Origin of the sequence: Lysinibacillus sp. RC79 (genome assembly GCF_041262405.1) — a bacterium.
Lineage (GTDB): Bacteria > Bacillota > Bacilli > Bacillales_A > Planococcaceae > Lysinibacillus.
In genome coordinates, this window is record NZ_JBGCCD010000028.1 from 1 (window position 1) to 57,671 (window position 57,671).

Sequence of the window (57,671 nt, forward strand, 5' to 3'; positions counted from 1 at the left end):
CACGGACACCCTTGCACTTGGCTAGTGGTTCGCATATCCCAACGTCCACAGTGAACTTTCATCACCTAGTTGACGGACATGCCCGGCACACCTAATAATCAGTGGGGATAAAGAAAATCCCCACTGATTAAAGTTTCACTTTATATCTACCACTACATTTTTAAGGTATTCATCAAGATTCCCTTTATCTACAGTTTGCATAATAGTTGATCGTTCTTCCCTGTTCTCTAAAGATTTAATGATTAAATTCCCAACGTTTGGATAGTAATGCAACCAATCAAAAAAGTTGTTTTCATTTGTCGTTACTTCATTCACACCATGGAAGCTATAAACGGTTCCAAACACATCTACCATATCGTTCATCCATCTACTATAAGCCTCGTAACGATTATCGTTATGCAAAATTGTTTGAAGCCGTTTTGCAGGCATTAACTCTGTAAAGACTACTAGTTCTGAATTTGGGAATGCATCTTTTATAGCTTGAAGCCTTTTTCGATAGTCAGTATCGTACATAAAAGGCTTGGCTGTCTCTGCTTTAAAGTTATTCTTAAATTTTTGCCATTCCTGCTCAATATCATCATTTGGGTACGTCGTTTGTGCAATATTATTACGCGTGTAACTACGAGCACCGTCGTAATGATTTGCTTTTGAAATATCATAATTAAAAAGAGCATAATGCATCGTGCTTGCCGAAAATAAGGACTTTATTGCATAAAACGGTGCCTCCGACGTCTCAAAATATGTTTGTGGAGGATTCAATGTACTGGGTTTGCCAGCATTCGCTGAATCAAAATATAACTCAATAAAAATTCTCTTAAACGGCTTACCATTTTTCTTTTCAGCATATTGCATGTAAGGCAAATATTCTTTTATATGCAGCCCGCTTAATGAATAGTTATAAACATTTTCTTTTTTAAAGGCCCTCTCATCAAGATACGTAATCCTGCTCGTTCCTATTAACAAACTATCATAGTTAAAATCATGGCTATTCATATAATTTGTTTTTAATTGTCTTTCATCAAAGCCAAGCTGATAGTCGTTTAAGTCATTCGCATGTGTGTAATTCCAAAGAGGGTCAATATAATAATTGAAACCCATAATTCCGAAAACAGGTAATCCTATTACTATGAAAGATGTGGCAAACAATTTTACTAACCATTTTTTTGGATCCATGTTAATTCACACCTTTATTTAGAAATTAAAATATAAGAATATACTATTTTTTTGCATATAGTAAATCGATACTAGCACTAGTGCAATCATAAATTGCGTATAAATGATTGCTCCCCAATTAAATTTCATCTTATCCATTAATTGAATAGAATTTAAGGCCGTAAAGGCAATAACAAGTGTGATTAACAGTCCTACAACAATCACTATTGGATCACTTAATGTTAGTCCCAAAATATTAAATGCCTCCGCTTGCGCAAAATTAGTAAGCGGCTCCGTAAAGAAATTATTTATAGATGTCATGTTTGGCGTAAACATTTTGGCTATAATAGTATTCGCTTGCTCAAGACTTGTTGCACGGAAATATATCCAAGCGATATTAACAAATTGGAATGTAATAAACCACGAAAGTATATACGGAAGCTTAATACCTGTTTTACTAAAAAGTCTCACAACAACAGACGCAAAGCCATGTAGAAGTCCCCACAAAATGAAATTCCACCCAGCTCCATGCCAAAATCCACTGATGAAGAAAATAATTAATATATTTAAATAGGTTCTAAAAGCCCCTTTACGACTACCACCTAGCGGAAAATAAACATATGTAGTTAAAAATCTGTTCAACGTCATATGCCATTTTTTCCAAAACTCCTGAATATTACGTGCTTTATAAGGAGAGTAGAAATTTACTGGCAGTTTAATATTAAATAATAATGCCAAACCGATCGCCATATCAGAATATCCACTAAAATCATAATAAAGTTGCACTGTATATGATAATGAGGCAATCCAAGCTTCTATAAAACTTAAGTTACTATAATTAGCAAAGCCTTCATTCGCCCATATGCCAACCGTATCAGCAATAACAATCTTCTTGACTAAACCAATTGCAAAAATAAATAAGCCTCGTGCAACATTTTCATGAATAATTTTACGATTTCCCTTAGTATCATACTGGGGAAGCATTTCATCATGCTGAACAATTGGTCCTGCAATTAACTGCGGGAAAAACAAAATGAACAGCGCATAATGACTAAATTTATAATGAGCTGTTCCATCACGATAACTATCAACAATAAAAGCAATCTGTTGGAATGTAATAAAACTAAGTCCTAATGGTAGCAATAAGTGCAACAGTGCATAATTTGTATCAAATAAACTATTTATATTGTCAATAAAGAAACCTGTATATTTATAGTAACAAAGAATTAAAATATTGAAGATTACGCCAATAATCATATAAGTTTTTCTCGACCGACTATTGGTATTACTAATCAACCGACTTAAAGCAAAGTTCACAACTATTGAGATCGTGATGATTGTTAAATAAGTTAACTTAAAATAGCCATAAAAAAACAAAGAGCTCAGTACCAACCAATAAATCGCATATTGCTGGTTCCTGAAACGATTTAATAAAAAATAGATAATAAATGTTATTGGTAAAAATAGAAAAATAAATTCAAAGGAATTAAAAAGCATTGCACCACTCCCCTAATAGCCATTCCTTTATATTCAATACAAAATAATAGACTCCTCACCACAACTTGAGGTTGATTCCGTTCCGACCGGGCGTGACAGATGAGCCGCTTCGTTTGACGCTGATCAAAAGGAGTCGCCCAGCCTCTACCCCCATCAACCAAAAACTTGGCATACGTTTAACAACTGTTGGTGAAGAGCCTATCATATTTAATATTTTAGTATTATATTTACATCAATTTCAAATTAGCCATATAACACTTTAACATTGGCACACTAGTAAAATCTAAATGAAATAAATACCATCATTAAGTTCAGTATGTATGTAAAGAGACCAAATATAACATTATAATAAAAAGTAAATCTAAAACAAATAACAATATCAAAACAAGGTAAAGAAAGACAAAAATCCATATAATAATACCTCATTTTAACAAATATTTAAAGGAAATCCCTATTTATTGTCGAAAAATGAAAGGTGGTTTTAGTAGTGAGAAGTCCAGAATCAAGTCCACCCATCAATAGAATTAAAAGCAAAAAACAAAGTAGATAAAACTAGTAAAAATCCTATTATTTTTTTCAAAGAATCACCTCATTATTTGTAGATATTATCCTACAACAATACCGTTTTCGAGCTACAGACACTAAAATAAAAGCAACCTCTGTATAGCGTGTTGATCACTATACAGAGGTTGTTCATTTTATATTTTAATTAAAATCTTCCCTTGATGCCGGCGACTTTCCATCAAATCATGCGCTTTCTGCATGTCTTCTAAGGCAAAGATCTTAGCAATTGGTACTTGGAAGCTTTCATCCTTCAATATTGCAAACATCTCCTGTGCAATTTGTTGTAGCATTTCAGGCTTGGAAGCTCGAGTCGTTCCTAGGCTAAAGCCTTTCACATTGCGGCAGCTACTATGTAAATCAGATGTTTTTATATTTCCGGCTTTGCCACCGCTATTCCCAAATTGCACCAACGTACCATACGGAGCTAAACAGTTAAAGCTCTCTTCCGTAATATTTCCTGCAATGGAGTCAAAAATAATGTTAACACCATGACCATCCGTATATTCATTGACTTGCGCACTAAAATTTTCGTATGTCAGTACATGATGTGCACCTAGTTCAAGGGCAATTGTCGCTTTCTTCATATCACCAACCGTGCCAATAATCTTCTTGGCACCTAGCTTTTTCACCATTTGAATAAGCATTGTCCCTGCACCACCAGATGCAGCATGAATTAATACGCTATCATTTTTACTAATTGGCGCAATTTGATGTGTCAAAAGATAGGATAAAAACAAAACCGTTGGCACCGCGGCTGCCTTTTCCAAAGAGACATCACTCGGAATTTTAAAGACGAGCTGCTCTTTCGCCACCACATATTCTGCATAGGCTCCATTTTTAGGGAATGCAAGAACGACATCTCCAGCTTTAAAAGCACTACTTTCATCAAAAACCTCTTCAACTACACCAGCTACATCTAAACCGAGTATCATTGGGAAATTTGCTTTTGCTTTATTTCCTGTTCTGTTTTTAATATCAGCAAAATTCACACTCGTATACGCGGTACGTATTAATATTTCCCCTGCTGAAATAGTGGGCTTTGGACATTCCACGTACTTTAAAACATCAGAACTACCAAACTCATTAATGATCACAGCCTTCATAAATTTCTCCCTCCTTGTTATAGTAAGATTATAAAATAGAACAATTTTCACAAAAAGAGACAAAAGGAGATATCGAATGTCCACCTTTCTATCAAAAAATAAAACACTATTTTATTTACTTTCACTCTATTGCCAACAGAAAGAAAACATTTTTCATCATCAACAATTAGCTAATATATTAAAAATAAGTCCTAAACAATTGAATCGTTATCTTAAATTATTTCATCAACACAATTGGCTAAATTATAAAGCTGGGAATGGACGTGGTCACTTATCCAAAATTCAATGGCATGGAGATATTGAACAAATTATTGTAGGTAAGCTTTCATCCCATCTCTCCACAATGACTATGATGGATTGGGAAGAATTATTTGCATTTCCTAATTTAACGGACTCTTTAGCAATGAACTTTAAGCATCTATATCAACAAAATATAAAAAACAATATCCTATATAATGAGCGTTTGATTGTGCCAATCTACCATCCTATTTATACTTTACAACCTAGTCAAGTAAACGATGTTTATAGTGCTGCACTTCTATCCAATTTAACCAATCGTTTAGTTGAAGCGGATACTAATGGGGATATTATCCCTTCTCTTGCTCACCATTGGAAAGTTAATGACGTAACATTGCGTCTTTATTTACGAAAAAATGTTGCATTTCACAATGGCGATTTACTAACAGCACATGATGTAGCTTGGTGTTTGCGCCAATTACTACATCTTCCTTTATGGCAGCCTATTCTAGAAATTATCATTGTTGATATGTGGACAATTGATTTTATTTTTTCGGAGTCTTGCTCCTACGCACTACACTTACTAACAGATATACAAGCAAGTATCTATAAAGTTGTGGATAATGTCGTTTTCGGAACAGGCTCATTTGCCATATCTAAACATACACCCCAGCAAATTGTCTTAGAAGCAAATGACAATTATTTTGGCATGCGAGCATTATTGCCTACGGTAGAATTAAACATACTTCCCAAAACATCTAATTCGTTTTATCAAACTAATTTCTCAAATGACATTACTCATAAAAAAATTAATATTCAAAACGGGGTTTGTGCAATCATTTTAAATAAAAATGAGAAAGCTTGTTCAACTAAAGCACAAAGGCAACATATTAAAAACATCATACATAAACATTTATATAAACCCATTGAAAAAGATTCTTCATTACAAAATCATTTAAGTAGTTTTGGTAATACAATCTCACCACTATGTAAAAAAGAGGTTTTTAATTGGTGTGCCTAAAGGGAAAATCAATCTAAGCCAATACTTAATTTCATCTTTAACGAAATATGGTTATCATCTTCAAATAGAAGCATTAACACTTTCACAATATATTAATGATAGTCTTCAACCTCTTACATATGATGCATTTGTTTATACGAACGTCACAACTGTAAATACCGCTTTTCAAAAATTACATACCGTGTTCAGCCCAGTTTCTCCAATTTATAAAGTGTGCAAAGAAGATGAATATTTTATAAATATCTTTGAAAAATTTAAATTAGCCACGGTGGCGGAATGGCCGTTACTTTTCGATTCTATAAACAACTATTTAATTGAAGAAGCAATTTTGATACCATTATTTACACATCTCGATGATATACCGTTTGCCCACGATATTTTAGAATTGGACTTCAACCACTTGGGGCACATCGATCTTTCAACAATCTGGTATGACAAGGAGGAATTATGATGAAAATCAAACCGAGAAAAGAACAATACAACGATGTTACATACAATTTCTTTGATATAGAAAGTGATAAGGTGTGCTTCATGTTCTCTGGCACAGGCTATACGTATGAAAAACCACTTCTTTATTATTCCACTGAGCTGATGCTAGAGCTTGGCTATGATGTAGTACAAGTATGCTATGCATTTAATTCGCAGCCATTTGAACAGGAGCCAGAAGCAATTTCAGCAATGGTTTATAATGCAGCAAATCCTATTGTGAAATATATTTTAAGCACAAAATCTTACACAGAAGCTGTTTACATAGGAAAATCACTCGGAACATTGCCTATCACAGATTTTTATATGCAGCAGGCTTCATCTGTTCCTTCTCGTTTTGTGCTTTTAACACCCCTGCTGTCACTTGATCATGTTATGAAAAATTTGCTTGGTAAGCAGGCATTTCTAGCAATCGGTACAGCTGACCCTCACTACTCTAAAGAAAGTTTAGAACAACTTTCTTCACATGAACTTGCTATTGTAGAAAATGCTGACCATTCTCTTGAAATAGCAAATCGTACAGTTGAGTCGGTGAATCTTTGTCAGTCATTATTAACGAAGCTTAAAGCTTATCTTCAATAAAAATATCGGAACGTTTTCAGGATTTATCGGTATAATTTCTGAATTTATCGGAACAATTTCATAGTTTATCGGAATGTCCCTGTAATTTATCGCAATGTTTTTAAAATTTGATACTTTACCAAAATTACAAACATATGCTACACTATCAAAAATACATTGAAGAGAAGAGTAAATAAGGCTGTTCTTCCCAGAGAGCTCGGGTTGCTGAAAACGAGTAAGAACGAATTATTGAAACAAACCTCGGAGTAGCGCATTGGATTTCTGTTTGAATGATGGTGCGACGGGAACTCCCGTTACAGAGAAACAGTATAAGCATAAGTATTTATGCCGTACTGAAAAGGCTATTATGGTGACATAATAGCGAACTAGGGTGGCACCACGTGAGTATAAATTCCACAATCTCGTCCCTAAGACAAATCGTCTTGGGGGTGGGATTTTTTGTTTTAGTTACTTGTCATAACTACAAGGAGGAATTTATATGAGCATGATTAAATTATTAGAAGCGTGGCGTTATCCGGCTATATTATTGTTTAGTATTGGTGTTTCCAGCGTTGGAAGCTGGATATATTTTATAGCTTTAAATCTTATTGTCTTCAACCTTACAGGGTCAGCTATAGCTGTGTCCGGTTTGTATATCGTTAGAGCGTCATCTACACTTTTTGCTAATTTTTGGTCAGGTAGTTTGATAGATCGTTTAAATAAAAAATATCTCATGATTGTTCTCAATCTTTTTGAATCTTTACTAATTGTCATACTACCTTTCTTCTCTACGTTGACTTGGATATATTTCATGGTTTTTGTGATCACAATGGCTAGTTCTATGTATCATCCAACTTCCATGACTTACATTACGAAATTAATACCAATTGAACAAAGAAAACGTTTTAACGCTCTTCGTAGCTTACTTGATTCTGGCGCATTCATAACCGGTCCAGCCATTGCAGGACTGCTGTTTACGATTGGAACGCCTACTATGGCAATTTACTTGAATGCCATTGCTTTATTTTTATCAGCCTGTATTACATTAGGTATGCCTAATGTTGAAGCCAATCAACAGCTGACTAGTAAAGCAGATGAGAAAATTTCCTACAAGGTATTATTCAATGATTGGAAGCTTGTTATAAAATTTAGCCTTAAAAATCCTTATATTATGATAATCTATTTTTTATTTAGTGCGATGCTTGTCATGATGACAGCAACTGATTCTTTAGAGGTTGCCTTCGCTACTCAAGTACTTTCATTATCCGAAGGTGAATACGGTGTGTTAGTGAGCATAGCAGGTGCTGGTGTATTAGTTGGTTCTTTAATGAATACAGCAATCGTTGGAAAAATACCAACTGCTTGGCTTATAGGTTTGGGATCACTAATAACAGCTTTAGGCTATTTAATTTCTACATCCTCTTATACATTTCTTATAGCTTCTTTAGGATTTTTTATTATATCCTTTGCAACAGCCTTTGCCAATACGGGCTTCTATACTTTTTATCAAAACAATATTCCTGTCGACAGCATGGGGAGAATAGGAAGTATTTACGGCTTTGTAGAAGCCTTGTTCATTATTATCATAACTGCCATCTTTGGCGTTGTAGCCGAAATTATATCTATTCGATATGTTGTTGTATCTGCGGCCATCATCATGTTTGTAGTAGCAACTATACTGCTAATTTTTAATGTTCAACCTTCAAAGGCCAGATTTTATTCAAATATTTCTAAGCTTTAGAGACTAGAGAATAAAGTGCGAAAAAAATCCTTCTTCGCCGTGAATTTGAAACGTGAATCATCACACTTAAAATAGTAAAGGAAAATAAAAAAGACAACTTCTTGTTTGTATGCGCAAGAGGTTGTCTTTTTCGAAGTTTAAACCGTATGTTTTAGCGTCCGTCTACCATTAGGAAGTAGTTGGAAAGCATTTTACTTTATCTACTGCTTCCAATAATTTTTGTGTTACAACTTCCGATTCATCTATATGATCTGTTAGTACTTTATTTGTCTCGTCAAATAAAATCGTTGTAGTATTAAATTTATTCATAACATCTTCATTGGAAATTTTTTGACTTTTGATATAATCAAGCAGTTCATTCACCTCACCTTGAACATTTGTAATCATTAGCAATAATGCATTTATTTGTTCAGAGGTTTCGGTACTCTTTTTTATGCCTTCTGTAACTAACTGCATATTGTTCTTATTATCTTCATAGGCTTCTGAAATTTGCTCTTCTATTTTTTTCGTAAGGTTGGTTATATCCTCTGTGCTAGTTTTTGTATTTTCTGCTAGTTTTCTTACTTCCTCGGCAACAACCGAAAATCCTTTTCCATGCTCGCCCGCTCTAGCTGCTTCTATTGACGCATTTAACGCAAGTAAATTGGTTTGATTGGAGATATCACTAATCACTTTTACAATTTCTGTAATTTGTTTAGAGCGATCACTTAATTGGTTCATGCTCGATGAAGTTTTTTGGGATTGCTCACCTAGAGAATCGATTAAATACTCCACTTCTTGAACAGCTTGTTTACTTTCAATTGAAAGTGTCACCATCTCATCTGATGAAGTAATTAGAGAATTACCTTTTTCGAGTGCATTTTCGGATATAGCGTTAGAGTGAATTGTGCTATCTTCTACTTTATTAAATTCATCTAGAATTTTGGTAACCATTTTCCCTAAAACTATATGTTGATTATTGACTATATCATGTTGTTCAATAGTCGAAATAAGTTCTTTATGTAAGTCATTTAAAAATATTTGGAATTCATGATCCTTTTTATCAAGCTTTGCATTAAGCTCATCTATTTTTATCTTAAATTGCTCTATATCCTCTTTTTTTGATTGAAACATTGTTAGCATAACTTATCACCTCTAGATAAATTTTCTTATATAACATGTATTAATTTTACTTGTTTTATAACGATTAATAAAGCAAATAACAAATTTATCCGGTTTTATTTCACGAGAAATAGCTACTTTCTTCCCAATTCAACAGAAATTTTTCAAATATAAAACCACTCTCACAGCTGACATTATGTCCATTGCAAGAGTGGTTTAATTAGGAAAATATAAATTAATACGCTAAGCCGAATAGCGCTTTAATGTGTGTAAGATAGCGAATGTTAGACGCTTCTTTCATAAGTGTTGCAGGAAGACCTTTAAGTTCTGTGTTGCTAGCACCGATAGTCGCAACAGCGTCTTTACGGCCTAAGCTTGCAAGTGTACCAGAGTTAATTGCTGAGAATGATTTCATCTCTTGGTTTTTGTATTGTGCGAATAAGTTGTAACCAGCGCACTCACCCATTTGCCATGCAACTTGAGCAGTTGGTGCGTATAGCGGACGTCCGCCATCAGCTGGTAATGCAACAGATGCGTCACCAATTACGAATACATCGTTGTGAGATGTAGATTGTAAGAACTCGTTAATCGTTGCTTTACCGCGGTCAGCAGCAAGGCCAGACTCACCTACGATTGGAAGTGGAGCTACCCCACCTGTCCAAATAAGTGTATTGGCAACGATTGGTTCGCGATCTTTAAGAGCGATAACATTACCATCAACACCTGTTACAGGAGTACCAGTAATGAATTCAACTCCACGTTTTGTTAAGCTTTCAGTAGCACGTTGGATAAGTACATCTGGAAGTACTGGTAAGATTTTTGGACCAGCTTCAACAAGTTTGATTTTAAGATCAGCAAAGTTAACACCGTGTTTTGCTGCGATTTTCGGGAAGTTGTCCACGATTTCACCAACAAGCTCTACACCTGTTAAACCGCCACCACCGATAACGATTGTTGCATCTGCTTCGTCTTTTGTTTGTGCATATGCTTTAATACGGTCTTCGATGTGTTTGTTAATTTTGTTTGCTTCGTTTACTGATTTAAGTACCATAGAGTTTTCTTCTAATCCAGGGATACCGAAGAATCCAGTTTGGCTACCTAAAGATACTACTAAAGTATCGTAATTTAAAGTATAACCAGTATCTAGGTCAACCTTTTTACTGTCTACATCGAATTTTGTAACTTTAGCGATTTGTAAATCGATATCTAAACCTTTAAAGATTTTTTTAAGTGGTAAAGCAACAGCACCTTCAGCAATAGTACCACCAGCTAAACGGTGAAGTTCAGTGATGATTTGGTGTGTTGGGAATTGGTTTACTACAGTAATTTTAGCTTCATCAGCTGATAGATACTTACGTGCTGTTAATGCAGTTAGAACGCCAGCGTAACCAGCACCTAAGATGACGATTTCTTTTGACATGATTAATTAATCCTCCGTCCTTACGAATTGAATGTATCTCGAGTCGAGTCTTATTTAGCTTTACGTTCAGCGCTTACTTGTAAGAAAGCATTAACAAAACGGAAAACACCTTGAACTTGTGGGTCCTTTAACATTTTCATAAGACCAAATAAACCAATTACTTCTTGGCTTTCAGAAGCACGGTCTTTCGCTTCAATTGCAGTAGCTGCAAGGTTTTTAGCTGATCCTACTACTGGGCCAGCCATTTCTGTTACCGCACCAACAGTATCATTTTTTAGCACTTCGTCAGTTGCAACAGCTTGAGCAAACTCATAAGATTTTGTTAATAGCGTCATCATCTCAGTTAACTTTGGTAATTGTTCAACTAAAGTTGTAAGTGATTCCTGAACCTCAGGCTTTAATAATTGATCTAGCACATCCAATTGTTCTTGACTTACAGTTAATTGTTCAGACTGTGTTTGGTTATTCGTTTCTGACATTTTGAACTCTCCTTTGCCATCACTATTACTATTTTAATTTTATTACTTCCATGTAAAAAAGACCATTAAGGCACTTCTTAACAGTCGTTACAGCGCGTATATCTTACAAATCACCAGTCTCAAGAGCTGGATAGCAATTCGTATAATTTGTTATTACAATGTTAACTTTATTTTGCAAAAAGTGCATCATAATTCCATCCTTATCTTGTCTTGGTGACGTTACAACCTTCATTATAAGGTTGTTTGTACATTATTTCAATGAGCTAAATCACAATTTCGACAATCTTTTCAAAATTCATTGATTTTATCAACTATATATCGTAGTTAAGTTTACTTTTTGTCCCTACTGTTAAAAAATACAATATTTTTGATCCCGAATTATTAAAACATCACTTTAATATATTTGATTTTCAATAGTATTTGGTTTATTTAAACTTTCCCTAAATCGTTCGTGTAATACATCTTATATATAATGAAAGAAATCATTTTTCAACAGATTTCCAGAAAAAGTCTATAATTTCTTTCGCAGCCATAGCTTCTGATTGAAATAACCTTTTCCCTTCTCCATCTTTAAAATAACCTACTGACATTAATGCCATAAACGCATGTGCAAAGAAGGTAGCATTTCCCTTCCGAATTGTGCCTTGCTCCATCTCTCGCTGCATCGCCTGCTCTATCGTTTCATACATATTATTTTCTGCTGCCTGCACTTCTTTTAATTGAGATTTCGATAAATTAATTGTCGCCTCTCTCATAAAATTTTTCATATCAATATCTACAGTGGCTGATAAATGAATTTCAACAAGCTGCTCCAACTGTTTTTTAAATGATATTGGCTGCTCTAAAATCTGCAAAATGGACAGTCTGATTCGATCCATCATTGCCAGCAACGCTGATGTATATAAACCCCCTTTAGTCGGGTAATAGTAATAGATAGTCGCCTTTGTAACATTACAAGCTTTTGCTACATCATCCATCGAAATATTTTTATAGCCTTCTTTTATAAAAAGCTTTGTTGCCGTTTCAAGGACAATATCTTTTCTCGGCTTCGCATTTTCATCATTCCGAGGTCTCCCGAGAACACGCGGTGACTGCTTCAACAAGTTCACCCCCTTATAAAGGATTCTTTTTAGACATAGTATAGCATATAAATTTTTCGCAATTGATTAATTAACCTTCCAGTATATATAATTAAAATTACTTATATGAAACGGAGGTCTTTAAATGAAAAAACATCCACTTGAGCAATGGGGCTCAATGGTAGCAAGTAAAAAAGGGCGCTTATTAGCCCTTATCTTTTGGATTTTACTTGTTGTTGTACTGTCATTTGCCTGGCCACAGATTAATAGTATTAAGAGTGAATCTGGTAAAAATTTACCCGAAAGTGAAATGTCTCAGCAGGCCGCGACTATTATTGCAGAACAATTTCCGAATGATGCAGGTACACCATTATTACTCGTCTGGCATCGGGATAGCGGGCTAACTACTGATGATTTCGTTGCTATCCAAAAGGTTTACGGAGAGCTTAAAGCTAAACCTTTAGCAAATCAAACTGTTCTTCCACCATATGATAAAATGCCTCCTCAAGCCTTTTTAGCCTCTGCATCTGATAATGGCACAACAATTGTAACTCCTGTTTTCTTTGAAAAAGGCGTTGCTACTGATGCGTTGCGGGAAAGTTTAAAGGCATTAACAAAAACAATGGATAAGTATAGTATCCAACTAGATCAAGACTTAGCTAGTGACAATCTTCATGTGCGTTATTCTGGACCAGTTGGTATCGCTACGGATGCTGCCAGTTTATTCTCTCAAGCTGATGTTAAATTATTAATTGCGACAGTGCTTCTTGTTTTAGTATTACTAATTATTATTTATCGTTCACCATTATTAGCTATTATTCCATTAGTCGTTGTTGTTCTTGCCTATGTCGTTATAAGTCCAACGCTCGGTTTCTTCGCTGATCATGGATGGATTGATAAGGACTCACAGGCTGTCTCTATTATGACCGTATTACTCTTTGGCGCAGGTACAGACTATTGTTTATTTTTAATATCTAAGTACCGAGAGATATTATTTACAATTGAGGATAAAACTACTGCCATGAAGCTTGCTATAAAGGAGTCTGGCGGTGCGATTATGATGAGTGCCTTAACGGTTGTTATCGGTTTAGCTACTCTTAGCCTTGCCCATTATGGTGCGTTCCAACGCTTTGCTATTCCGTTTAGCTTTGGTGTACTTGTGATGGGAGTTGCAGCGCTCGTTGTACTTCCAGCAATCCTTGTTATAATAGGTCGCGTTGCCTTTTTCCCATTCATACCTCGAACTGAGGATATGGCTCATAAAAAGGGGAAAAAGCAGTACAAACCAACACATAAAATAAGCCATATAATCGGGCGCTTCGTAACGCATAAACCATGGATTGTCATTGTTGTCACTTTACTGTTACTTGGTGGATTAGCAGCATTCGTACCACGTATTCAGTATACTTTTGATTTATTATCGTCATTCCCTGAGAATATGCCATCGCGCGAAGGCTTTACTTTAATAGAAGAAAATTTTTCACCTGGAGAACTAGCTCCAGTACAGCTCGTCATTGATACAGAGGGTATAGATATTCACTTGCAGCAGCAATTAGCTAAAATTTCTTATATTGATAGTGTTGCAGATGTCCAAATTGGAGAGAAAAATAATGCTATCCAATTGTACGAGCTTTCTTTAAATACAAATCCTTATGCTAAGGAATCGTTAACCAATATTCCAGAGCTTAAAGCGGAGGTTATAAAAATGCTTGAGGCTGAAGGGATAAAGGATGCAGATAAACATATTTGGATTGGCGGCGAAACGGCCAGTCAATATGATACACAGCAGTTAACTGTACGCGATGAAACTGTTATTATGCCAACAATGATTGCTTTAATTGCTTTGTTATTATTTATTTATCTACGCTCAATAACAGCAACTGTTTATTTATTAGCAACAGTTATTATTTCTTATTTCGGAGCACTTGGTGCAGGATGGCTAATTTTACACCATGTAATGGGAGCAGAAGCCATTTCAGGAGCGATTCCACTCTATGCTTTTGTATTTTTAGTGGCACTCGGAGAAGATTATAATATCTTTATGATTTCAGAAATTTGGAAGAAACGTAGAACAGTAGATCATTTAACAGCTGTTGAGGAAGGTGTCGTACGAACAGGAAGTGTTATTACATCTGCTGGTCTAATTTTAGCTGGAACATTTGCTGTCCTTGCTACATTACCTATTCAAGTACTTGTTCAGTTCGGTGTCGTTACGGCAATTGGCGTGCTGCTTGATACGTTCATTGTACGTCCATTGCTCGTACCTGCCATTACTACTGTTCTCTGTAGATATGCGTTTTGGCCAGGAGCATTATTTAAAAAGGATGCATAAAAATTACTGCACGGACATTAGCGCAATTAGTTTGGATGATATTAAAATTCATCCACCCTTTCGCTTTTGCTAATGTCCGTGCTGTTTTGAAGTGTCCATTCAACGAATATTGCTATCATTTTCCGAAAAATATATACTTATTACAAAATTGCATGATTTGTTGTGTGTTTCTATTCCGACTATTAACAAAAGGGATGTGGCATTCATGAACTATCAAAAATTGCAACAGCGATTTCCATTACTAAGACCTTTTTCAGGTAATAAGATAGAATGTTATCTATTTAATTTTGACAATCAACTTTTTGAAATTCCAAAACATACAATTACACAAGGTGAGCTAGAGCTATTGCGTATTTTTTCAGGGCCAATCGCGCTTCCGGATTACTACGATACGGCATGGTTTGATTACTTAACAGATAAAACAAATGAAAGTCCAACTGTAATCCATGAACATCGCATTCTGTTTCTTCATTTCGATAAAGTATTTACTAGACCTAATTTACTTCGAACGGCCTTTGAAGCATTACTAGGAAAAGACTTTATACTCATATCATTAATTCCTCAATTGTTCGCCATTATTGAATGCATCGAAAACGATGAATTACTTAATTTTTCTCATTACATTGATCTTTTACGCGAAGATTTAGAAGCCAACTTTAAAATTTTTGTCTCTGATGTACTACCAGATATTGCAATAACAAAAAAGAGATTTAACTGGCTAGTCGACATCCAACAATCACTTTGGTCTTATACACCTAAGCATGTTCTTACACAACAAGAGCTATTTGTACCGTACTTATCACAGCGACTCAGTATACAAGAGAAAGATATTTTTATTACCTCTATTTTAAAAGATGCAACCTCACAGCCAGAGTTAGTACAAACAATAAAACAATTAATTGAATACGAGGGTAATATCACACTTGCTGCTAAGAAAATGTTTATGCACCGTAACACACTACAAAATCGACTAGACAAATTTCAGCAACTTACCCGAAAAGATATACGGCAATTTGAGGATAGGCTTGAAGTCTTTCTTGCTATCACCTTTTTAGAGTCGTTATAAGTCACACTGCACAATTTATAACTTAAATATTGTGCAGCGTTTATCTATTCCTTTTTCCTACTATTCTTTACAATGAATGTATCACTTACAAAGGGGCGTAGTGTATGGCTGAATTACGTTTAGAGCATATTTATAAAATTTACGATAAAAATGTACAGGCTGTGACTGATTTTAATTTGCATATCCACGATAAGGAGTTTATCGTTTTTGTAGGTCCATCTGGCTGTGGGAAAACAACGACATTGCGTATGATTGCAGGCTTAGAGGATATTTCAAAGGGTGAATTTTATATCGACGATGTACGAATGAATGATGTGGAGTCAAAGGATCGTAGCATCGCTATGGTATTCCAGAGTTACGCACTATATCCTCATATGTCCGTCTATGATAATATGGCATTCAGCTTAAAACTTCGTAAGGTTGATAAAAAGGAAATTGATCTAAGAGTGAGAGAAGCCGCAAAAATATTAGGCTTAGAGGATTACTTAAAAAGGAAGCCAAAAGCGTTATCAGGTGGGCAACGTCAGCGAGTAGCTCTCGGTCGAGCTATAGTGCGTGATGCCAAAGTTTTTTTAATGGATGAACCACTCTCTAATTTAGATGCCAAGTTACGTGTACAAATGCGTGCTGAAATTCAGAAGCTACACCAACGTATTCAAACGACGACTATTTACGTTACACATGACCAAACTGAAGCAATGACTATGGCTACTCGCCTCGTTGTGATGAAGGATGGTCTTATTCAACAAATTGGCGCTCCAAAGGAAGTATATGATAAGCCGCAAAATATGTTTGTAGCTGACTTTATCGGCTCCCCTTCCATGAATCTTTTTCAAGGACATTTAACAGAAACAACTGTAATTTTAGGTGAGCATAGCTTTCCGATTCCACCAAAATATTTAACAACGTTGAAGGAAAAAAATTGTTTAGGCAAAGATATTGTACTTGGGATTCGCCCTGAAGATTTGCAAATGACAGCGGCCGATTCTCCTTATGTATTCAACGCAACAATTGACGTTGCTGAACTGCTCGGTGCAGAAACTTTCCTTTATTCCTCATTAGCAAATCAAACATTCATCGCACGGGTTAATGCTGATACTAATTTACATCCAGCTGACGTCGTGACACTAGTGATGAAAGAAGAAAAGATACATTTCTTCGATCCACATACAGAAGAACGTATATAAAGTTGCTGTAGTTCAGTGGCTAAAAAATAACTCAAGCGATGCCATGACCCGTGATATCGCCTGAGTTATTCCGCTACTTTGAAGGACCTTTTTTCACTATTTCTTTCTTCTATTGACCTTCTTATGTAGCCCTTGAATTGCTGTACGTGTTGCATCTAGATAATCAATTGTTTGCTCATAGTCGCTTGTTGCTACACACATAAATAGAATATCAACCACATGAAGTTGTGCAAGACGCGAAGAAGTTGCTCCGCTTCTAGATGTTGCTTCTACATTTGGTGACGTGTATAAACAAATATCTGCCAAGCTTGATACGAGTGAACTACCATAGCGTGTTAAACTTATTGTCGTTGCAGGCGTGTCACGAGCAATTTCAAGAATTTTAGCCACTTCATGCGTTTCACCAGAAAATGAAATACCGACTACCACATCCCCCTCTTCAGCATTGACAACCGCTGTTGCCCCTAAATGTAAATCCATGAACGCCTTACTATTCTTATTTATTCGCAAAAACTTCTGATCTGCATCCATTGCTGCTATACCAGATGCACCGACGCCAAAAAAGAAAATTCTTTTGGCCTTTGATAAGGCTGACACAGCTCGTTTCAGCTCTACTGCATCAATTAAATCTGCAGTTTGTCTTAAGATTTGACTACTTTGCATCGTCACCTTTTCTACAATAGATCGTAACGGTTCATTCGGTTCAATATCACGATCATCTGTTTTTTCTCGTTGCAAATCGCCAGCTATTCGTAACTTTAGCTCCTGGACACCACTAACATTTAAAGATTTACATAAACGAATAACGGCCGCACTACTTGTATGACTCGCCTCTCCCAATTCAACAGCTGTCATTTTAATTGCCTTTGATGGATGTTCTAAAATATAGGTGGCCACCTTCTTTTCAGATGGCGGTAGCTTCTCTTGCATTTCTGCAAGCATAATCAATCCTGCATTTATCTTCTCCATTTCAATCAACTCCGCGCTTTATTTTATATGTATAGAAGCGATAATGAAAAAGTGAATGGAATTATTTCCACCCACCCCTTTAGCTAATCCTTCTTCAACGTTACTGCCGTGCGCACATGACCCTCTGATTGGGTAAGTAATGTTTGCGCATTATCTAAAGTCGTATTAGTGAGCAACATGACAATAGCAAGCTTCACTTGATAATTGGTCTGTTCTAATATGTTTTCTGCCTGTTCATAGGATACATTTGTTGCCTCACAGACTATCTTTTTAGCACGTTCACGTAATTTATAATTACTTGCATGGACATCTACCATGAGATTTTTATAGACCTTCCCAAGCTTTATCATTGTTGTTGTCGTTATCATATTCAATATTTGTTTATGAGCAGTCGCAGCTTTCAATCTTGTAGAACCCGTTAAGATTTCTGGCCCAGTAATCACTTCTATGGCAATATCTGCATGAGCACTAATGATGGATTGTGGATTACTAGCTAAACTTATTGTTTGTGCACCTATTTGTTGCGCATATAGTAACGCACCCTTTACAAATGGCGTTCTACCACTTGCTGCAATGCCTATGACAACGTCCGCTGCACTTAGCTTCTGATTCTCTAGCGCAACTTTTCCCAAAGTAAGATCGTCCTCAGCACCTTCTATGGCGACCATTACTGCGTCTGAGCCACCTGCCAATATAGCTTGCACGAGCTTTGGTGATGTACTGAACGTTGGAGGACATTCCACTGCGTCTAATAAACCTATACGTCCACTTGTCCCAGCGCCTACATAAAATAATCTCCCACCATTCTTCAGCGCATGAATGACGACCTCAATTGCTTGTTCAATTTCAGGCAATACCTTTGCAATAGCAAGCGGTATTTTTACATCATCCTCATTCATTAGCTGCACAATTTCAGCAATTGACATTAAATCTAAATTCGCTGATTGTGGATGGTAGCCTTCTGTTGTAAGTTTTGTCATTCGCTCCATCGAAGTCTAATCCCTCCTACTACATCTTATTTTTGCTCATCCAAGATTCTTTTACGATTTGCTGCAATGACTCCGTGATGTGAACTCCCTCACTGATAAGCCCTTTTATAAATGCCCCAATAACAGGTGGTACTTCGGGTTGAATAAGTCGATTATCAATTGTCGCTTGCTGTAATTTTCTTTGAAAACAATTAGCAAAATAGCTACTTTCAAATAAACCACCACAAGTGACGATCGGAAAGCTTTTGACTTGCGGCTCTTTTTGAAACATGGTTAACAATAATTGAGCTAAGTAGGTAGTGGCACGTTCTATAATATCCTTCGCTGTTTCATGACCCTGTTCAGCTAGTTGTAATACAGTCTGCACAATAGACGCAATTAACGCGCGGGCTTGTGCATGCTCATAGATTACCGTAATCATTTCGGTCGGATCTTTTAGCCCCAGTTTCTTTAAGATTGCCTCAGTAAGCGCATCACCATCTCGGCCAAATGCATCATAATGCTGTGCAATGGCACGTAATGCCTCTTGCCCTATATAGTAGCCACTACCTTCATCCCCAAATAAATAACCCCATCCACCTACTCGGCTAACATGATTATTTTTTTGAACACAATAGACGATAGAACCGGTTCCAGCAATAATGACAAGCCCTTCATGTGCAAATGTACCACTTGTAAGTGCAGCTACCGCATCGTTTGTAACATGTACCTTGCAGGATTCAGATGAAAAAAACAAGTCCATCCAATGATGCCAGCGTACAAAATCTACCTGACGATCCCCTCCTGCCATACATAAAAAAATAGTCGAAACTTCTTTCCTCGTTATCCCTACTTTTTGTAGTAACTCCGTTAGTAGTTTCATGATTTGCTGTTGTACTTCTGTTGGCGGAGTTGACTTTATATTTGCTCCCGCTCCCTCAACAACCGCAAGCACTTCCCCACATTTTGTCCCTATAACGGCACGGGTTTTCGTCCCACCACCATCTACACCAATAATATATTGTTTATTTAATGGCACCAGCCGTCAGCCCTTCCATGAATTGCTTAGATGCAATAAAGAATAAAAGTATCATCGGCAATGAGGCAAGTGTTAAACCTGCGAAAAGCGAACCCCAGTCTGCCGAATGTTCCCCAAAAAGTGACATCATCCCAACTGGAATTGTGCGCTTCATTTTATCTGTAATGAAAATAAGCGGGAAGAAAAAATCATTCCAAGCAGCAATAAAGTTAATGATGATTACTGTTCCCAATGCCGGCCTCATTAACGGTAACACGACATGCCAAAGAACCCTTAAATTTCCGGCCCCATCAATACGAGCGGCTTCCTCTAGCTCATATGGCATCGTTTTAAAGAAGCCTGTTAATATTAGCATCGTCAGCGGAATGCCTGTCGCTGTATTCATCAAAATTAAAGACCACAATGAATTAATAAGCCCTAAATCACGCATTAAAATAAAAAGAGGTACAATCCCAAGTTTAATGGGAATCATCATCCCTAATAGGAAAATAAAAAATAGCGCTTGATTCCACGAGAATTTAAAACGTGCAATATAAAATGAAGCTAATGAACAAACAACAACAATTAGGACAACAGATGCAATACTCACGAAGACACTGTTCATGAAATAGGTTGTAAACGGAATTTTAGACAATAACGTACGGTAAGTATCTAAGCTAAAGCTGGTCGGTAAGCCCAATGGATTTTTGTAAATCTCCAAACTCGTCTTAAATGACGATAAAATCATTAATAAAATTGGATATAAACTGATTGTCGCCACCGCAAATACAACAATATAATAAAACGGCCTTGCCCAAATTGTGCCTTGCTTCATATACTCACCTCTTTACATTTGTACATCTCTTTTACTCGTAAAGCGTAAAAATACTGTTGTGCAAATTAATATAAAGAAGAATAAAACCGTTGCTAACGCTGACCCTAAACCAATAGCTGTCGCTCCAGAAGCTGTTGAGCTACCAAATGCTAAGCGATAGAAGAACACAGCTAATGTGTCTGTTGAATAATAAGGCTCTCCCATTGAGCCCTGCATTGCATAAACAAGTTCGAAGGCTTCAAATGATTGAATAAATGTTAAGACACCCATGATCATAATCGAAGGAATCATTAATGGCAGGTAGATTGTACGTAATAATGTAAAGCCCTTTGCACCGTCTAACTTCGCTGCTTCGATTAGTTCACTCGGTATCCCTTGAAAGCCAGCTAAGAAAATCAAGACGCCAAAGCCAAGACCAAACCAACAATTTACTAAAATAATAGAGATTAAAGCTGTATGGGGATCACCTAACCATGCCTTTTGTAAGCTTTCCAAACCTATTTTCCCTAATATTACATTTAAAGTACCGATGTTCGGATTCAAAATCAGTTTCCATAAAAACCCTACAACAATTACTGATAATAATCGTGGTAAGAAGAAGGCTGCTTTAAAAAATTCTGCCCCTCTAATTTTTTGATAAATAATAAACGCTAAGAAGAAGGCTAATCCATTCATTACAACCATTTGTAAAATAAAATACAGTACATTATGTTTGAAGGCATTCCAAAACATTGACCCATATGGTTCCGTCGTAAACAATGTCACGAAATTTTGAAATCCAATAAAATTGCCTCTCGTCAGCCCTTTCCAGTCAAAAAAACTATAAGATAATGCCGCTAAGATCGGATACAGGACAAACATTCCGTAAATAATCAGTGCAGGGATTGGAAAAAGATGAATAGTCCACTTTGCCCAAGTTTTTTTCTTTTTAGTTGGTGAAGCTGTAGTTATTTTCATTATTGGACAGCCCCTTTAGAGGTATTTAGACAGTAAGACCCCAACTCCTTCCTCCGAAGCGTTAGTGGGGTCATGATTTCAATACATTGTCATTGTCTAATTAACTTCCCTACTTGTCTGAAGATGTAAATTAAGCACTTCTTCAAGGAAACCCAAAATTATTTTTGAAATGGTTTAAACCATGATTTAGCGTTTTCTTGTACTTTTGCTGCTACCTCTTTCGGTGTTACTTGACCTAAATACATACCTTGTAACTCACTTTCAAGCAAGCTCTTTGTTGTCGGATCTCCACCTGTAAAATTCGTAACCCACATATATGGTGTTGCTTCATTTTCTGTGGATTTGCTAATGTCATTTAACAAAGCATTGTCAGAGGTAATGCCAGGAATTGCACTGATCATTGAAAATTCCTTTACAAATAACTCCCCAAATTCCTTAGTTGTTAAAAACTCTAAAAATGTTTTAGCAGCATCCTTATGTTTTGAATTTGCGTTGATTGCAAATGAACCGTCCACCCAAGTCGTTACTGTTTTATTCCCAGTCTTTGATGGTATTGGGAAGTAACCTAAATCTAAATCTGGATTCATTTCTAGCACTACTGGAATTTCCCAGCTCCCTAGTGGGAACATAGCCGCATCACCTAGCGCGAATAATGTGCGAATATCATCCATCCCTAAGCCTTCTGAATTCGCCGGGAAGTATTTCTTCAAGTCATTCATCACTTTTATAGACTCTATAAATGCAGGATCTGTGAAATCTTTTTCTCCTGCAAGCACTGCTTGATAGTAATCATTCCCTCCATAAATAGCAGGACCTACAATACCATGCAGCAATGATAATAACCAACTTTCTTTAGTTCCCATTGCAATTGGCGTAATTCCTTTTTCTAGCAATTTATCATTTAATGCTATGAATTCATCCCAAGTAGTAGGTACTTCTAAGTTATTATCTTTAAATATCTTTTTATTGTAGAAGAATTGAGTTGAGCTCAAGTTAATAGGTACACCATACTGATTACCTTCTTCATCGCGTGAAGCTTTTAATGCTTCCTCAGGGTATACACTCAAACCATTTAAGCCATTAATTTTTTCTACATAACCAGCCTCAGCAAGTTTTAATCCTGCAGCATATGGACGTAAATGGAAGATATCTGGACCTTCGCCAGCTTGTAACGCTGTGTTTAACACAGTGTTATACTCTGTATTTTTAGTTGGGTTAAATGATATGTGTATTTCGGGATGTTTTTCATTAAATAAAGCGATGACTTTTTCATATTTCGCGACGTCTTCTGTCCGCCAACTACCTATAGTTAGCGAAACCTCTTCCGCTTTTCCTTCATCATTTTTATCAGGTGTTGACGAGCTTGTAGATTTCTTATCTGAACTACAGCCTACTAGTGCTACAACGAGTAATAAAAGCAACAGGAACAACCATTTATTCATTTGTTTCATAACCACACATCCACCCTTCATGTAATTAGATTTTCATAAATCATCGTATGAAGCTTTTCTCTAATTTCCCTTATGCGCGTATTTCTCCCATAATGAACTGCGTTTGTAAGTAAAATAACAAACGCCTTTTTAATAGGGTCCATCCAAATACTAGTGCCCGTAAATCCTGTATGGCCAAAAGAGCCCTTCGTCCACCCCCTACCGAAACAAAATAATGAATGATCTCCATTCCAAACTTCAAAGCCGAGTCCCCTGTTTCCGATTGTCTTCGTGTATGCCAGCTCCATCCACTCAAATGGTATGGTAGATTGCTGCGTTATGCCCAACCAACATTTCGCATATTTCGCTAAATCATCTGCGCATGAAAATAACCCTGCACTACCTGACACCCCTTCTAACAGCAGTGCTTTCTCATCGTGCACAATTCCCTGCACAAATTTACCCGATACCATCTCTGTAGCTGCTGCTTGCCCCCTTTTCTGCTCAGGTAGCCGAAAACTTGTATGATGCATACCCCACGGCTTGAAAATCTCTTGCTCTACAAAACTTTGAAAAGACTGGCCCGCAACATTTTCGATAATCTTCCCTAATAAAATCATACCTAAATCACTGTATATTACTTGCTCATTCGGCTGCCCAATGACATTACACGCTAAAACTTCCTGCATAATATCACGCTGATGATGTCTCCTAACAGACGGCTCTAAGTCTGCTGGTAGTCCGGAGCTATGTTGTAATAAATGTTGTATTGTAATGTGCGGGAATCTAAAATCTGGTAAATGTTTTTGTACTGAATCCATCAAGTTTAACTTGTCTCTACTAATCAACAATAGAATAGCCGGTAATGTCGCTACGACTTTTGTTAATGATGCCAAATCAAACAAAGTACTTTTTGAAATAATGTGCTTACTCCAATCCTCAGCTGTATATGCTCCGTAGCTTTTTGACAATAAACATCTATGCTGCTGTTGGACAACAAGCACTGCACCTGGAATTTCCTTATCCCTCACTAAGCGATTCATATATGCATCTACCAAATAAACACCTCACAATAAAATAACGAAATATTCTGTAATTTTATGATATGAAATAAAATGATATAAAACAACAATTAATTTTAAAATTTTTTTTCATTTTTTAGTGTATTACTATGTAAAGCATCAAAAAAACTCCCCTTCGATAAACAGAGTCATCCGTCTACCTATAGGGGAGCATATTAGTTCATTATTATTTAGTTGGTTTTTTTAAATCCATAGAAGCCGCTGCGCTTTCAATTTTAACGCGTTTTAAGAAGAACGCTAGCACAAGTGCAATAACTGTAATACATGCTGCTATGAAGAATGAGTGTGTAATACCATCTAATAAAGCATTTTGCATAATGTGATCCTGCATTTGCTGCATTTGCTCTGGCGTCGGAGCAACACCTGAATTCGCTGCATTCACTTTTGCTTCTGCAATTAATTCTTCGGCTTTTGCTTTTGTACGGTTATTCATGAACGTTACCATCACGGCACTACCAATTGCCCCCGCCACTTGCTGTACAGTATTATTAATAGCTGTACCATGTGGGTTCATCGTTTGTGGTAATTGGTTTAAACCGTTTGTCATAATCGGCATCATAACCATTGACAAACCAAACATACGAATTGTGTACAAGGACACAATAAATATATAGCTTGAATCTATTTCTAACTTTGTTAAACCGAATGACGCAATTGTTGTAATCGTTAAACCGATAATCGCTAGTATACGCGGTCCAAATTTATCAAAAAGCTTCCCAGTAATCGGCGACATAATCCCCATTACAACTGCTCCAGGGAGCATCATTAAGCCCGCTTTAAATGGATCAATTCCACGAATCGATTGTACATAAGCAGGAGTTAAAATCATCCCAGAGAACATAGCCATTGACACGATAACCGAGATAGCTGACCCTAACGCAAACATTGGGTATTTATAAATACGTAATTCTAGTAAAGGCTGATCCATACGTAGTTGTTTAAATATGAAGATGATTAAAGCAAGAAGACCAGCTGAAATTGTGCCATATACCCAAGGACTTGACCAGCCCTTATCCCCTGCAGTACTGAAACCATATAGAATACCACCGAATGCAACTGTTGATAATAGTACTGAAAGGAAATCTAAATGAACTTTACGTGTCTCCATCACGTTTTCTAATTTCCAAATACCAAACAATAAACTAATTACAGCAAACGGAATAATCATTTGGAATAGCATACGCCAATCATGATGCTCAACAATATATCCTGATAATGTTGGACCGATCGCTGGCGCTGTAATCATGACTAAACCAAAGATCCCCATTGCCGCCCCACGTTTTTCTTTTGGGAAGCTAATTAACATTACATTCATTAAAAGTGGTGACATACTTGAAGCACCCGCTGCTTGCACCATACGACCTGCCAGTAACATACCGAAGTTAGGTGCAAAGCCAGCCATAATTGTACCGATTGTAAAGACTGACATCGCTGCAATAAATAAATGTCTATTTTTAAAGCGTGTTACGAAGAATGCTGAAGCAGGTACTAAAATACCACTTACAAGCATATAACCTGTTGCTAACCATTGTACCTTTGAATACGTTATACCAAAATCTTTCATGATTGTTGGTAATGCAACATTTAACAATGTGTTATTTAGAAAAGCAACAAAAGCACCCACAAATAAAATACCAATCATACCATAGGGAGGCTTTTGCAATGTTTGCCCACTATTCATTTATATCCCTCAGTTCTTTCTTGTTTTTTTCGATAAAACCTATTTTATACTCGCAGTCTACTTTTTTCAACAATTAAGATTATAAATTTTAAAAACATTGATATATAGGCGTTTTCGATATAGAATAAGAGTATAATAATTTAAAAAAGGTGAGGTTATGAACAAAAGAAAAAGACAAATTATTACTGCTGCTCGTGCCCTATTTATTGAAAAGGGATTCGTGGATACATCGATTAACGACATCATTAGTGAAGCCAAAATCTCAAAGGGCACATTTTATAATCATTTATCTTCTAAAAATGAATGTTTAATCGCCATATTAGATGAAGGACGCGAGGAGGCAAGTAATCGCCGACACGAGCTTCTTTTCGGCAAAGATCCTACTGATTTAGAAGTATTAACACAGCAAGTTGCAGTACTCATGTATGTCAATCGAGAACATAATTTAATTCAAATTTTTGAATCGGTTTTCCATTCTCGTGATAATGAACTGAAAAAAATTATTTTAAACTATCATTTACAAGAACTGGAGTGGCTTGCTAACCGACTTGTACAAGTCTTTGGAGAAGAAATTAGCCCAATTAGCTATGAATGTGCTGTGCAGACACTTGGTATGATTAACCTCACATTGCGTGCAGTATTAATTGCTGACTATAAATATATAAATCGCGAAGCCATTGTACGTGTAGCATTACGCAATATTAGCGTAATTATACCCGTTATGCTTGAATCAAAAGAGATCCTCATTAGTACGGAAATGATCAACACGATACAAAACGTCGTGAACTATAGACCAGTTAATAAGGAAATAGTCATCGAGCAATTAACAGGCTTTAAAAAAGGATTATCTAAGAATGAAACAGTGGAAGGGTTAGAGTACGTAGAATTCTTATTAGAGGAACTGCAGCGTGAGAAACCAAAACTCTTTATCATTGAATCACTTCTTACGCCTTTCCGTAAAGCATTCGTTGGGACCGAACACGCAGAAGAGGCACGTGACATCGCTAATAGCTTATGGCGCTATGTAAAAATTGAACGACCATCAGAGCGCTGCATCAAGTAAAATTAACCACATAAACAAAAGGAGCTATATAGAAAGTCAAACACTCACGACTTTCCATATAGCCCCTTTTTTAGGCTTCTATCCTATTAATTTTTTGGGATCAGCGTCCACATTATGGTGATAAAGCCTATTACTTAATTTGACGATCTTTCGGCCCTATCCAAAAGCCAATCACAATGCTAATAGCTACTACAAGAAAAGGTGCATACAAAATAATAAATTGATTCATTATAGTTCCCCCTATGCATGATGATCATGTTTACCGCAAGCATAATCACGATCAAACACAAACCATTTCATTACCAAATATAGTGAAGGTATGAGTAGAACTAATCCTCCAACAAACGCTATCACTAATGCAATCGCCATTGTTTCATTTGTAAAGCTATCATAGACCGACAAATACGGATACAGTAAATACGGATAATGTGAAATACCATAGCCGAAAAATGCAAATCCAAACTGGGCAACCATTAAAAAGACAGCTATGCCATAGTTTTTCTTTTTAAATAAAAGAATTAATGTTATAAAAAATAGCACACCCGAAATGGCGAATAGCCACCACAGATTTAACATATTTTCATAATGCTCAGGCACATGTCCCTTTAACTCCACCATAATCCCTATTACACTTATTACGAGCGGCAAAGACCAACCGAGCGCATACTTTCTCATTAAATTAGAAGCATGTTCATCTCGCGCTCTTTTTCCATACCATGTTAAGAAAACAGCCGAAATATACAAAACTGCCACTATACTTAATAGCACAATAGACCAAGTTAACGGATTTGTAAAAAGTTTAGCAATTTGTAACTGTGGTTCTTTATTGACAATTTTTACGAATCCCCCCTCAGATATCGTTAACACAATAGAAAGGGATGCAGGTATAAATAAACCAGTAATTCCGTACATCATTGTATAACCAATATGTCCACCTTTTTCACTGTAGGATTCAAATGCATAATAACTCCCTCTAATTGCAATTAATATTAATGAGATACTGACTGGCACTAGCAAAATTGTGCCGTAATAATAAGCTGTTTGAGGAAAGAAACCTACCATTCCAACAAAGAAAAATACAAGGAAGACATTTGTAATTTCCCACACCGGAGATAAATAGCGCTTAATAACATTGGCTAGTATACGGTCTTTACCAATCAAGACACTATAAGCATTAAAGAAGCCCGCTCCAAAGTCTATGGACGCAACAATGACATAGCCGAATAGAAATAACCATAGTACTGAAATTCCTAATATCTCTAAGCTCATTGCCCTGCACATCCTTCCACTTGTTTATGTTCTTCAATTTCACGTTCAATCGGATTGTTACGGAACATACGAATAAGTACGATGATACTTCCTATCCCTAATACAATGTACAGCCCTGCAAATAGTATTAGCATAGTATCGACTTGGCCACTTGTTGTGGCTCCTTCTGCTGTTTTCATATAACCACGAAGTATCCAAGGCTGACGCCCTACTTCCGCAAACCACCAACCTGCCTCAACGGCAATAAGCGATAGTGGACCACCTGCCACTACTATTCTCTTAAAGCTTTTCGAAGAAATAAACTTCCATCCTCGCCACTTACCTAGCACATAAACAACTGCAACGACAATTAATAAAGTTCCGATAACTACCATGATGTCAAATAAATAATGGATATAAAGTGGCGGCTGTTCATCCTTAGGAAATTGATCTAAACCTTTTACTTCTGCAAAAGGATTATTATGCGCCAATACGCTTAATGCGTACGGTACTTTAATGGCATATTTTACTTCTTCTCCATCTAGTACACCGAATAGCACAAGCGAAGCATCCTCTTTTGTTTCAAAATGCCATTCAGCAGCAGCTAATTTTTCAGGTTGATATTCAGCTAAATACTTTCCAGAAAAGTCACCTACGATAAGTGCTGCTAGTGAAAACACTAATCCAAGTTTCAATAATAGATGTAACGCTTTTTTATGATACACATGCTTCGATCCTCGCAGCATACGGTAAGCTGCAATAGAAGCTAATAAAAATGCTGCCGTCATATAAGATGTCACTAATACATGCGCTACCTTCGTTGGCATTGCAGGATTTAACATGGCCAATACAGGCTGAATATTCACAAGCTCCCCATCTACAAGATCAAAGCCCTGTGGTGCATTCATAAATGCATTCACAATTGTAATAAAAACGGCCGACATAGAAGCACCAATAGCTACTGGAACCAATAATAATAGATGTCGCTTTGGATTTTTGAAGCGATCCCATGTATATAAATAAAGCCCTAAGAAAATTGCTTCAACAAAGAACGCAAATGTTTCCATAAACAATGGTAATGCTATAACCTGGCCAGCCAATTCCATAAAATTCGGCCATAGTAGTGATAGCTGCAATCCAATAGCAGTACCAGTCACAACACCAATTGCTACAGTAATCACAAACCCTCTTGCCCATCTTCTTGCGAGTAGTAAATAATGTTCGTCATTATTTTTTAATCCAACCCATTGAGCAATCATTATCATTAAAGGTATGCCAACGCCAATTGTTGCGTAAACAATATGGAATGACAATGTTAACTCTGTTAAGGCCCGACTCCACATTACAGCTGAATCATTCATTTAATTTCATCTCCTAGGTACCAAAAATTCTTCCAATTAATGAAAGAAACATTATCCCAGCTACTAAAAAACTTATCATTATTAGCTTTTTCTCATGTGATTTATAGGCAACCACTTTTTGTTTTTTTATCATAATAGATCAACCCAAATTTTAATCGCTGTCGCTAAAATGAGTACGGCTAAAATACTTTGCAAAATTTTTGTATTCATTTTTTTACCTACTTTTGCGCCAAGAGGAGCCGCCAGTAAACTTGCCACTATCATGATACCTGCGGAATAGTACTCGACTTGTCCTGTCATTAACTTACCAATTGTTCCACCAATCGATGAGATAAACGTAATAGCTAAGCTAGTGGCAATCGTCATGCGCGTTGGAATACTGAGTACTACAAGCATTATCGGAACAAGCAAGAAACCACCTGCAGCACCAACAATCCCTGAACCAATCCCAACAATAAATGCTAAAATTGCGGCTAACGGCTTGTTGAAGGTTACTTTATCCAATGGCTTATCATCAATTTGTTTCTTAGGAATAAACATCATCACAGCTGCAATCAAGGCTAATATACCGTATACGACATTCACACCGTTTTCAGATAAAAACTGTGATCCGTAGCTCCCAACAAAGCTACCGGCTAAAATTGCTCCTCCCATATAAATAATGAGGGGCTTGTTAAGGTAACCACCTTTTCGATATGCCCAAACGCCTGCAATCGACGCAAAAAACACTTGTACTGCACTGATGCCTGAAACTTCATGTGCTGAAAATGCTGCTAAACCAAAAAGTGGCGGTATATATAGTAGCATTGGGTATTTAATGATTGAACCGCCGATGCCCAACATACCGGACACAAATGAGCCAACGAATCCAATCAGGAAAATCACAATTATAAATGTAATATCCATCGTTCTTGCATCTCCTTTTATTCATGTGCTTTCAGTATAGTCCCGCTACTATTTCAGAAATATAGGGGTTTTCCACTATTAGCTTTACTCACTGTGACAATATTGCAAATTATTTTGAATAGAAATAAAAAAAGACCACTCATCGTTAGAGTGATCTCAGCTTGTCGACAAAAGAATAAATATAAATTAATGTGTATCAATAAACACAGGTTGATTTTCACTCCGAGTTGGCGCTTTCCGTGAAAAATCAACAGTTCCTCACCATCAGTATGAGTTGAAAAGCTGAACCAAATTAGTATTATAGCTATGATTAACATACTAAAATGATCCCCCTGGAAAGCGCCCAGCCGGAACGTAAATCAACCTCTCGTTTTGCCGAAAAGTCATATATTTTAATTTACAGATAGCACCAGCTTCTTACAGCAACGAGTTGTTACATATAGTTATTTGCAAGTCCATACTGAATAAGCTCAGCTTTATTACTTAAATCGAGCTTTTGCATAATATTTGATTTATGATTCTCAACCGTTTTACTACTGATATATAGCTGCTCAGCAATTTGGACGTTCGTATAGCCTAGAACTGTTAACCTCATTATTTCCTGCTCACGCACAGTTAAAATGCATTTATCTTCCTGCCCTTTATGTGCAAACAATTTATTCATCTGTTCCTTCGGAATACCCACGTTATAATATATGCGACCACTATAAACAGCATGGATAGCCTCATAGAGCACTCCACCTTGACTATTTTTCAAAATATAACCATGCGCTTCAACAGCAATTGCTTTTTGAATATAAGCAACTTCATTGTGCATTGTTAACATAATAATTTTCACGTTAGACATTTGTTTAAGAATTTCTTGAGTAGCCGTAAACCCATCCAGCCCATTCGGAATAGATACATCCATCAAAATGACATCGGGGTCCAATGATATTGCTTGAGTTATTGCCTCTGCTCCATCGCCTGCTTCACCTACAACCTCTACATCTTTATAATTTTCCAATAAAAGAACAATTCCTTTACGAATTAACACATGATCATCTACTACTAAAACACGAATCATCTATAATCATCCTTCCAATTAGGTACTTGAATGCTAATTTGTGTACCTTTATTGTGGGCAGAAGTAATAGTAAAAGATCCGCCTAACAATGTTATTCGTTCCTCCATATGCTTTAAGCCAAGCCCTTCTTTTTTCACATGCTGCAGATCAAATCCTACACCATTATCTTCTATATAGAGCACTAAATCCGCAGCTTTTTTCTCGAGTCGAATGACGACCTTAGAAGCCTTTGCATATTTAATAATATTGTGTAAAGCCTCCTGTACGACGCGATAAACATTGATTTCTACAGATGGATGACAGCGTTCTTCAAAATCTGCTTCTAATATTATAGAAATACCGGGATGAACCTTCTGAACTGAATCTACAAGCGTGCCTAATGTAGGTGAAATCCCTAACTGGTCAATGCTATGGGGGCGAAGCTGATAGGAGTATAATTTAATATCATTCATTACTTGCTCTAGCTCATTGCGTACTTCTTCAATATACGTATTTAGCTTTTCATTGTCTTTGACATAAGATTCAATCGCTTGCAATGCAACAGATATTGTATACAATGATTGACCAACGCCATCATGTAATTCCTGCGCTAGCCTTTTATGTTCTTCCTCTTTTGCCTCAATGAGTTTTTTAATAATAAGTTTTGAAATCCGAGCCTCTTCTTCCTTCAACTGAATTGTCTGATCGCGCAATACAAGAAGAAACTCCTGCTCGTTTGTTTTACTGTCTGTATACATTAGGGCCGTACTCATTTCCACATCTATCTTACTGCCATGATACGTGGGCATTTTCGATAAAAAATAGGGAACTTCATTATGTTCTATTAAATAACATGTATGTTCTCCTGGAGACTTTTTACGGTTTTCACAAAATGAACAAAAGGGTACTCGATCTCCTAAATTCCATCCCGATAACCGCTTCGCTGAGGGATTCATCATTAAAATTTCACGGTTGTGATTCATAATGATGATTCCATCTTGAATATATTGAAATATTTGCTGTAAATATTTATTTTTTAGCTGTTCTTTCTCCAATCTAAACACACTCCTGGCTTAAAAATGAAGGCACTGAAAAAATAAGCTTCTTTTCTACTTTGAAGTTAGTGCCTTCCTCTCAAGTTTACTTGTTACTAACAAACACTTTGCCCTATATTTCTCCTTCTATCAAGCTATAGCTCTTCACTTCATGCCCTGCTTTTCGAATGATACGAACACTCATATTTTTTTCTAGCTGTGTTGATGCAATAATGTGAAGGGGTTTTTTTGGTAGCTCATGTATATGACGTACTAAATAGGCAATTGGTAAATTTAACGCATTTGGTGTAGGTGATTTGTAAGAGTCATTATAATCACGTACATCCACTATCGCCATTCCTACATTTAGCTCCTGAGGTAAACACTCCTGTATTTGACGGACTGGAACATGGCGTTTATAAATAATTCTACCAATAATAAGAAGGCATATACTCATACTTACAATAATCATTTTTCAACCCCTTTTTCCGAGAAAAAAGGTTGTCTAAATCCGTTTAGCTTTCCATTGACGAATCTCACAACGCCTTACTAAAACCTTTTAAGCAAAGAAAAATAGCAGACTAGGATTACTAGTATGCTATTTTTCTTTTAGAACAACCTCTTTTATTTAGTCAATACCTCTTGTTGCCAAGCCATATAACCACCCGTTAAATTTACAATGTCGTGAATGCTATTTGCTTTTAGTACACTTACAGCAATTGCAGAACGAGCACCACCTTGGCATTGAACAACAATTTTTTTATTTGTTTGCAATTCATCTAAACGTCTAGCTAGTGTACCAACCATAATATGTTGAGCATTTTCAATATGCCCTGCATCATATTCTGTTTGATTGCGCACATCAAGCACATGCACTTTTTCACTTTCAATTAACGATTTTGCTTCTAAAGGAGTTATATTTTCATAACTTTCTAGAGATGTAGCCTCTTCCAAAACTTTCGTCACATCTCCATAGCCAACAACATTGTCGATACCTATAGAACGTAATGCTATTAAAATATCATCTAGTTGGGAAGGATTAATTAATAAATATAATGGTTTTGTATAATCTACTAGCCAACCAGCCCAATTGGTCAATGAATTATTGTAAGGGATGTTTAGTGTACCTGTGATAAATCCTTGTGAGAAATCTTCCGCCGGTCTAGTATCAATCACTTGCTTCCCATCTGCAAGAAGTTGAGTAATCACTTCATAGCTTGACACTGCCTTTACTGGCGGTAAGTTCTTAAGAAGTTCTATTCCTACTTTATTGACACGCTTCATAACAGCGAAATAATAAGGAGGTTCCGGTTGACCATCTAGTAACGCTTCAATAAATTTTTGTTCATCATCAAATTGCATAGCCCAGTTGAATTGCTTCTCATACCCTACTGTTGAAGATGGCACAGCTCCTAATGCTTTACCACAAGCACTTCCTGCTCCATGAGCTGGCCATAGCTGCATGTAATCTGGTAAAGCCTTAAAGCGTTCTAATGATTTAAACATTGCTTTTGCACCAGATAGTGATGTACCTTGAATACCAGCAGCTTTTTCTAACAAATCAGGGCGTCCAATATCACCTACAAAGACAAAGTCACCCGTAAAAATACCCATTGCCTTATCTGCTACGCCGCCACGATCCGTTAATAAGAAGGAGATACTTTCTGGCGTATGTCCCGGTGTATGCATGACTTTAAAGATAAGATTACCTATATTAAATTCATCACCATCTTTTAATAAATGATGAGGAATCCCTTCAAGATTTTGATACTTCCAATCAGCATCCCCTTCGTCGGAAATATACATCGTTGTTCCAACACGGTCTGCTAACTCACGGGACCCGGCTACAAAATCAGCATGGATATGCGTTTCTAATGCGCCAACAATTTGCATCTTCTCTTTTTCTGCTAATGCAAGATAGGGCTCAATATTACGCATCGGATCAACAATAACCATTTCACCTTTCGCCTGACATCCCACAACATAAGAAGCGTGCGCTAATTTTTCATCGTAAAAATATCGTAATAACATGTGTAAAACTCCCCTTTATCATCTATTTTTTTCTTTTAAAATATCTAATGCAGCCTGAACATAATTAAGTGATTTTTGAACAGAAGGATCTTTCATCCATTTTATAATTGAAAAAACATTGATTTGCTGAGGCTTCTCTTCTGCCCTTTGCTGTACCATTTTTAAGAACTCCGTGCCTGTCTTTCCTTTTTCAACATATGGATCGACATAGCCCTTTAAATTATTCATTGTATAGTCTGTCGTTTGCTTATCCTGAAGTACTGCTGTGACAAAATCAATGATGTTTTCTAACTGATGAATGGTTTGAACAAGCTTCGGCAATTTCTCCATTAGCTGCACAATAGCCGTAATCGTTTCTGAGCCTACATTATAAGTAGCAACAAATTGCTCGTATCTATCTACGGTCTTTTCATCAGTTAGTACTGATTTTCCAAAATCCACAACATTTTCTGCTGATTCTATCGTTTGTTCTACATTTGGTAATTTTTCTAACAATCGCTGTAAAGAGTGTCGAACTTCTGGTTTCTCAAGCGTTTCAATTATTTGATATAATTCCTCGCTCATACTTACCGTTGCATTAGCCATGCTTGCCGCCTCCCTTCATTCGTAATTACATAGTGCCTTTCAGCATGCCATCCCAGTACATAACAGGTAGTAAATCCTTTTTCATGAAATACATACTGGGTCTTTCCACCGCTTGGTTGAAAGGCATAGATTCGACAGGCTCTTTATTGTAATCAAACTCAGCTAATATCAGTTTGTTGTAGCCTGTTACGATTGGACAAGAAGAGTAGCCATCATACATTTGCTTCATAGGCTGTTGTCGCATTAGAGCAATAAGATTTTGTGCAACGACAGGTGCTTGCTTTCGTATAGCTGCACCCGTTTTAGATGTTGGGAGATTGGCATTGTCACCTATTCCAAACACATTGCTATACTTTTTATGTTGCAAAGTAAATTTATCGACATCTACCCAGCCACATTCGTCTGCTAATGCACTTGTTCGTATAAACTCGGGTGAACACATATAAGGTGTCACATGAATCATGTCGTATTTAATTTCTTCTAATGTGCCTGTATCTAAATTTTCAAAAATAGCTATTTTTTCATCAGCCTTAATTTCAATCAAATTACGACGGAATCGAGCATCAATATTTTTCCGCTCTATTACCTTTTCAAGTGCTTCACGATATTTCAAAACATCGAAAATTGCCGGATTAGCCGAACCAAAAATAACATTAATATTGTCGCGAACATTGACTCTATTAAAATGGTCTTCTGCTAAATGCATAATTTTTTGTGGAGCACCGCCACATTTTACTGGAGAGTTTGGATGTGTAAATAATGCTGTCCCCTCTTTGAAATTGCGGATCGTTTCCCACGTATAGTCCACATGCTCGAAAGAATAATTACTGCATACACTTTTAGTCCCAAGTGCCTCTTTCAGCCCTTTAATAGCACCCCAGTTAATCTCTATACCACCAGCAACTACTAAAAAATCATACGTATATGTTGTACCATCTTGTGTAATTACCCGGTTTTGATTGGGGTCAAAACTACTAACAGCTTCTTTTAACCAAACAGCTCCTTCAGGAATAATAGAAAGCATCTCACGTTCAGAGTCCCACTTATTTGCTGCACCACCTCCCACCAATGTCCAGAGTGGTTGATAATAATGTTTTTCTGCAGGATCTATGATGGCAATCTCCCCTTGAAGTGAATGAGATTGACGAAGTAAACGTGCAGCTACAGAAATACCAGCAGTTCCTCCTCCAACGATGACTACTTTAAAAGAAGTCTTCATGTGTATATCCTCCTTATCATGCTGTCTTTCGTATACAACTTTTACACCTTTATAATAGTTGTAAGTGAAAACTGTTCATATAGGGGTAATCCCCTAAAAAATTACACTCCATCGTTCAATACCACAAAAAAGGCAGTACAAAGTGAATGATTCATCACTTGTACTGCCCAAATTAACAGTGTATTACTTTTTCAATAAAAACTAGCTCATCATCATAACGCAGGGTTGATTTCCGTTCCGTCTAGGCGCCTTCCTTGGGGGCGTCCAGCCTCACTCCAATCAGCTTACGTTTCAACAAATATTATCCCCAACTTTTTACAATGAGCCAAAAAACTACTATTTACATTTAAATTTCAATACAAAGATTGTACCTTCCGCTCCCGATTGGACACTAATGGTACCATCGTGTAAATCAATTAACTGCTTCGTAATAGCCAATCCTAGCCCTGTACCTGTTGTATCATCCGTAGTATTCGTACCTCGATAATATCGCTCAAAGAGGTTATCGAGCTCCTCCTGAGGAATTCCCGGACCTTGGTCGGCAATTGTCAGCATAACCTCCTTGCCTATATGTTGCGCTTCTACGTTTACCTTGGTACCGTCAGGAGTATATTTTTTAGCATTGGTTATTAGATTATCTAATATGCGCTTTAATAAAAGCTCGTCCGCCTCAAGCATGACATCCCCATAAACCTTTACAGACACTTGCTCATCTGCAAATTGAGGTAACCATACGTTGAGTGGTAACAACACTTTTTCAAGCTGTATAGCTTTATTTTTTAATTGGTACGTATATGTTAAGTCTCGTATAAGGGCATCCATATACGTTGCCTTTTCCTGCATCGTTGTTGCAAAGACACGCATCTCTTCCTTCGTCCACTCATAGTCTTCAGAAGCTAGCATTGTTGAATAACCATAAATAGAGCTTAACGGTGTCTTTAAATCATGGGATAAGCCCGTTATCCATTCCTCACGTAATTGCTCTGCATGCTTAATTTGCCTTTCATTGGAGAAAAGGCGTTTCGATAACTTATTAATCGATTCATCAACTGGTTGAAATAATTTAAATTTCCTTTTTAACTTCCCTGTCTTCCGATGATGGATTTTTTTATCTCTTACTTTACTGTAGTCAAACTGCGTCAGTCGCTCGATACGAGATAATACATAAACGAGCGGACGCACAAATTGACGGGAAATGCTAATCGATAAAAAGATAATCCCTAATAACAATATAATATGTCCACCAAAGAAGACGGAAACAAATAAAACCATCGCTTTATTAAAAGGCTCGTCAAATGGCTTATATGATGGGTTGGGCATACGTACAACTAGTGTCGAGCCATCCTCTAAAGAAGCATTTCGCGTAAGCTCTTTATACTCAAAAATATCGTAGTTCTCTTCCAGCAACTGAGGCTTATGGAGCTTTTCATTACGCTCACCAATGACTTCTACACGATCCCACTGCTCATTATAGATTTCAACTGAAGCCTTCTTATCCTGTAAACGCTGGAGTAGTTCTGAAGGAATCTCTCCTTTATCCTTCCAATCTTGAACTACTTCCTCAAAAAGCGGTTGGACAGGTAAAGCCGGGAGGAATAGCAAATGGTATTTAGGAATCTCCCACGTGTGCATTCCCGGCCGTTTAAGAGCCATTATTTCGTTATCTGTCATACTACATAGTTCACATGTATCTCCCGTGTAATCAACAATGTCCATCGATTGATTGAACAAATATAATTGCCCTAAATTCTCCTCGGCTCGCTTCACTAAATAATCAGCAATCTTAATAGATTTTCCTTTTTCTACGACTGCATCATCTTTAATTTCAGAGGAACTCATGATATGAATATCGTCACCGACATGACCATTGATAAAGATTGCAAAAAACACCAAACTTATAATAAAGCCTGTAATGATTAGTAAATAAAAAATGATGAAATACGATACAAAACGAAGCGTTAATCTTCTAGCTGGCTTCATGAATGAACATCTCCAACAAGTTTATAACCGATACCCCTTACAGTAATAATGCAGGTTGGTTTACCTGGATTCTTTTCTATTTTTTCTCGCAGTTTTCGAATATGAACCATCACAGTATTATCATCAAACAAACAGTCACCCCATACGCGCTCGTAAATTTGCTCCTTCGATAATACTTGCCCTGCATTTTCACATAAATATTTCAATAAATAAAATAACCTACCGCTAATAATTTCCTTTGTGCCATTTACAGTTACCTCTGCTGCATCGATATCGAATGTAAATCGACTACATGTAAATAAATGACTTTCTGGCACATCTTTTTTCTTCATATATCTTGTAAGCTGCACCTTCACCCTCGCAACAAGCTCAAGTGGATTAAATGGCTTTGTAACATAATCGTCTGCACCATTCATAAAACCACGAAGCTTATCTGCATCATTACCTTTTGCAGTTAAAAAGAATATAGGTGCTTCACTTTGCTCGCGAATCATATTCGCCATATCAAGTCCGCTACCATCTGGGAGCATAATATCTAATAGATAAAAATCAAAAACCTTCATTTCCATTTTCTTTTTTGCTTCTTGAACAGTGTCGCAGAGTGTAATGTTTAAAAATCCTTCTTTTCTTAAAATAATTTCAATCATTTCTGCAATTGCACGTTCATCCTCTAATACTAAAATTGACGCATCTTGCATGCTATCACCTTCTTTTAAGATTACTTTAAGGTAGTCATCATTTCACCATAAGCTTTACGAACTACACTATGTATAAGATAACCAATTAAGGAGATAAAACGCAATGACAACTAACCGTGTTACCTTCATAGATACAATGCGTGGGTTTAGCTTATTCGGCATCTTAATGGCAAATCTGTTGATTTTCCAATTTGGCATGTATGGCAAAGATGAACTAAAAGATCTTTCCGCCCTCGATAATGGAGCCTTATATTTTGTAAAAATCTTTATAGAGGGGTCATTTATGCCGATCTTCACCATTTTATTTGGCTTCTCTCTTATTAAACTTATAGAGTCTATTCGTAGAAAAAAGGATAAGAGTCGATGGTCCATTTTACGCCGTGCAACGGGGCTTATTGCTTTAGGTTTACTGCATTCAACGCTTTTATGGGAAGGCGACATTCTATTTTCCTATGGCTTTATGATTTTATTTTTGATCCCCTTTATTAATCGTAAACCAAAAACTTTATTTATTTGGGCTGGCATCTTCTTATTACTTATTACCAGCTTATCATTTGGTTCCGTAGAAGAAACTAAAAAAGAACAAAAAGAAATTGCCACCTATGTAGAGAAAGCCGACAATGTATACGCTAACGGAAGCTACTTAGACATTTATGATTTCCGTGCAAATGCTCTACCTCCAGGCATGGATGATGCAGGTTTAGTCTTTTTCTTATTAATTTTCCTTGCACCAATGTATACCACTTCATTGACCCTTTTCGGCATGGGGCTCGCCAAAAAGCAAGCTTTTGTGAATATGGAGGACGAAAAGAAATGGTATAAGCTTGGCGCTCTGCTTGTTCCAATTGGGCTAGCTTGTAAAAGTCTGAGTTTTATAGAAAGCAATTTTTCCGGCATGTTGTTAACAGGTGGATCTGAATTACTAGCAGTTGGCTATGTCTGCCTTGCAGCTTTAATATATAAAACCCGCCCTGTACAACGTCTCGCTCCCGCCTTTGAGAGTGTCGGTAAACTATCATTAACCAATTATCTAATGCAAACCATTATTTGTACAACAGTATTTTATGGATATGGTTTAGGCTTATACGGCAAGCTCGGCGTATTTGGCGGTATTTTATTCGGAATCGTCGTGTATAGCTTGCAATGTGTTTTCAGCCTTGCCTATTTCAAAAAATTTAAACGCGGACCATTCGAGACTATATTGCGTGTTTGGACGAATTGGTCTTGGAACGGACAGATTAAAATAAAGCAGAAGGGAAGTACTTTACATGAATAGTGACTCCAAAGAGGACTTTACGGATACATGGTGGTTCTTAGGAATTTGTACTGCTGTAGCTGTAGTTTTAACACTATTTGCTTTTTAGAAGATTACGATATTCATAATTATATTTTTTGAAAATGATTATAAATAGAATTACACCCCTAAACTTATGTATCAAAGCTTAGGGGTGTATGATAGAAACAGGTTCTAGAGTTCTAAATTTCAGCATCCAACTTTTATGAATACATGGGTATTTCACCGAATTCACATATTCAATTCTAAGCGCCGTGCAACTAAAGAAAGTGCAAAATTTACAATAAAATAAATAACAGCAACTAAAAGGAAAATCGGAATAATATAATTTATATTTTGTGCATTGAGTACCTGTGCATTATGCATCATCTCTGGTAGTGCAATAACAACCGCTAGTGATGTATCTTTTAGAAGTGAAATAAACTGGCTAACAATCGGCGGTACCATTCGTCGTACCCCTTGCGGCAAAATAATATGCCATAATGTCTGAGTATAAGTTAATCCAGATGAACGCCCTGCCTCCATCTGTCCTTTATGTACAGAGTTTAAGCCACTGCGAATAATTTCCGCTAGCATTGCCGACTCAAAAATCGTCAGCGCCAAAATAGCAGACCATGTAATACTTAACTTAATACCTACTTCCGGCAAAGCAAAGTATACAAAGAAAATAATCAATAATAGCGGTAAATTTCTTATGATTTCAACAATAAAAGCAGAAATTTGCGCCAATACAGGTATTTTAGCATAACGAATAATACCTAGAATTGCCCCGAGAAGAAAACTAAAAACAATAGAAATGCCTGCAACTTCAAGTGTTATCCAAAAGCCTTTCAACAAGAAAACAATATGATCAGGGCTATATGCTCCAATAAAATCCATTCATCTAACCCCCCACTAATTGCTCTTCGCTAAGCTTTTTTCTAAACGATTGACACCATAGCTTAACGGAAGCGTAATAATTAAATAAAATAACGCTATAAAAATATATACATCAAAAGTTACGAAAGTTCTTGAGGAGATCAAATCCCCTTGGTACATTAGCTCACCTGCTGCAACAATTGTTAAAATTGATGAATTCTTTACTAAATTCAAAAATTGGTTGCCCAATGGTGGAATAACAATTTTAATTGCTTGAGGTAAAATGATATAACGCATCGTTTGGATATACGTTAAACCTGAAGATCGCGCAGCCTCAGTTTGTCCTTTATGCACAGACAAAACACCTGCACGAATAGCCTCTGCGATAAAAGCAGCAGTATACACCGTCAACGCAATTGTGCCCGCTTGGAATCCACTAAAACGAATACCTAGGACTGGTAATCCCACAAAGATGAAGAATAAAATAATTAACAACGGGATATTACGGAAAAATTCGACATAAATTGTACCTATCCAGTTTAAAGGTTTGATAGGTGCAATACGAAATACAGCAATCAATGTCCCTAGAATAAAACTACCAACCAATGCCAAAATACTTACAATTAAAGTATTTTTAAAACCTTCAAGAAACATCCCCATATTATCTGTAAGAATAGTAAAATCAAGCATTCAATTTTCACTCCAATCCAATACGCTCTGCCGATATAGTTACGTTTTCATTTTGAATTGGCATGTCTCAAAATTTTCGCAACCCCATCAGAAGCTTTAACTTTATTCAACGGGTGTGTATAAACACCCGCTGAATAAAACTAAATAACAAAATTGAAACAAGCAGTCATACACCTATTGAATATCACATTCATGAGGTTATTCATATGACTGCTCGCTACATTAACATTCGTTTTACAACGGATTATTTCTTAATCCATTTGTCGTGGATTTCATCATATTTACCATTTGACTTTAATTCTGCAAGCGCGTCGTTAACAGCTTTTACAAAATCATCACTACCTTTTTTCATCGCAATGCCATAAGGCTCTTCTGTGAATTGACCACCAACTAATTCGAAATTATTATCTTGTGAAGCCATACCATATAGAATCGCGTCATCCGTCGTTAACACATCACCTTGGCCAGCTTTTAATGCCGTAAATGCCTCTGCATAGTTTTCAAACTCTAGAACCTGTGCTTTCGGTGCTTTTTCACGGATGTTAATTGCCGATGTAGAGCCTTTAACAGCAATTACTTTTGTGTTTGAGTCTAAATCATCAATACTCTTAATCGGGCTGCCTTTTTTCACTAATAGTGATTGTCCTGCCTCGAAATAAACATCTGTGAAATCAACCTCTTTACGGCGTTCTTTTGAAATCGTCATTGTTGCAATAATCGAATCAATATCACCGTTATTTAACATTGGTATACGTGTTTTAGATGTTACTTCTTTAAATTCAACTTTTGTCTCATCACCAAGAATAATTTTTGTAATCTCTTTTGCAAGATCTACGTCAAAGCCTTCAATTTCACCAGTACTTGGATTTTTTAAACCAAATAACTTTGTATCGTTTTTAACACCCCATACAATTTTGTCATTCGCTTTAATAGTTTCTAATGATGATTTCGACGCAGCCCCTGAAGAATCTTTATCTTTCGATTCTTTATCGCCTCCACCACAAGCTGCTAGGACAAGCACCGATAAAGCAACCAGCAGTGTGAACATTAAAAATTTTCTGCTTTTAAACATTAAAAATCCCCCTATTCTTTTCTCTAAAAATTATTAATGATTAAAAATCCTGCTTAAGAATAATTTAGCGCGTTCCTCTTTTGGCTCTCTAAAGAATTCAGCTGGATTAGCATCCTCCAAAATCTGACCCTTATCGATAAAAACCACTCGATCAGCCACTTCGCGGGCAAACCCCATTTCATGTGTCACAACCACCATCGACATTCCCTCTTGTGCTAGCGCTTTCATAACATCCAATACTTCTCCAATCATTTCAGGATCAAGCGCCGATGTCGGCTCATCAAACAACATAATGTCAGGACTCATTGCCAAGCCACGCGCAATTGCAACACGTTGCTGCTGTCCTCCCGATAATTGCGATGGAAATGAATTTGCTTTATCAGGTATACCTACTTTTTCCAAATAGTATAACGCCGTTTTCTTCGCTTCCTCTTCCGATTTTCCCAAAACCTTCATAGGAGCTAGCATAATATTTTGTAAAACCGTTTTATGTGGATATAAGTAAAAATGTTGGAATACCATACCAATATTTTTACGCAAATCATTAATATCTGTTTTTTTGTTGTTGATCTCTACATCATTCACCTCTAATAATCCATCAGAAATGGTTTCTAAACGATTGATACAACGAAGCAGAGTACTTTTTCCGGAGCCAGAAGGTCCAATAATAACAACAACTTCCCCTTTTTCAATTGTCAAATTGATATCTTTTAAGACATGGAAATCTCCATAATGCTTATTTACGTTTTGAAATCGAATCACTCTATCAAACCCCTTACTAAAATGCATATTATATTCATAGATACTGTTATAATTAAATATGTAAAATTTATTATTAATTAACTTAATTTAACTATAACCTTAATCATTGACAAAACGCAACAATATTTTCAGAAAAATAAATTATTTAGATATAAAATAATATATCATTCATAAAGCAGAAAATAAATAACATTACTGCGAATATTTCTATTTAGAAATAGCTATTCCCGATAAAATATATAGAATAACCGATTCATCCAATCCACCATTATCTGTTGTATAACAATTAAAACAGCATTACATAGTTATAATTAAAATGTATATCCTTTATTTAACAAAACAACCTACATCGTGTAGCCTGGGCACAATTCAACATTCGGACGCATTGTTTATCTACGTGATGCGACAGCAACAACTACGCCAAGGCGGAATTGATTTAAAAAGAATTGATACTAAAAATACTTCCCGGAAAATCACAATAAAGTGTTGCTAAAGTTTGTTGCTGTATTAATGGAAAATCGTTATCTTCCTATTTCTCCATATTGTATAATTATTATAAATAAAGCTTAGCTTAGGAGGTTTCCCTATTGATACAGCGAGTCGTTATTACAGGCTATAGACCACATGAATTGGGCATTTTTAATGACAAGCACCCTGGCATTGCCATCATAAAAAAAGCACTCGAAAACCGTCTGCGTATATTGATCGATGAAGGTTTGGAATGGGTGATTATTAGTGGTCAGCAAGGTGTTGAAACATGGGGTGCTGAGGTTATTATTACGTTAAGAAAAGAATTTCCTCATTTAAAATACGCAGTGATCACACCTTTTTTAGAGCAGGAGAAGAATTGGCAGGAACATAAAAAAGAAAAATATCAAGCATTAGTAGCTCAAGCAGACTTCGTAACGAGTGTAACGAAAAAGCCATACGAGGCTCCGTGGCAATTTATCGAAAAAGACAAATTCATTATACAAAATACAGATGGTCTGCTGCTAATTTATGATGAAGAAAATGAAGGCTCCCCGAAGTATATGAAACGTCTAGCAGAAAAATATATGGAAACTCATGAATATACACTTTTAATGATTACCGCTTATGATTTACAAGTAGTAGCAGAAGAAATACAGCAACAAGATTGGTAGGGAAAATATTGATATAATTTTCTGATAATTATATACTGGAATAAATAAGTTTAACTATATTAGTCATAAGCTTTTTACCCTTTGGTGCTAATTTCTAAAAAGGAGCTGTTAACATTTGAGTAAAAAAATCAAAATGGTTCTTGAGTCATCACCGGTGAACGTTTCTCATGATACGTACCGCAGAGAGTGCAGATATACACGTGGGATTCATATTGAAGAACAAGAGTTTAAAGCAATTTTGGATGCAATGTGCCACGATTCACGCTTGTATTTTGATTTCCATAATCCTCGTAAGGAGATTAAAAAAGGAACATATTTAAATGGACACTCTGGATTAGCGCAAAACATCTATAAATACTATAAAACCAATTACGACATTGAAGTTAACGAACTAATTAATGGCAAAGATTTTTATGTAAAAATAATATAAAGTGATGAATTGAATTTCATATCACTAAAGTGGGGTGGGTTGTTTCTTACATAACAACCCACTTTTTATATCCGTTAAAAAAGAGCTACCCTCAAAATGAGAGTAGCTCCGACTTTATTATAGGTCTGATACTTGAGCACCTAATTCTTTATTGTTGTACATTTCATTGTCCAATTCTTTTGTAATACGTGCTGTTGTCACACCTGCAGTCATTGAACCACTTACATTAAGTGCAGTACGGCCCATGTCGATTAATGGCTCAACAGAGATTAATATACCCGCAAGTGCAATCGGTAAATCAAGTGCTGATAATACAAGAATTGCTGCGAATGTCGCACCACCACCGACACCAGCTACACCAAATGAGCTGACAGCTACAACTGCAATAACAGTAATGATAAACACTGGATCAAGTGGATTAATCCCAACTGTCGGTGCAATCATAATCGCTAGCATTGCAGGATAAACACCAGCACAGCCATTTTGACCAATAGATAGACCAAATGAGCCCGAGAAGTTTGCAATACCCTCAGGTACACCAAGACGACCCGTTTGTGTTTTAATGTTCATTGGTAGAGCACCTGCACTTGAACGTGAAGTAAAGGCAAACAATAATGTTTCCGCAGTTTTCTTTAGATACGTAAATGGATTTAAACCACTTAAAGTAAGAATTAGTAAGTGTACTATAAACACAATAAATAACGCTACATAAGACGCAACAACAAACTTACCTAAATTATAAATTGCTCCGAAATCAGATGTTGCAACTGTACGTGCCATAATCGCTAAAATACCATATGGTGTTAAACGTAAGACAATTGTTACAACGCCCATTACTAATGCATAGATGGCATCCAAGCCCTTTTTAATAGTAGCTGCAGTGCCTTCATCCTTACGTGCTACACGTAAGTAAGCAAAACCTAAGAACGCTGAAAAAATGACAACAGCAATTGTTGATGTAGAACGAGCACCTGTTAAATCTAAGAATGGGTTTGCTGGGAATAACTCAATAATTTGAGTTGGTAAATCCGGTGCCGTTAATCCAGAAGTTTTTTCCTCTAAATATGCTCCACGCTCAGTTTCTGCAGCACCTTGCATAATATGAGAAGCATCTAAATCGAATACTGTTGCTGAAAAAATACCAACAGCCGCTGAAACAGCAGTTGTACCGATTAAAATGGCTAAAATAAGAGCTGCCATTCTCCCGAAGTTTTTACCAACCTTCATTTTCGTAAAGGCTATTAAGATGGAAATAAAGATCAATGGCATCGCAACCATTTGTAGCAATTTAACATAGCCAGTACCAATAATATTGTACCAACTTGTTGTTTTAGCTAACACATCAGAATCAATACCATATATTAAATGCAATCCAAGACCAAGTACAATCCCTAAGCCTAGAGCAGTAAAAACGCGATTTGAAAACTTAACGTGCTTTTTATTCATAAAATATAAAATTCCAACGAATACGAGTAAAACGGCAACGTTAAGAATAATTTGTAATGTAGACACTAGACAGCCTCCTAAGATGTTTAATTATAATGTAAATCGAATTATATACCTATAATCCCTATAATTCAAGTATGTTTTATTTAGATTAATAATTTCCTAAAGTGAAAGCAGTTTATTTCTTTTGATTATGCCCTTAAAACCGAATTTAATAATTATGCACAACAGATATTGAATTTTTAACGACAGTAAATGACGCCTTAAGCAGCCCATCTCCGTTGTGGAAAGCGTCCGTTATAAAAAAAGACTGTGGGCAAGCTCAAATTATTACGAGCTTGCCCACAGTCTGACCTACTTCTTTTAATGAACGAGGTAAGTTTCTTTTTCACGGTCATTAATAAGGTAACAGCTTCCCGAAATTCTTTTACATTGTTTTTTCACACGTGTCACCGCATCTGACAATTGATCAACAGATTCAAATTGCTGATATTGATTAGTAATCACCGCAATGGATAGCGTAGTACAAGATAAAGGCTCTAGTTTACCAGCCCTATTTTGTACTTGTAAGTCTGTTAAATCCTCTACATCATAAAAGCTTAAAATACATGCATCAAACTCATCAATAATTCTTTGACAGATTGGGGCAGCATCATAATGTGGAAGAATCGCAACGAAATCATCTCCACCAATATGTCCTAAAAAATCTTCTGTACAAACTATATTTCTTTTCAAAATATCTGTTAAATACAGTAAAATTTTATCCCCTTTATTAAAACCGTACGTATCATTGTAAGATTTAAAATGGTCTAAATCAAAATACATTAAACTATATTGTGGTAGCTGTAATGCTACCTCTAGCTTTTCATCAATTAATTTATTGCCAGGAAGACTACTTAATGGATTTAAAAAACTAGCAATGGCTACTTGTGTGTCTACGAGCTTTAACAGTAGCTCCCGAATACTGACTACACCATAATATAAGTCATTTCTTGTTACAATCACATCATCATATAAGTCCTCTGGAGGTCTAGACATCGCTAACGTACTGACCTCTGTTATAGGTATATTGCGATCTACAATTAAAGGATTTTCTTTCATAATAAGCTGATTATGCCGTCCGATAAATAAATTATAGCCATAGCGTGTACCAATTTTTTGATAGAAATGTGTACGCGTAATATGCCCAATTGGTTTGTCATCTCGAACAACAACCACACTTCGTAATGACAGATTACTTGTAAAAAGTAAATCCACCTCTTGATTTTTCACAAATTCATCAATACAAGGAACGTTTTCTATGACTTCCCCTATCATCATGGTCATCCATCCTTATTTTCCCCAAATGTAATTCCTTTGCGGGTTTCCCTATCGCATAACCTTGCGCATAGTGGATACCAATATTATGTAAATAATGTAGCTCTTCTTGGCGTTCAATACCCTCTGCAATAATTTTCGTCTCAGCCTGCTCTGTGTATCGCATCAGCAATGTAACAAGCTGCTGCTGCTCGCTGTTTTTATCAATAAATTGTATTAAGGAACGGTCTAGTTTAATAAATTCTGGCTTTAAGTAAATTAGAGTTTTCAAGCTATTATAGCCTGAACCCACATCATCCACTGCAATTCGATAGCCCTGTGATCGATAATGCGATAATACACGTTCAAACTCTACAAAATCTACTACTGCACTACGTTCAGTGAGCTCAAACACTACCTGTTGCGGTTTTATGCCAAGCTCCTTTAATAGCTGCAAGGTTTCACCACTATGGTAGCTCTTATCTAGTAAAACATTAGGATGTATATTAACAAATACTAAAAAATCTCTGTTCACCCATTCTTCGTGCAGTCGTTCTTTAAAACGCTGCAATGAAAGATTACGACAAAAGCATTCAAATAAAAATACACAGTCCGTTTGCCCAACAAATTCATAAAACTGATCAACACTATTAAACAATTCTGAAGGCTCTGGACGATTCAGTGCCTCAAAACCAACCGTTTGCCTCGTCTGTAAATCGACGATAGGCTGAAAATAAGTATGTAAATTCTTGTCCTGAATAATTTGCTTCAATGCTTTTAAACGTTTTATATAGAACGTATTGTTTTGATGCTGCCTGTATAAATACTTTAAATAAGAAAATAAATTACTTGTTTTTATGCTTTGTCTCACAACAGACTCCATTCTCGCACCTCTTAAACCGGTTAATAGGATCTATTGTACGCTTTCATTGTAAAAGCACTGTGAATTTTATGTAAAAACAGGTGTCTCTAGCACTAGATTTCCCTTTCAACAGTTGACATTGCTCTATTAAAAGTAATCTTAATTACTGGATAGAGTAGTATATTTTTCGCAATATACTATATATTCATTCAATTCATTGCTATATATCGTAAATAGTGTATGCTTGTGATAATAGTATTTTATTACCTTTTATAGAAATTTGTTATTTTTATAGTAAAATAATAACTCATCTCCATACATTAAGGATGACATTTTGTAAAAACGCTCATAGCGTCACAGATAACCCGGTGTGCAAGTCTCATCGGACTCCAGGGAAGTGCCCAATCGGAACCGAAATCACCCTCACGTTATGGCGATGATTCTTTATAATAAAAGATCTGTTCTTTATAGGGAAACCTATTTAGATAAAAACTATTTTCAAGGGAGGATCCTGTTAATGAGTTTGTCGATTCAACAATTATTGGAGAACAAAGGAATTACACCAAAATCTGAACACCTTGAACTTCTAAAAGCACGGTGGGAAGGTATGCAATCCCTTCGTGGTAATTTAGAAGGCATCGCTATTGATGATGCTGATATCGCTATCCGCAACATCCCTGGAGGTGACCACATTGACAACTGATTTACACTTAAAATCTGTTGAAGAGTTAGCACCTTTACTTGAAACTAAAAAACTCTCTCCAGTCGAGTTGACGAAAGCAATTTTAGATTTTGCTGAAGAAAGTCAGCCTAAAATTAATTCATACATGGCTTTTTATCGTGAAGAAGCCCTAGCACAAGCGCAAGTGTTAGAAAAAGAAATTTTGAATGGACAGTATCGAGGAATGTATCACGGGATTCCTATGGCATTAAAAGATAATTTGTACTTTAAAGATAAGATAACAACGATGTCATCAAAGATTCATAAGGACTTCGTTTCAAATTATGATGCGACGGTTGTAGAAAAGCTTCGTAATGCCGGTGTTATTTTCACGGGTAAATTAAGCATGCATGAGTACGCATGGGGCATCACGAATAATAACCCTCATTACGGACCCGTTCGCAATCCATGGGATTTAGATAAGATCCCTGGCGGTTCTAGTGGCGGCTCTGGCGCAGCAGTTGCAGCAGGGGCAAGCGTTGCATCATTAGGAACAGATACTGCCGGCTCTATTCGAATCCCTTCATCAGCCTGTGGGATTGTCGGCTTAAAGCCTACTCATGGTCGTGTAAGTAAATATGGCTGCTACCCTCTCGCTTGGAGCTTAGACCATATTGGTCCAATGACAAAGACAGTAAAAGATGCTGCCGGCTTACTTGAGATTATTTCTGGATTTGACCATAGAGACCCTACTTGTACAGACGTTCCAACAGAGAATTATGTACAGCAAATCTCGGGTAATGTGAAGGATTTAGTCATCGGCATCAACGAAGAATATTTCTTTAACCGAGTAGATTCGGATATAGAAAAGGCTGTTCGAGCAAGTATTCAAAGCTTAGTGGAACAAGGGGCAAAGATTGAAACCGTTCGTATCCCATCCTTGCAATATGCAGAATGGGCAGAGCTCGTTACTTCCCTTTCAGAGGCAGCTGCAATCCATCATTCCGATTTACAGAAAAGGCCACAGGATTTCGGAGATGATATTCGTCTGTTATTTGAACTCGGTGAATTACCGTCTGCAGTTGATTACCTACAGGCTCAACAAGTACGACGACAAATAAAACAGGAGTTCACAAAAATTTTCAATCAGGTTGATGTGCTTATTACCCCTACATTACCTGTAGTGGCAAGTACTATCGGTGATGACTTTGCATATTTAAATGGTGAAAAAGTTGATTTAATTGATAATATCATTCGATTTACAGGCCCAAGTAACTTAACAGGGTTACCAGCCCTTTCCGTTCCTTGTGGCTTTAAAGGTAATTTACCAGTTGGCCTCCAAATCATTGGACCAGCCTTTAAAGAAGGTCGTATTCTTAACGTTGGTTACGCCATTGAACAAACGAATCCAATGAAAAATAGAAAACCAAATATTTTCGCTAACATCTAATTTTGATAATGTAGAAGAATCTGCCTGCTTTACGGACTTTGTCTGTAGAACTTCAGCAGATTCTTTTTAATTGGTTGGTTTATCAGCGATTTGAGGTACTTTATCAGCGATGTTGGCCGGTTTATCAGCGATACTAATAGTATTTTACTGACAAGTACTTTTATAATAAGTAATAGAAGCTCAATCACAAGAAAGGGTGCTTGATATCTCAATGAACGTAGAGAACTTTTTACAACTGCCAATTACAAAAGATTTTACAGTCGTTGCTGGTCGCAATGGTTTACATAAACCGGTACAAAATGTGGAAATTCTAGACTTTGAATTTTCGCCTGATATTCAAACTGTGAGAGAAACGATTTTTACACCGAATAGTGTTGTTTTAAGCAGTTTATTATTCGCAAAGCAAAAGCCAGAATATTTATGGAATGCCGTGAAAAGCCTTATTGAGCTGGGGGCAAGTGCTTTAGCTTATAAGCCTGTCATCTATGAGGAGTTACCAGAGGAAGTGCTAGTCTATGCAGATGAACAAAATTTCCCGATATTGCGATTTGGCGGAGACGAATTTTTTGAAAAGATTATTTTGGAAACGATGGCCTATGCAAAAACACAGGATTATTCATACTTTTTAGAAACGATTATGCGACGACTTATGGAGGAAGAAGTAACTGATGAACAAATAAAGTCGATATTACAGCAAATCAATAAGCCCTTTGAAAAATATGTATTTGTAGCTAATATTCAAATGCAAGATCATGCAAATAGTCAATGGATGCAATCTCTTTTTCAATTAGAGCCTCTATTGAAATCTAGTATGATGTGTACCTATAAAAAGAGCCTCTTTATTTTAATGACCCATCCATCACAGTCATTTCAATTTGAAAAACTTCTCAAAGAATGGTTGACGATGTATGCAATCTCAACTGAATCAATGACCTTTGGCTATAGTCGTTGTCACGTAACACAAACAGAATTCCCTATTGCTGTTCGTGAAGCTTTTTATGCACGTATCATGGCTGAAATAGAAACGGCTCCTATATGTCATTATGAGAACCTCGCTTCTGATTGGCTGTTAATTGAATTGTATCGTAAGGACGCTACATTTGCTATGGACTATGTAAATAGCTATCTTGGTCCCCTACTAGAGAAAAAGGTTGATCCGGATTTAATGAACACAGCAATTACCTATGTCGTAAAACAAGGCAACATTAAGGAAGTAGCAGTGGCTCATTTCTGCCATCCAAACACAATCCGTTATCGTATGTCAAAAATACGTCAGCTAGTAGCACCTTTAGAAAATGATTACGTTTTTTATGAGCGTATAGCTGCAGCCGTTAAATTGTACTTATTACATAGCAAAATGAATGTCGAATGACAGCTTTGGAATAAGTACAAAAAAACGCCTGAATTTTTAGAATTAAGATCAAATTATTTTCTTCCATCTCATGCTATTCTATTGAAGTTAGGAGGACGAATGATGAAACAATACATAGCTGATGGTATGCTATTAGTCACTGCAATCGTTTGGGGTAGCGGATTTGTAGTAACGGCTATTGCATTGGAATATTTAACAGCCTATCAAGTAATGGCAGGTAGATTTTTATTAGCTTCGATTATACTGACAGTCTTATTTGGATATCGATTAAAAAAAGCTTCTAAATCAGTTATCTGGAAAGGTATTTTGTTAGGGACCATTTTATATATTGCCTTTGCCCTTCAGACAGTAGGGCTACAATATACAACACCATCTAAAAATGCATTTTTAACTGCTGTCAATGTCATTATTGTTCCATTAATTGCGTTTGCGGTTTACAAGCGTCGTATAGATGGCTATGAGATAATCGGTTCGATTATAGCTATTGCCGGCATCGGTTTTTTATCTTTACAGGGCTCACTGACGATGAATATCGGAGATGCGCTTTCCTTAGCTTGTGCTGTCGCCTTTGCTTTTGATATTTTCTGTACGAACCTGTTTGTCCAAAGGGAAGATGCCATTGCTCTTACGATTATTCAATTTATGACAGCATCTTTTTTAGGTGTCTTGGTCGTAGTCAGTCAAGGAGATATCCCAACTACTCTTGAAAAAGAAGCAATCTATTCAATCATTTATTTAGCCATTTTTTCAACTACTCTTGCCTATCTTTTTCAAAATATTGCGAATCAATATACATCTGCTACAAAGGCAGCTATTATCCTATCTACAGAATCCTTCTTCGGCATGGTACTATCCGTTATATTCTTACATGAGGTATTAACAAGTCGGATGGTTGTAGGGGCTGTACTGATTTTACTCGCCATATTAATTGCAGAAGTAAAGCCTGCACACCCTAAAAAGCGAATGATGAAAAGCTCTCGATAACGAATTTCAAAATAGTTTCAGTCCTATACTGAAGCTATTTTTTATTAAACACGGCTAGTCATGATACTTGTTGTAATCCCTGCTACCAAAATTGTAATAATAGAAAGCAATAATGTACTAGAAGATAAAAGCAGTCCCCCTATGACGATGACGATTGAATCTATCATAAAAATAAGCATCCCGACATTAATTCCGGTTTTATCACTTAAAAATTGTGCAATCAAATCTGTACCACCAGTGCTTGTCTGAAATCTAAGCATCAAACCAACACCAAAACCCATAAGTACCCCTCCAAATATGGCACTATAGATGGCATCTACATGGATAAGATTCCGGACGGGCTTTAGTAAATCGATACTAAGAGAATATGCGAATAATCCATGTATACTATTGTAAAAATACGCTCTGTATTTATACCAAGAAACAACAAAAATTGGAATGCTAATAACGATGATCATTAAACCTATTTTAAGCTTATATATATAGTGTAAAATAAGCGCTATTCCTACAACTCCCCCATCTAAAATTTGATAGGGTGTTAAGAATAAATTAATTCCTAATGATACCGCGGCACTTCCTATAAGAATGACCAAGCCTTTCGTAAAAAAATACATACAACACCCCTCCGAGACTTGCATGTTTTTATAGTATGAAAAAATCGATTTGAACATGTTATTGTTCACGTCTGTCGGTGTCATAGTATTAATATTTTTTATCGAGCTTGGTCGCTAAATTTCTCTATAAATTGTGTGAATACAAAAAATGGATCATCACCAAAACGTGTGGTTGATTTCCGTTCCGACTGGGCGCTTTCCTGGGGGCGTCCGTTGAGCCGCTTCACTCGCGATGCTCGCTCCAGGGTCTCGGGCCAACACGATGTTGGTCACGAAGGCGTTATCACAGGACGTGATGGTTTTAGCCTTCGTTCCCCTATCGCTAATCCCCAAGGAGTCGCCCAGCCTCCACTCCAATCAACTTATTTACATAATAGACGTTTTAACAAAGTCATCCACAACTTTTGGTGAGAACCCCAAAATGCCCTTCTGTATATAAACGGAAGGGCAATGTTAGAAAAACTATTTGCGTTTCGCCTTCATTCGATCCAGCAAAAATCCGCCTTTAAATGATTTGGGCTCGTACGAAATAATAAAAGCATTCGGTTCATAATGCTCAACAATTTGGAACAATTCTGTCTCACGATTTCTCTTTGTTAATATTTCATATTTATAGCGATTACTATCTCGTCCCTCACCAATGTAAATCGTTACCGCAAACCCTTCATTACGAAGAAATTTCACAAGTTCCTCATTCTTGTTTTGCGTATTAATGGTCGTATAGACATAGCCAATCGCCAGTTTTCGCTCAATTTTAGCACCTAAAAATATTCCTAACCCAAATCCAACTGCATAAAAGACCATAGCTAACATACTTTGTTTCCCACTAAAAACGAGTGAAAGGCCAAATACATACACTAACATCTCCAGCATACCGAATATGGCGGCAAGGAAAGTAACATTCTTCACTAAAAGTATTGTACGTAACGTTAAAAAAGGCACATAAATTAATTGAAGTATTAAAATCAGAAATATACTTTGCATTTGTAAGATACCTTTCAAAAAGTAGTTTTATATACTATTAATGTATGTCGAGACATCGACTTGCATTCTATTAAGATGTATCTATTTTCTAGATTCCCTAACAATAAAATTTTAAACATCTACTTCAATAAAAAAAATGCCACCTACTATAGAAGTAGATGACATATTTTTGGTTATAGAAATCCGTTAAGCTTCCCCATGCATCGGGTCTTCCTTATGCTTAGGCCCAATCATGTTGAATAAAATATTAAGGATAATCGCAGTAACAGAACCACAGACGATACCGTTTGAAGTTAGAAGAGAAACGCTTTCTGGCAGTGCATCGAATATTCCTGGTACAACCGATACACCGACACCAAGACTAACTGCAATCGCAGCAATCATCGCATTTTCCGCTGACTCATTCATAACAGGTACTAACATGCCCATACCTTGCGTAATGACCATACCGAACATCGCTAGCATTGCCGCACCAAGTACTGGTGTTGGAATAATTGTTGTTAATGCTGCGATTTTTGGTAGGAAGCCAAGTGCTACTAGTAAACCACCTGTGATGTAAATGACTTTACGGTTTTTTACGCCTGACATACGTGTAAGTCCCACGTTTTGTGAGAATGTTGTATATGGAAAAGCGTTGAAAATACCGCCGATAACAGAGGCAAGACCTTCTGAACGGTACCCACGTGATAAATCTTTTGAATCTAATTTTTTCTTACAAATATCACTTAGCGCAAAATAAACCCCTGTTGATTCTACTAAAGAAACCATTCCTACAAGCGTCATTGTAATGATTGCAGATGCATTAAAAGTTGGCATCCCAAAATAGAATGGCTGAACCATGTGTAATACGGCAGCATTTGAAACTGGGCTAAAATCAACTTTCCCCATAAATGCTCCTAGGATTGTCCCCGCAACTAACCCCACTAAAATGGAAATTGCACGAATGAAGCCCGTAGAAAAACGATAAACGACTAAAATAATAACCAATGTAATAAACGCTAAAGTTACATTAGAACTAGATGCAAAATCTGCTGCATCTTGTCCACCTGCCATATTGTTTAAAGCTACTGGTAGTAAAGAGATACCGATAATCGACACCACCGAGCCTGTAACAACCGGCGGGAAGAATTTTACTAACTTACCGAAAAAGCCTGCAATAATCATAATGATTATACCTGATGCAATAATAGATCCATAAATATCAGTAATACCTTGTTCGGGATTTGTACCGATTGCAATAATTGGACTAACTGCTGTAAATGTACAGCCTAGTACTACTGGCAAACCAATACCGATCATTTTACCTGAATACACTTGTAAAAGCGTTGCGATCCCACACATCATAATGTCAATCGCTACTAAATACGTCATTTGTGCTGAATCAAAGCCAATTGCCCCACCGATAATCAGTGGCACTAAAATGGCTCCTGCATACATCGCAAGTAAATGTTGAATAGCTAGCGTCGTCGATTTAACGGTATTCATTACGCATTAGCCTCCGCAGCAAATGTTACTTTGCCATCATCAAGAGAATCTACAATTGCTAATGATTCCACGCGAACCCCTTGCTGGCGTAATAATTTCCCACCGTCTTGGAAACCTTTTTCAATAACAATGCCTACACCGACAACATTTGCACCAGCTTGTGCTGCGATATCAAGCAAACCTTTGACAGCTTCCCCATTAGCTAAGAAATCGTCTACAATTAGAATGTTATCATCTTCATTTAAGAAATTACGTGATACTGAAATATCATTTGTTTCATTTTTTGTGAAAGAATGTACTTTTGAAGAATAAAGATTATCTGATAGTGTTAATGATTTACGTTTACGTGCAAACACTACAGGAGCACCAATTTCAAGCCCTAGCATAACAGATGGTGCGATACCTGAAGATTCGATCGTTAATATTTTTGTAATGACTTGATCAGAGAATCGATTTGCAAACTCATGACCAATTTCCTTCATAAGCATTGGGTCAATTTGATGATTTAAAAATGAGTCTACTTTTAATACAGATGAAGATAAAACTTTACCCTCTTGTGTAATTTTGTCGTGTAATAACTTCATTTCCTTGATAGCCTTCTTTCTTATAGTAATAACTCTTTATGAGCAACTTACATTCCGTTACAGGCGAGCGCCGGAAGCAATGCAAGTAATAAAAAACGCTGAATACTTTGATTCCAATCATCTACGAGTGGAGCAAAGCATTCAGCGTAAAAACGTCGAAACGAATAGAAAACATCTTATATGAAGTCTTCTAAAGCATTGCTACCCATAGTCGATTTATTTACGGTAAATCGGTAGAAACTCGCGAGCCATATTCTCGCTATTATATGAGTGAAATAGTATTAAGCTGTAAGAACTTCCTTATCTTCATTACGCCTTAGCGTCATTTCCATAAATGGTACTTTATTCGGTATGTGCTTATATCTTACACTGAATAAAGTCTGTTTTTTCGGAATTTACTATTGTTTTAGTAAGTTTCAATTGTAAACGTTCGTGTTTTACAATCAACGTTATGATTATATCAGACTATTTTCGAGCTTGCTAGTCATTATTTTGATAAATGGAAGGGCACTGTCATAATGACGATATTTCTGTGAAATAATAGCGAAG

General features: G+C 36.5%; 54 protein-coding genes, 1 riboswitch and 1 other annotated feature (1 of these 56 running past the window's edge). Of the genes, 15 read left to right on the top strand and 39 right to left on the bottom strand.

The window, feature by feature from the left end; all coding sequences use genetic code 11:
- Nucleotides 1–135: 135 nt before the first annotated feature.
- The 3 genes from ABH968_RS20740 to ABH968_RS20750 all read right to left on the bottom strand — a co-directional run bounded on the left by ABH968_RS20740 (nt 136) and on the right by ABH968_RS20750 (nt 4,316).
- Nucleotides 136–1,173, bottom strand: coding sequence for a hypothetical protein (locus ABH968_RS20740; protein ID WP_370047069.1), 1,038 nt, complete (start codon nt 1,171–1,173; stop codon nt 136–138).
- A gap of 18 nt (nt 1,174–1,191) precedes the next feature.
- Nucleotides 1,192–2,649 carry an MBOAT family O-acyltransferase gene (locus tag ABH968_RS20745; RefSeq protein ID WP_370047070.1) on the bottom strand — a complete coding sequence of 486 codons (1,458 nt, stop codon included), beginning with the start codon at nt 2,647–2,649 and terminating at the stop codon, nt 1,192–1,194.
- Between the two features lie 698 nt (nt 2,650–3,347).
- Nucleotides 3,348–4,316 carry a quinone oxidoreductase family protein gene (locus ABH968_RS20750; protein ID WP_370047072.1) on the bottom strand — a complete coding sequence of 323 codons (969 nt, stop codon included), beginning with the start codon at nt 4,314–4,316 and terminating at the stop codon, nt 3,348–3,350.
- Between the two features lie 76 nt (nt 4,317–4,392).
- On the opposite strand from ABH968_RS20750, the gene ABH968_RS20755 reads away from it, so the two are divergent.
- The 4 genes from ABH968_RS20755 to ABH968_RS20770 all read left to right on the top strand — a co-directional run bounded on the left by ABH968_RS20755 (nt 4,393) and on the right by ABH968_RS20770 (nt 8,362).
- Complete coding sequence (locus ABH968_RS20755) at nt 4,393–5,574, top strand: ABC transporter substrate-binding protein (protein ID WP_370047073.1); 1,182 nt, start codon at nt 4,393–4,395, stop codon at nt 5,572–5,574.
- Nucleotides 5,567–6,025, top strand: coding sequence for a hypothetical protein (locus ABH968_RS20760; RefSeq protein ID WP_370047075.1), 459 nt, complete (start codon nt 5,567–5,569; stop codon nt 6,023–6,025). Before ABH968_RS20755 ends, ABH968_RS20760 begins: the two co-directional genes overlap by 8 nt.
- Nucleotides 6,025–6,642 carry a hypothetical protein gene (locus tag ABH968_RS20765; protein ID WP_370047077.1) on the top strand — a complete coding sequence of 206 codons (618 nt, stop codon included), beginning with the start codon at nt 6,025–6,027 and terminating at the stop codon, nt 6,640–6,642. Before ABH968_RS20760 ends, ABH968_RS20765 begins: the two co-directional genes overlap by 1 nt.
- A 147-nt stretch (nt 6,643–6,789) precedes the next feature.
- Nucleotides 6,790–7,054: a binding site (T-box leader), on the top strand.
- A gap of 66 nt (nt 7,055–7,120) precedes the next feature.
- On the top strand, nt 7,121–8,362 hold the full coding sequence (locus tag ABH968_RS20770) for an MFS transporter (protein WP_370047079.1): 1,242 nt from the start codon (nt 7,121–7,123) through the stop codon (nt 8,360–8,362).
- Nucleotides 8,363–8,530: 168 nt separating this feature from the next.
- Here ABH968_RS20770 and ABH968_RS20775 read toward each other — a convergent pair whose 3' ends face one another.
- The 4 genes from ABH968_RS20775 to ABH968_RS20790 form a co-directional block, all read right to left on the bottom strand.
- Nucleotides 8,531–9,484: a methyl-accepting chemotaxis protein gene (locus ABH968_RS20775; protein ID WP_370047081.1), complete on the bottom strand. Its 954-nt coding sequence runs from the start codon at nt 9,482–9,484 to the stop codon at nt 8,531–8,533.
- Nucleotides 9,485–9,698: 214 nt separating this feature from the next.
- Nucleotides 9,699–10,883 (bottom strand): NAD(P)/FAD-dependent oxidoreductase, encoded by a 1,185-nt coding sequence (locus ABH968_RS20780; protein ID WP_370047083.1) that lies wholly within the window; start codon nt 10,881–10,883, stop codon nt 9,699–9,701.
- A gap of 50 nt (nt 10,884–10,933) precedes the next feature.
- Nucleotides 10,934–11,362: a helical membrane plugin domain-containing protein gene (locus tag ABH968_RS20785; RefSeq protein WP_079563022.1), complete on the bottom strand. Its 429-nt coding sequence runs from the start codon at nt 11,360–11,362 to the stop codon at nt 10,934–10,936.
- 482 nt (nt 11,363–11,844) lie between these two features.
- The gene (locus tag ABH968_RS20790; protein ID WP_370047085.1) at nt 11,845–12,471 is read right to left on the bottom strand and encodes a TetR/AcrR family transcriptional regulator; all 627 of its coding nucleotides are present in this window, start codon (nt 12,469–12,471) and stop codon (nt 11,845–11,847) included.
- Between the two features lie 115 nt (nt 12,472–12,586).
- Between ABH968_RS20790 and ABH968_RS20795 the strand changes: the two genes are divergently transcribed.
- From ABH968_RS20795 to ABH968_RS20805, 3 genes are all read left to right on the top strand, one after another.
- Entirely contained in the window at nt 12,587–14,773 is a 2,187-nt protein-coding gene (locus tag ABH968_RS20795) for an MMPL family transporter (RefSeq protein WP_370047087.1), read from the top strand.
- Nucleotides 14,774–14,978: 205 nt separating this feature from the next.
- On the top strand, nt 14,979–15,839 hold the full coding sequence (locus ABH968_RS20800) for a PucR family transcriptional regulator (RefSeq protein WP_370047089.1): 861 nt from the start codon (nt 14,979–14,981) through the stop codon (nt 15,837–15,839).
- 104 nt (nt 15,840–15,943) lie between these two features.
- A complete protein-coding gene (locus tag ABH968_RS20805; protein WP_370047091.1) occupies nt 15,944–17,026 on the top strand; it encodes an ABC transporter ATP-binding protein in 1,083 nt (360 codons plus the stop codon).
- A 96-nt stretch (nt 17,027–17,122) separates the two neighbouring features.
- Here the strand turns inward: ABH968_RS20805 and ABH968_RS20810 are convergent, their stop codons facing one another.
- From ABH968_RS20810 to ABH968_RS20845, 8 genes are all read right to left on the bottom strand, one after another.
- Nucleotides 17,123–17,995: a MurR/RpiR family transcriptional regulator gene (locus ABH968_RS20810; RefSeq protein ID WP_370047093.1), complete on the bottom strand. Its 873-nt coding sequence runs from the start codon at nt 17,993–17,995 to the stop codon at nt 17,123–17,125.
- A gap of 83 nt (nt 17,996–18,078) precedes the next feature.
- A complete protein-coding gene (gene murQ / locus ABH968_RS20815; RefSeq protein WP_370047095.1) occupies nt 18,079–18,984 on the bottom strand; it encodes an N-acetylmuramic acid 6-phosphate etherase in 906 nt (301 codons plus the stop codon).
- A 19-nt stretch (nt 18,985–19,003) separates the two neighbouring features.
- Entirely contained in the window at nt 19,004–20,002 is a 999-nt protein-coding gene (locus tag ABH968_RS20820; protein ID WP_370047096.1) for an N-acetylglucosamine kinase, read from the bottom strand.
- Nucleotides 19,989–20,816 carry a carbohydrate ABC transporter permease gene (locus tag ABH968_RS20825; RefSeq protein ID WP_370047098.1) on the bottom strand — a complete coding sequence of 276 codons (828 nt, stop codon included), beginning with the start codon at nt 20,814–20,816 and terminating at the stop codon, nt 19,989–19,991. The genes ABH968_RS20820 and ABH968_RS20825 overlap by 14 nt, the downstream gene beginning before the upstream one ends.
- 12 nt (nt 20,817–20,828) lie before the next feature.
- Nucleotides 20,829–21,773 (bottom strand): carbohydrate ABC transporter permease, encoded by a 945-nt coding sequence (locus ABH968_RS20830; protein ID WP_370047100.1) that lies wholly within the window; start codon nt 21,771–21,773, stop codon nt 20,829–20,831.
- Between the two features lie 158 nt (nt 21,774–21,931).
- A complete protein-coding gene (locus tag ABH968_RS20835; protein ID WP_370047102.1) occupies nt 21,932–23,245 on the bottom strand; it encodes an ABC transporter substrate-binding protein in 1,314 nt (437 codons plus the stop codon).
- Nucleotides 23,242–24,261: a serine hydrolase domain-containing protein gene (locus tag ABH968_RS20840; RefSeq protein ID WP_370047104.1), complete on the bottom strand. Its 1,020-nt coding sequence runs from the start codon at nt 24,259–24,261 to the stop codon at nt 23,242–23,244. The genes ABH968_RS20835 and ABH968_RS20840 overlap by 4 nt, the downstream gene beginning before the upstream one ends.
- A gap of 190 nt (nt 24,262–24,451) precedes the next feature.
- On the bottom strand, nt 24,452–25,966 hold the full coding sequence (locus ABH968_RS20845; RefSeq protein ID WP_370047106.1) for a DHA2 family efflux MFS transporter permease subunit: 1,515 nt from the start codon (nt 25,964–25,966) through the stop codon (nt 24,452–24,454).
- A gap of 157 nt (nt 25,967–26,123) precedes the next feature.
- Here ABH968_RS20845 and ABH968_RS20850 point away from each other — a divergent pair, with 157 nt between their 5' ends.
- Entirely contained in the window at nt 26,124–27,029 is a 906-nt protein-coding gene (locus tag ABH968_RS20850; RefSeq protein ID WP_370047108.1) for a TetR/AcrR family transcriptional regulator, read from the top strand.
- Nucleotides 27,030–27,159: 130 nt separating this feature from the next.
- Here the strand turns inward: ABH968_RS20850 and cydS are convergent, their stop codons facing one another.
- From cydS to ABH968_RS20905, 12 genes are all read right to left on the bottom strand, one after another.
- Nucleotides 27,160–27,258 (bottom strand): cytochrome bd oxidase small subunit CydS family protein, encoded by a 99-nt coding sequence (gene cydS, locus ABH968_RS27875; protein ID WP_427561127.1) that lies wholly within the window; start codon nt 27,256–27,258, stop codon nt 27,160–27,162.
- An 11-nt stretch (nt 27,259–27,269) separates the two neighbouring features.
- Nucleotides 27,270–28,298 carry a cytochrome d ubiquinol oxidase subunit II gene (locus ABH968_RS20855; RefSeq protein WP_370047109.1) on the bottom strand — a complete coding sequence of 343 codons (1,029 nt, stop codon included), beginning with the start codon at nt 28,296–28,298 and terminating at the stop codon, nt 27,270–27,272.
- Nucleotides 28,295–29,638 carry a cytochrome ubiquinol oxidase subunit I gene (locus ABH968_RS20860; RefSeq protein WP_370047111.1) on the bottom strand — a complete coding sequence of 448 codons (1,344 nt, stop codon included), beginning with the start codon at nt 29,636–29,638 and terminating at the stop codon, nt 28,295–28,297. The genes ABH968_RS20855 and ABH968_RS20860 overlap by 4 nt, the downstream gene beginning before the upstream one ends.
- A gap of 129 nt (nt 29,639–29,767) precedes the next feature.
- Nucleotides 29,768–30,544 carry a sulfite exporter TauE/SafE family protein gene (locus tag ABH968_RS20865; RefSeq protein WP_370047113.1) on the bottom strand — a complete coding sequence of 259 codons (777 nt, stop codon included), beginning with the start codon at nt 30,542–30,544 and terminating at the stop codon, nt 29,768–29,770.
- A 433-nt stretch (nt 30,545–30,977) separates the two neighbouring features.
- Complete coding sequence (locus ABH968_RS20870; protein WP_370047115.1) at nt 30,978–31,610, bottom strand: response regulator; 633 nt, start codon at nt 31,608–31,610, stop codon at nt 30,978–30,980.
- Nucleotides 31,607–32,644, bottom strand: coding sequence for a PAS domain-containing sensor histidine kinase (locus ABH968_RS20875; RefSeq protein WP_370047117.1), 1,038 nt, complete (start codon nt 32,642–32,644; stop codon nt 31,607–31,609). Before ABH968_RS20875 ends, ABH968_RS20870 begins: the two co-directional genes overlap by 4 nt.
- 112 nt (nt 32,645–32,756) lie before the next feature.
- Nucleotides 32,757–33,095 carry a rhodanese-like domain-containing protein gene (locus ABH968_RS20880; RefSeq protein WP_370047119.1) on the bottom strand — a complete coding sequence of 113 codons (339 nt, stop codon included), beginning with the start codon at nt 33,093–33,095 and terminating at the stop codon, nt 32,757–32,759.
- A gap of 152 nt (nt 33,096–33,247) precedes the next feature.
- Nucleotides 33,248–34,654, bottom strand: coding sequence for a rhodanese-like domain-containing protein (locus tag ABH968_RS20885; RefSeq protein ID WP_370047121.1), 1,407 nt, complete (start codon nt 34,652–34,654; stop codon nt 33,248–33,250).
- An 18-nt stretch (nt 34,655–34,672) separates the two neighbouring features.
- On the bottom strand, nt 34,673–35,239 hold the full coding sequence (locus tag ABH968_RS20890; protein ID WP_370047122.1) for a helical membrane plugin domain-containing protein: 567 nt from the start codon (nt 35,237–35,239) through the stop codon (nt 34,673–34,675).
- A gap of 25 nt (nt 35,240–35,264) precedes the next feature.
- Complete coding sequence (locus tag ABH968_RS20895; RefSeq protein ID WP_370047124.1) at nt 35,265–36,458, bottom strand: NAD(P)/FAD-dependent oxidoreductase; 1,194 nt, start codon at nt 36,456–36,458, stop codon at nt 35,265–35,267.
- A 336-nt stretch (nt 36,459–36,794) separates the two neighbouring features.
- Nucleotides 36,795–38,438 carry a sensor histidine kinase gene (locus ABH968_RS20900; RefSeq protein ID WP_370047126.1) on the bottom strand — a complete coding sequence of 548 codons (1,644 nt, stop codon included), beginning with the start codon at nt 38,436–38,438 and terminating at the stop codon, nt 36,795–36,797.
- The gene (locus tag ABH968_RS20905; RefSeq protein ID WP_370047128.1) at nt 38,435–39,136 is read right to left on the bottom strand and encodes a response regulator transcription factor; all 702 of its coding nucleotides are present in this window, start codon (nt 39,134–39,136) and stop codon (nt 38,435–38,437) included. The genes ABH968_RS20900 and ABH968_RS20905 overlap by 4 nt, the downstream gene beginning before the upstream one ends.
- A gap of 103 nt (nt 39,137–39,239) precedes the next feature.
- Between ABH968_RS20905 and ABH968_RS20910 the strand changes: the two genes are divergently transcribed.
- On the top strand, nt 39,240–40,412 hold the full coding sequence (locus tag ABH968_RS20910) for a DUF418 domain-containing protein (RefSeq protein ID WP_370047130.1): 1,173 nt from the start codon (nt 39,240–39,242) through the stop codon (nt 40,410–40,412).
- Between the two features lie 249 nt (nt 40,413–40,661).
- Here ABH968_RS20910 and ABH968_RS20915 read toward each other — a convergent pair whose 3' ends face one another.
- From ABH968_RS20915 to ABH968_RS20930, 4 genes are all read right to left on the bottom strand, one after another.
- A complete protein-coding gene (locus tag ABH968_RS20915) occupies nt 40,662–41,309 on the bottom strand; it encodes an amino acid ABC transporter permease (RefSeq protein ID WP_370047131.1) in 648 nt (215 codons plus the stop codon).
- Between the two features lie 15 nt (nt 41,310–41,324).
- A complete protein-coding gene (locus tag ABH968_RS20920) occupies nt 41,325–41,978 on the bottom strand; it encodes an amino acid ABC transporter permease (protein WP_370047133.1) in 654 nt (217 codons plus the stop codon).
- 244 nt (nt 41,979–42,222) lie between these two features.
- The gene (locus ABH968_RS20925; RefSeq protein WP_370047134.1) at nt 42,223–43,050 is read right to left on the bottom strand and encodes a transporter substrate-binding domain-containing protein; all 828 of its coding nucleotides are present in this window, start codon (nt 43,048–43,050) and stop codon (nt 42,223–42,225) included.
- Nucleotides 43,051–43,083: 33 nt separating this feature from the next.
- Nucleotides 43,084–43,812 (bottom strand): amino acid ABC transporter ATP-binding protein, encoded by a 729-nt coding sequence (locus ABH968_RS20930; protein WP_370047136.1) that lies wholly within the window; start codon nt 43,810–43,812, stop codon nt 43,084–43,086.
- A 587-nt stretch (nt 43,813–44,399) separates the two neighbouring features.
- Between ABH968_RS20930 and ABH968_RS20935 the strand changes: the two genes are divergently transcribed.
- Complete coding sequence (locus tag ABH968_RS20935; protein ID WP_370047137.1) at nt 44,400–44,954, top strand: SLOG family protein; 555 nt, start codon at nt 44,400–44,402, stop codon at nt 44,952–44,954.
- A gap of 115 nt (nt 44,955–45,069) precedes the next feature.
- Entirely contained in the window at nt 45,070–45,384 is a 315-nt protein-coding gene (locus ABH968_RS20940; RefSeq protein ID WP_370047139.1) for a hypothetical protein, read from the top strand.
- A 117-nt stretch (nt 45,385–45,501) separates the two neighbouring features.
- Here ABH968_RS20940 and ABH968_RS20945 read toward each other — a convergent pair whose 3' ends face one another.
- From ABH968_RS20945 to ABH968_RS20955, 3 genes are all read right to left on the bottom strand, one after another.
- Nucleotides 45,502–46,830, bottom strand: coding sequence for an L-cystine transporter (locus ABH968_RS20945; protein ID WP_370047174.1), 1,329 nt, complete (start codon nt 46,828–46,830; stop codon nt 45,502–45,504).
- A gap of 363 nt (nt 46,831–47,193) precedes the next feature.
- Nucleotides 47,194–48,150: a GGDEF domain-containing protein gene (locus ABH968_RS20950; protein WP_370047140.1), complete on the bottom strand. Its 957-nt coding sequence runs from the start codon at nt 48,148–48,150 to the stop codon at nt 47,194–47,196.
- Nucleotides 48,110–49,009, bottom strand: a complete 900-nt coding sequence (locus ABH968_RS20955; protein ID WP_370047142.1) for an EAL domain-containing protein — start codon at nt 49,007–49,009, stop codon at nt 48,110–48,112. The genes ABH968_RS20950 and ABH968_RS20955 overlap by 41 nt, the downstream gene beginning before the upstream one ends.
- A gap of 496 nt (nt 49,010–49,505) precedes the next feature.
- On the opposite strand from ABH968_RS20955, the gene ABH968_RS20960 reads away from it, so the two are divergent.
- The 4 genes from ABH968_RS20960 (at nt 49,506) to ABH968_RS20975 (ending at nt 53,455) form a co-directional block, all read left to right on the top strand.
- The gene (locus tag ABH968_RS20960; RefSeq protein WP_370047144.1) at nt 49,506–49,691 is read left to right on the top strand and encodes a hypothetical protein; all 186 of its coding nucleotides are present in this window, start codon (nt 49,506–49,508) and stop codon (nt 49,689–49,691) included.
- Entirely contained in the window at nt 49,681–51,099 is a 1,419-nt protein-coding gene (locus ABH968_RS20965; RefSeq protein ID WP_370047146.1) for an amidase, read from the top strand. The genes ABH968_RS20960 and ABH968_RS20965 overlap by 11 nt, the downstream gene beginning before the upstream one ends.
- Nucleotides 51,100–51,310: 211 nt before the next feature.
- Nucleotides 51,311–52,471, top strand: coding sequence for a PucR family transcriptional regulator (locus ABH968_RS20970; RefSeq protein WP_370047148.1), 1,161 nt, complete (start codon nt 51,311–51,313; stop codon nt 52,469–52,471).
- Between the two features lie 102 nt (nt 52,472–52,573).
- On the top strand, nt 52,574–53,455 hold the full coding sequence (locus ABH968_RS20975) for a DMT family transporter (protein WP_370047150.1): 882 nt from the start codon (nt 52,574–52,576) through the stop codon (nt 53,453–53,455).
- A 44-nt stretch (nt 53,456–53,499) separates the two neighbouring features.
- On the opposite strand, the gene ABH968_RS20980 is transcribed toward ABH968_RS20975, so the two are convergent.
- From ABH968_RS20980 to ABH968_RS21000, 5 genes are all read right to left on the bottom strand, one after another.
- Complete coding sequence (locus ABH968_RS20980; RefSeq protein ID WP_370047152.1) at nt 53,500–54,069, bottom strand: YitT family protein; 570 nt, start codon at nt 54,067–54,069, stop codon at nt 53,500–53,502.
- Between the two features lie 462 nt (nt 54,070–54,531).
- Nucleotides 54,532–55,053 (bottom strand): DUF2179 domain-containing protein, encoded by a 522-nt coding sequence (locus ABH968_RS20985; RefSeq protein WP_370047153.1) that lies wholly within the window; start codon nt 55,051–55,053, stop codon nt 54,532–54,534.
- 186 nt (nt 55,054–55,239) lie between these two features.
- Nucleotides 55,240–56,538: a nucleobase:cation symporter-2 family protein gene (locus ABH968_RS20990; RefSeq protein ID WP_370047155.1), complete on the bottom strand. Its 1,299-nt coding sequence runs from the start codon at nt 56,536–56,538 to the stop codon at nt 55,240–55,242.
- Nucleotides 56,538–57,122, bottom strand: a complete 585-nt coding sequence (locus tag ABH968_RS20995) for a xanthine phosphoribosyltransferase (RefSeq protein ID WP_370047157.1) — start codon at nt 57,120–57,122, stop codon at nt 56,538–56,540. Before ABH968_RS20995 ends, ABH968_RS20990 begins: the two co-directional genes overlap by 1 nt.
- A gap of 188 nt (nt 57,123–57,310) precedes the next feature.
- Nucleotides 57,311–57,412, bottom strand: a riboswitch (purine riboswitch).
- A 197-nt stretch (nt 57,413–57,609) separates the two neighbouring features.
- A protein-coding gene (locus tag ABH968_RS21000; RefSeq protein ID WP_370047159.1) for an APC family permease crosses the window boundary here: on the bottom strand, nt 57,610–57,671 show its end. 1,762 nt of this gene lie beyond the right edge of the window; the window shows 62 of its 1,824 coding nt (coding positions 1,763–1,824); its start codon lies off the right edge, out of view; its stop codon occupies nt 57,610–57,612.

Excerpts from the sequence above, each read along its gene's own strand:
- ABH968_RS20960 (WP_370047144.1), top strand. The coding sequence starts at position 49,506 with ATGAGTTTGTCGATTCAACAATTATTGGAGAACAAAGGAATTACACCA.
- ABH968_RS20765 (WP_370047077.1), top strand. The coding sequence starts at position 6,025 with ATGAAAATCAAACCGAGAAAAGAACAATACAACGATGTTACATACAAT.
- ABH968_RS20770 (WP_370047079.1), top strand. The coding sequence starts at position 7,121 with ATGAGCATGATTAAATTATTAGAAGCGTGGCGTTATCCGGCTATATTA.
- ABH968_RS20910 (WP_370047130.1), top strand. The coding sequence starts at position 39,240 with ATGACAACTAACCGTGTTACCTTCATAGATACAATGCGTGGGTTTAGC.
- ABH968_RS20985 (WP_370047153.1), bottom strand. The coding sequence starts at position 55,053 with ATGCAAAGTATATTTCTGATTTTAATACTTCAATTAATTTATGTGCCT.
- ABH968_RS20775 (WP_370047081.1), bottom strand. The coding sequence starts at position 9,484 with ATGCTAACAATGTTTCAATCAAAAAAAGAGGATATAGAGCAATTTAAG.
- ABH968_RS20890 (WP_370047122.1), bottom strand. The coding sequence starts at position 35,239 with ATGGCTAATGCAACGGTAAGTATGAGCGAGGAATTATATCAAATAATT.
- ABH968_RS20835 (WP_370047102.1), bottom strand. The coding sequence starts at position 23,245 with ATGAAGGGTGGATGTGTGGTTATGAAACAAATGAATAAATGGTTGTTC.
- ABH968_RS20950 (WP_370047140.1), bottom strand. The coding sequence starts at position 48,150 with ATGATGATAGGGGAAGTCATAGAAAACGTTCCTTGTATTGATGAATTT.
- ABH968_RS20915 (WP_370047131.1), bottom strand. The coding sequence starts at position 41,309 with ATGGATTTTATTGGAGCATATAGCCCTGATCATATTGTTTTCTTGTTG.
- ABH968_RS20905 (WP_370047128.1), bottom strand. The coding sequence starts at position 39,136 with ATGCAAGATGCGTCAATTTTAGTATTAGAGGATGAACGTGCAATTGCA.
- ABH968_RS20970 (WP_370047148.1), top strand. The coding sequence starts at position 51,311 with ATGAACGTAGAGAACTTTTTACAACTGCCAATTACAAAAGATTTTACA.
- ABH968_RS20955 (WP_370047142.1), bottom strand. The coding sequence starts at position 49,009 with ATGGAGTCTGTTGTGAGACAAAGCATAAAAACAAGTAATTTATTTTCT.
- ABH968_RS20795 (WP_370047087.1), top strand. The coding sequence starts at position 12,587 with ATGAAAAAACATCCACTTGAGCAATGGGGCTCAATGGTAGCAAGTAAA.
- ABH968_RS20780 (WP_370047083.1), bottom strand. The coding sequence starts at position 10,883 with ATGTCAAAAGAAATCGTCATCTTAGGTGCTGGTTACGCTGGCGTTCTA.
- ABH968_RS20825 (WP_370047098.1), bottom strand. The coding sequence starts at position 20,816 with ATGAAGCAAGGCACAATTTGGGCAAGGCCGTTTTATTATATTGTTGTA.
- ABH968_RS20855 (WP_370047109.1), bottom strand. The coding sequence starts at position 28,298 with ATGAGCTTAGAGATATTAGGAATTTCAGTACTATGGTTATTTCTATTC.
- ABH968_RS20870 (WP_370047115.1), bottom strand. The coding sequence starts at position 31,610 with ATGATTCGTGTTTTAGTAGTAGATGATCATGTGTTAATTCGTAAAGGA.
- murQ (WP_370047095.1), bottom strand. The coding sequence starts at position 18,984 with ATGGAGCGAATGACAAAACTTACAACAGAAGGCTACCATCCACAATCA.
- ABH968_RS20995 (WP_370047157.1), bottom strand. The coding sequence starts at position 57,122 with ATGAAGTTATTACACGACAAAATTACACAAGAGGGTAAAGTTTTATCT.
- ABH968_RS20925 (WP_370047134.1), bottom strand. The coding sequence starts at position 43,050 with ATGTTTAAAAGCAGAAAATTTTTAATGTTCACACTGCTGGTTGCTTTA.
- ABH968_RS20755 (WP_370047073.1), top strand. The coding sequence starts at position 4,393 with ATGTCCACCTTTCTATCAAAAAATAAAACACTATTTTATTTACTTTCA.
- ABH968_RS20975 (WP_370047150.1), top strand. The coding sequence starts at position 52,574 with ATGAAACAATACATAGCTGATGGTATGCTATTAGTCACTGCAATCGTT.
- ABH968_RS20920 (WP_370047133.1), bottom strand. The coding sequence starts at position 41,978 with ATGCTTGATTTTACTATTCTTACAGATAATATGGGGATGTTTCTTGAA.
- ABH968_RS20990 (WP_370047155.1), bottom strand. The coding sequence starts at position 56,538 with ATGAATACCGTTAAATCGACGACGCTAGCTATTCAACATTTACTTGCG.
- ABH968_RS20785 (WP_079563022.1), bottom strand. The coding sequence starts at position 11,362 with ATGTCAGAAACGAATAACCAAACACAGTCTGAACAATTAACTGTAAGT.
- ABH968_RS20830 (WP_370047100.1), bottom strand. The coding sequence starts at position 21,773 with ATGAAAATAACTACAGCTTCACCAACTAAAAAGAAAAAAACTTGGGCA.
- ABH968_RS20865 (WP_370047113.1), bottom strand. The coding sequence starts at position 30,544 with ATGGATATTACATTTATAATTGTGATTTTCCTGATTGGATTCGTTGGC.
- ABH968_RS20860 (WP_370047111.1), bottom strand. The coding sequence starts at position 29,638 with ATGAATGATTCAGCTGTAATGTGGAGTCGGGCCTTAACAGAGTTAACA.
- ABH968_RS20845 (WP_370047106.1), bottom strand. The coding sequence starts at position 25,966 with ATGAATAGTGGGCAAACATTGCAAAAGCCTCCCTATGGTATGATTGGT.
- ABH968_RS20810 (WP_370047093.1), bottom strand. The coding sequence starts at position 17,995 with ATGGAGAAGATAAATGCAGGATTGATTATGCTTGCAGAAATGCAAGAG.
- ABH968_RS20885 (WP_370047121.1), bottom strand. The coding sequence starts at position 34,654 with ATGTTATTACGATATTTTTACGATGAAAAATTAGCGCACGCTTCTTAT.
- ABH968_RS20800 (WP_370047089.1), top strand. The coding sequence starts at position 14,979 with ATGAACTATCAAAAATTGCAACAGCGATTTCCATTACTAAGACCTTTT.
- ABH968_RS20805 (WP_370047091.1), top strand. The coding sequence starts at position 15,944 with ATGGCTGAATTACGTTTAGAGCATATTTATAAAATTTACGATAAAAAT.
- cydS (WP_427561127.1), bottom strand. The coding sequence starts at position 27,258 with ATGAATCAATTTATTATTTTGTATGCACCTTTTCTTGTAGTAGCTATT.
- ABH968_RS20750 (WP_370047072.1), bottom strand. The coding sequence starts at position 4,316 with ATGAAGGCTGTGATCATTAATGAGTTTGGTAGTTCTGATGTTTTAAAG.
- ABH968_RS20850 (WP_370047108.1), top strand. The coding sequence starts at position 26,124 with ATGAACAAAAGAAAAAGACAAATTATTACTGCTGCTCGTGCCCTATTT.
- ABH968_RS20900 (WP_370047126.1), bottom strand. The coding sequence starts at position 38,438 with ATGAAGCCAGCTAGAAGATTAACGCTTCGTTTTGTATCGTATTTCATC.
- ABH968_RS20740 (WP_370047069.1), bottom strand. The coding sequence starts at position 1,173 with ATGGATCCAAAAAAATGGTTAGTAAAATTGTTTGCCACATCTTTCATA.
- ABH968_RS20895 (WP_370047124.1), bottom strand. The coding sequence starts at position 36,458 with ATGAAGACTTCTTTTAAAGTAGTCATCGTTGGAGGAGGAACTGCTGGT.
- ABH968_RS20945 (WP_370047174.1), bottom strand. The coding sequence starts at position 46,830 with ATGAATAAAAAGCACGTTAAGTTTTCAAATCGCGTTTTTACTGCTCTA.
- ABH968_RS20880 (WP_370047119.1), bottom strand. The coding sequence starts at position 33,095 with ATGATTATTGTAAGTATGAGTATATGCCTTCTTATTATTGGTAGAATT.
- ABH968_RS20980 (WP_370047152.1), bottom strand. The coding sequence starts at position 54,069 with ATGTATTTTTTTACGAAAGGCTTGGTCATTCTTATAGGAAGTGCCGCG.
- ABH968_RS20745 (WP_370047070.1), bottom strand. The coding sequence starts at position 2,649 with ATGCTTTTTAATTCCTTTGAATTTATTTTTCTATTTTTACCAATAACA.